The 57,671-nt window shown below is 27.6% G+C and carries 42 protein-coding genes (1 of these 42 running past the window's edge); 35 read left to right on the top strand and 7 right to left on the bottom strand.

Going from position 1 to position 57,671, the window contains the following annotated elements:
• From pheS to JN03_RS09450, 22 genes are all read left to right on the top strand, one after another.
• Positions 1-632, top strand: partial view of a phenylalanine--tRNA ligase subunit alpha gene (gene pheS, locus JN03_RS09505; RefSeq protein ID WP_134076648.1) — the 3' portion only. Its footprint begins 310 nt before the window's first position; 632 of the gene's 942 nt are visible here — the last part of the coding sequence; its start codon lies off the left edge, out of view; the stop codon is at positions 630-632.
• 9 nt (positions 633-641) lie between these two features.
• Positions 642-2,816, top strand: a complete 2,175-nt coding sequence (locus JN03_RS09500) for a phenylalanine--tRNA ligase subunit beta (RefSeq protein ID WP_134076647.1) — start codon at positions 642-644, stop codon at positions 2,814-2,816.
• 115 nt (positions 2,817-2,931) lie between these two features.
• A complete protein-coding gene (recA, locus tag JN03_RS02325) occupies positions 2,932-3,927 on the top strand; it encodes a recombinase RecA (protein WP_241033050.1) in 996 nt (331 codons plus the stop codon).
• Between the two features lie 28 nt (positions 3,928-3,955).
• Entirely contained in the window at positions 3,956-4,756 is an 801-nt protein-coding gene (locus JN03_RS02320) for a TIGR00282 family metallophosphoesterase (RefSeq protein WP_036458116.1), read from the top strand.
• Between the two features lie 16 nt (positions 4,757-4,772).
• Complete coding sequence (locus JN03_RS09495) at positions 4,773-5,195, top strand: transcription antitermination factor NusB (RefSeq protein WP_160168622.1); 423 nt, start codon at positions 4,773-4,775, stop codon at positions 5,193-5,195.
• Positions 5,180-5,917, top strand: coding sequence for a TlyA family RNA methyltransferase (locus JN03_RS02310; RefSeq protein ID WP_134076646.1), 738 nt, complete (start codon positions 5,180-5,182; stop codon positions 5,915-5,917). The genes JN03_RS09495 and JN03_RS02310 overlap by 16 nt, the downstream gene beginning before the upstream one ends.
• Before the next feature lie 7 nt (positions 5,918-5,924).
• Complete coding sequence (locus tag JN03_RS02305; protein ID WP_277870481.1) at positions 5,925-7,100, top strand: aminotransferase class V-fold PLP-dependent enzyme; 1,176 nt, start codon at positions 5,925-5,927, stop codon at positions 7,098-7,100.
• On the top strand, positions 7,075-7,512 hold the full coding sequence (locus JN03_RS09490) for an iron-sulfur cluster assembly scaffold protein (protein WP_235187857.1): 438 nt from the start codon (positions 7,075-7,077) through the stop codon (positions 7,510-7,512). Before JN03_RS02305 ends, JN03_RS09490 begins: the two co-directional genes overlap by 26 nt.
• Before the next feature lie 23 nt (positions 7,513-7,535).
• Positions 7,536-8,717 carry a Y-family DNA polymerase gene (locus JN03_RS09485; protein WP_166666760.1) on the top strand — a complete coding sequence of 394 codons (1,182 nt, stop codon included), beginning with the start codon at positions 7,536-7,538 and terminating at the stop codon, positions 8,715-8,717.
• Positions 8,718-8,725: 8 nt separating this feature from the next.
• Positions 8,726-9,826, top strand: coding sequence for a nicotinate-nucleotide adenylyltransferase (locus tag JN03_RS09480; RefSeq protein WP_036440568.1), 1,101 nt, complete (start codon positions 8,726-8,728; stop codon positions 9,824-9,826).
• Between the two features lie 119 nt (positions 9,827-9,945).
• The gene (infC, locus tag JN03_RS02285) at positions 9,946-10,599 is read left to right on the top strand and encodes a translation initiation factor IF-3 (RefSeq protein WP_080696055.1); all 654 of its coding nucleotides are present in this window, start codon (positions 9,946-9,948) and stop codon (positions 10,597-10,599) included.
• Complete coding sequence (rpmI, locus tag JN03_RS02280; protein ID WP_036440571.1) at positions 10,580-10,768, top strand: 50S ribosomal protein L35; 189 nt, start codon at positions 10,580-10,582, stop codon at positions 10,766-10,768. Before infC ends, rpmI begins: the two co-directional genes overlap by 20 nt.
• A 35-nt stretch (positions 10,769-10,803) precedes the next feature.
• Entirely contained in the window at positions 10,804-11,169 is a 366-nt protein-coding gene (gene rplT, locus JN03_RS02275) for a 50S ribosomal protein L20 (protein WP_134076643.1), read from the top strand.
• 257 nt (positions 11,170-11,426) lie between these two features.
• Positions 11,427-13,739, top strand: a complete 2,313-nt coding sequence (gene mip, locus JN03_RS09475) for an Ig-specific serine endopeptidase MIP (RefSeq protein ID WP_134076642.1) — start codon at positions 11,427-11,429, stop codon at positions 13,737-13,739.
• Positions 13,729-15,207: an MSC_0624 family F1-like ATPase-associated membrane protein gene (locus tag JN03_RS09470; protein WP_134076641.1), complete on the top strand. Its 1,479-nt coding sequence runs from the start codon at positions 13,729-13,731 to the stop codon at positions 15,205-15,207. The genes mip and JN03_RS09470 overlap by 11 nt, the downstream gene beginning before the upstream one ends.
• Positions 15,194-15,751, top strand: coding sequence for an MSC_0623 family F1-like ATPase-associated protein (locus JN03_RS02260; RefSeq protein ID WP_036440609.1), 558 nt, complete (start codon positions 15,194-15,196; stop codon positions 15,749-15,751). Before JN03_RS09470 ends, JN03_RS02260 begins: the two co-directional genes overlap by 14 nt.
• An 11-nt stretch (positions 15,752-15,762) precedes the next feature.
• Positions 15,763-16,659, top strand: coding sequence for an MSC_0622 family F1-like ATPase gamma subunit (locus JN03_RS09465; RefSeq protein WP_036458110.1), 897 nt, complete (start codon positions 15,763-15,765; stop codon positions 16,657-16,659).
• Positions 16,652-17,119: an MSC_0621 family F1-like ATPase epsilon subunit gene (locus JN03_RS09460; RefSeq protein WP_036458108.1), complete on the top strand. Its 468-nt coding sequence runs from the start codon at positions 16,652-16,654 to the stop codon at positions 17,117-17,119. The genes JN03_RS09465 and JN03_RS09460 overlap by 8 nt, the downstream gene beginning before the upstream one ends.
• Entirely contained in the window at positions 17,112-19,196 is a 2,085-nt protein-coding gene (locus tag JN03_RS09455; RefSeq protein ID WP_134076640.1) for an MSC_0620 family F1-like ATPase-associated subunit, read from the top strand. The genes JN03_RS09460 and JN03_RS09455 overlap by 8 nt, the downstream gene beginning before the upstream one ends.
• Before the next feature lies 1 nt (position 19,197).
• Positions 19,198-20,736: an MSC_0619 family F1-like ATPase alpha subunit gene (locus JN03_RS02240; protein WP_036440621.1), complete on the top strand. Its 1,539-nt coding sequence runs from the start codon at positions 19,198-19,200 to the stop codon at positions 20,734-20,736.
• Positions 20,736-22,154 (top strand): MSC_0618 family F1-like ATPase beta subunit, encoded by a 1,419-nt coding sequence (locus JN03_RS02235; protein WP_036440624.1) that lies wholly within the window; start codon positions 20,736-20,738, stop codon positions 22,152-22,154. Before JN03_RS02240 ends, JN03_RS02235 begins: the two co-directional genes overlap by 1 nt.
• Before the next feature lie 23 nt (positions 22,155-22,177).
• On the top strand, positions 22,178-24,448 hold the full coding sequence (locus JN03_RS09450; protein WP_134076639.1) for a putative immunoglobulin-blocking virulence protein: 2,271 nt from the start codon (positions 22,178-22,180) through the stop codon (positions 24,446-24,448).
• Positions 24,449-24,625: 177 nt separating this feature from the next.
• Here the strand turns inward: JN03_RS09450 and JN03_RS09445 are convergent, their stop codons facing one another.
• Complete coding sequence (locus tag JN03_RS09445) at positions 24,626-26,326, bottom strand: APC family permease (protein WP_134076638.1); 1,701 nt, start codon at positions 26,324-26,326, stop codon at positions 24,626-24,628.
• 255 nt (positions 26,327-26,581) lie between these two features.
• Here JN03_RS09445 and JN03_RS02220 point away from each other — a divergent pair, with 255 nt between their 5' ends.
• From JN03_RS02220 to JN03_RS09410, 9 genes are all read left to right on the top strand, one after another.
• Positions 26,582-27,349, top strand: coding sequence for a TatD family hydrolase (locus JN03_RS02220; protein ID WP_134076637.1), 768 nt, complete (start codon positions 26,582-26,584; stop codon positions 27,347-27,349).
• A 12-nt stretch (positions 27,350-27,361) separates the two neighbouring features.
• Positions 27,362-28,135: a 16S rRNA (adenine(1518)-N(6)/adenine(1519)-N(6))-dimethyltransferase RsmA gene (gene rsmA, locus JN03_RS02215; protein WP_134076636.1), complete on the top strand. Its 774-nt coding sequence runs from the start codon at positions 27,362-27,364 to the stop codon at positions 28,133-28,135.
• 360 nt (positions 28,136-28,495) lie between these two features.
• Positions 28,496-30,583, top strand: coding sequence for a P68 family surface lipoprotein (locus tag JN03_RS09440; RefSeq protein WP_036440639.1), 2,088 nt, complete (start codon positions 28,496-28,498; stop codon positions 30,581-30,583).
• A gap of 34 nt (positions 30,584-30,617) precedes the next feature.
• The gene (locus tag JN03_RS09435) at positions 30,618-31,625 is read left to right on the top strand and encodes a thermonuclease family protein (protein WP_036440642.1); all 1,008 of its coding nucleotides are present in this window, start codon (positions 30,618-30,620) and stop codon (positions 31,623-31,625) included.
• Between the two features lie 64 nt (positions 31,626-31,689).
• The gene (locus JN03_RS09430) at positions 31,690-33,657 is read left to right on the top strand and encodes an ATP-binding cassette domain-containing protein (protein WP_036440645.1); all 1,968 of its coding nucleotides are present in this window, start codon (positions 31,690-31,692) and stop codon (positions 33,655-33,657) included.
• Between the two features lies 1 nt (position 33,658).
• Positions 33,659-34,717 carry a carbohydrate ABC transporter permease gene (locus tag JN03_RS09425; protein WP_036440649.1) on the top strand — a complete coding sequence of 353 codons (1,059 nt, stop codon included), beginning with the start codon at positions 33,659-33,661 and terminating at the stop codon, positions 34,715-34,717.
• Positions 34,659-35,660: a carbohydrate ABC transporter permease gene (locus tag JN03_RS09420; RefSeq protein ID WP_036440654.1), complete on the top strand. Its 1,002-nt coding sequence runs from the start codon at positions 34,659-34,661 to the stop codon at positions 35,658-35,660. The genes JN03_RS09425 and JN03_RS09420 overlap by 59 nt, the downstream gene beginning before the upstream one ends.
• A gap of 303 nt (positions 35,661-35,963) precedes the next feature.
• Positions 35,964-37,631, top strand: a complete 1,668-nt coding sequence (locus tag JN03_RS09415) for a P80 family lipoprotein (RefSeq protein WP_134076635.1) — start codon at positions 35,964-35,966, stop codon at positions 37,629-37,631.
• Between the two features lie 117 nt (positions 37,632-37,748).
• Positions 37,749-40,604, top strand: coding sequence for a cation-translocating P-type ATPase (locus tag JN03_RS09410; RefSeq protein ID WP_134076634.1), 2,856 nt, complete (start codon positions 37,749-37,751; stop codon positions 40,602-40,604).
• A gap of 91 nt (positions 40,605-40,695) precedes the next feature.
• Here JN03_RS09410 and rsmG read toward each other — a convergent pair whose 3' ends face one another.
• Both rsmG and JN03_RS02170 read right to left on the bottom strand, forming a co-directional pair.
• Complete coding sequence (gene rsmG, locus JN03_RS02175; protein WP_235187912.1) at positions 40,696-41,403, bottom strand: 16S rRNA (guanine(527)-N(7))-methyltransferase RsmG; 708 nt, start codon at positions 41,401-41,403, stop codon at positions 40,696-40,698.
• Complete coding sequence (locus tag JN03_RS02170; RefSeq protein WP_134076633.1) at positions 41,375-42,349, bottom strand: ribose-phosphate pyrophosphokinase; 975 nt, start codon at positions 42,347-42,349, stop codon at positions 41,375-41,377. The genes rsmG and JN03_RS02170 overlap by 29 nt, the downstream gene beginning before the upstream one ends.
• A 281-nt stretch (positions 42,350-42,630) precedes the next feature.
• On the opposite strand from JN03_RS02170, the gene JN03_RS02165 reads away from it, so the two are divergent.
• The 4 genes from JN03_RS02165 (at position 42,631) to JN03_RS09400 (ending at position 51,256) form a co-directional block, all read left to right on the top strand.
• Positions 42,631-43,434 (top strand): hypothetical protein, encoded by an 804-nt coding sequence (locus tag JN03_RS02165; protein WP_134076632.1) that lies wholly within the window; start codon positions 42,631-42,633, stop codon positions 43,432-43,434.
• A gap of 12 nt (positions 43,435-43,446) precedes the next feature.
• Positions 43,447-46,767 carry a hypothetical protein gene (locus JN03_RS09405; RefSeq protein ID WP_134076631.1) on the top strand — a complete coding sequence of 1,107 codons (3,321 nt, stop codon included), beginning with the start codon at positions 43,447-43,449 and terminating at the stop codon, positions 46,765-46,767.
• 617 nt (positions 46,768-47,384) lie between these two features.
• Positions 47,385-48,188: a hypothetical protein gene (locus JN03_RS02155; RefSeq protein ID WP_134076630.1), complete on the top strand. Its 804-nt coding sequence runs from the start codon at positions 47,385-47,387 to the stop codon at positions 48,186-48,188.
• A gap of 14 nt (positions 48,189-48,202) precedes the next feature.
• Complete coding sequence (locus tag JN03_RS09400; RefSeq protein WP_134076629.1) at positions 48,203-51,256, top strand: leucine-rich repeat protein; 3,054 nt, start codon at positions 48,203-48,205, stop codon at positions 51,254-51,256.
• Between the two features lie 71 nt (positions 51,257-51,327).
• Here JN03_RS09400 and arcC read toward each other — a convergent pair whose 3' ends face one another.
• The 4 genes from arcC to gpmI form a co-directional block, all read right to left on the bottom strand.
• Positions 51,328-52,260: a carbamate kinase gene (gene arcC / locus JN03_RS02145; protein ID WP_134076628.1), complete on the bottom strand. Its 933-nt coding sequence runs from the start codon at positions 52,258-52,260 to the stop codon at positions 51,328-51,330.
• A gap of 1 nt (position 52,261) precedes the next feature.
• Positions 52,262-53,305, bottom strand: coding sequence for an ornithine carbamoyltransferase (gene argF, locus JN03_RS09395; RefSeq protein WP_119863768.1), 1,044 nt, complete (start codon positions 53,303-53,305; stop codon positions 52,262-52,264).
• A 180-nt stretch (positions 53,306-53,485) separates the two neighbouring features.
• Positions 53,486-55,453: a rhodanese-like domain-containing protein gene (locus JN03_RS09390; protein WP_134076627.1), complete on the bottom strand. Its 1,968-nt coding sequence runs from the start codon at positions 55,451-55,453 to the stop codon at positions 53,486-53,488.
• A 223-nt stretch (positions 55,454-55,676) separates the two neighbouring features.
• Positions 55,677-57,173 (bottom strand): 2,3-bisphosphoglycerate-independent phosphoglycerate mutase, encoded by a 1,497-nt coding sequence (gpmI, locus tag JN03_RS02130; protein WP_036440054.1) that lies wholly within the window; start codon positions 57,171-57,173, stop codon positions 55,677-55,679.
• Positions 57,174-57,671 lie beyond the last annotated feature (498 nt).

The following is a 57,671-nucleotide window of genomic DNA, read 5'->3' as shown; positions in this document are numbered from 1 at the left end:
GTAAATGACTTTTAAATAATGGATATTATGAAACTGTAGCTTCTTCTATTGAAGAAGAAGAATATAATTTCAAACGCCTTAACATTCCTGAAAATCACCCAGCTCGTGATATGCAAGATTCTTTATATATAAATTCTTCTACTTTACTTCGTACACATAACACTGGTATAAGTGCACGTGAGTTAGAAAAACATAAAAATAAAGCCTTTTCAAACTTTGCAATTGGTAAAGTTTATCGTAATGATGAAGAAGATTCAACACACTCACATCAATTTAGCCAAATTGATATTGTAAGTGTGGGAAACCATAGTTTCGGTACACTTATTTATACTTTAAAAGAAATGTTATCTTATGTTCTAGAAGAAAAAGTAGAAATTCGCTTGCGTCCTTCTTATTTTCCCTTTACTGAACCTAGTGTGGAAGTTGACATATTTTATAAAAATAAATGAATTGAAGTACTTGGGGCAGGAATGTTGCACCGCAATGTTTTAAAAGCAGCTGGATATACTAATAAAATGACTGCAATTGCTGCTGGCATTGGTATTGAAAGAATAGCAATGATTAAATATGGTATTGATGACATTCGTGAGTTTTATACTAATGACAAAAGATTTCTAAAACAATTTAAATAAGGAGAAGTAATGATTTTTTCATATAAAAGATTAATTAGCGAAGCAGGACTTAAAAATGTTTCTGTCGAAGAAATATGCAAAGCAATAAACTCAATTGGTTTTGAAGTTGAAGGTTATGAAAAATTTAATACCTCAGACAAAATTAAGTTTGGCTACGTTTTAGAAACAAAGAAAAATGAAAATGCTGATCGCCTTACAGTTTGTAAAATCGATTTTGGCTCAGGTGATATTAGAATCATCCAAACTACTGCAACAAATGTAGTGGCTGGCAAGTATTTAATGGCTTTTGTTGATGGATCTATTGCAAGCGGTACTGTCATAAAATCACGAGACATGCAAGGATATCCTTCACAAGGAATGTTGGTTGGACTTGGTGAGGTAGGTTTTGATGAAGAACTTATTCCTGATGAATATAAAGATCAAATATTTACTTTCGATGGGCCTATAGATTTATCACTTGATCCTATGGAATATTTTGAACTGAATGACTATTTAATTGATGTCACTATTTTATCTAACCGAGCTGATGCTCAATGTTATTTAATAATGTCGCGTGAACTAGCTGCTTATTTTGGTAGTAAACCAAAAGCTTTTTCAGCTTCACCTGCAACTTTTTTTTCAAATCTAAAAGTTTCAAAAAACTTAGTTGGAGTAAATCATTTATCTTATGTAGAAGTAATGAAAAATGATTTAAATGTTTCTATTCATGACAAAATGCTTTTATGAAAACATAAAATTAAAACGTTTAATGCTGCTATTGATTTATCTAACTTAGTGCTTTTATATGCGTCGGTCCCTTGCCATACATACAACTTGTTTTCTTCAAATGAATTTTCAACTGCACTTTCTTCAGAAGAACTAGAAATTATAGGTGGTAAAAAAGTTAAATTAGAAAATAATTTAGTTGTAAAAAATGGAAGCAATACTATTGCACTTGCTCAAGTTATAGGAACTTCTGAGTTTGAATATAACAATACTAAACCAGGTGTAATATTTGAACTTGCTTCATTTGACTTAAAACAAATTCGGCAATCAGTTAAACAAACCAAACTTGAAACTAATGTAGCATTGCGTGGTTTCAAAGAAATTAGTGGCGGTCAAATTCTGCTAGCTTATGATTATTTGTTTTCACGTGTAAAAGAACATTCTCAAATTATAAACAAGCCAAAAGTTCAAAGTCAAGCAATATTTTTAGATGAAAAACTAATTAATCATTTAGCAGGATTTTCGCTAACCAAGCAACCAAAATATCAAGAAGTAATTAAAAAACTTGAAATTCTAGGTTTTAAATATAACAAAAAATTAAATGAGATGTCATTTCCAACTTATCGCTACGATTTATTTAATTTGCAAGATTTAATAGAAGAAATTTTTAGATTCTATGGTTATGACAACTTTCAAGCAAAAGAGCCTACTATTTCAAGAATTGAATTAAACTCTAATTCAAAATATGAAGTGTTACTTAACTCATTTGCTTCTAAAAATTATATGAATGCACGCACTTTTACTTTAATAAGTGAAAAAGAAAATATTTTCAATCCTTTTGGATTTGAAAATACTATTAATGTTCTTAATTCAAAAACTACAGAACATATCACCATTAGAAATTCGATGATAATATCACTTTATAAAGCTGCAATTTATAATAAAAAACAAGGTATTGATAAAACTTCATTTTTTGAATTAGGTTCTATTAACACTGAAACTAATGTATTAGGACTTTGTTCTAATGAAAAATCATTTGATGAAATAGCAAATGATGTATTAAGTTTAACTAATAAAAATCTACTATTCAAAAAATCTGATTTAGAAATATTTAATAATAACGTTTCTTCTTTAATTTATTGTGGCGAAACATTAGTGGGATATATTGCTAAACTAAATCCATTTTATTTAAAATCTGATTTGATATTTGCAGAAATTTTAATTGATAAGCTAGACAATAACAAGCTTTCTTATAAACCTTATAATAAACAACCTCTAAAATCAAGAGATATTACTTTCACCCTGCAAAAAAATGAAAGTATTGATTCTAAATTAGAAGAATTAAAAAAGATTAAAGGTATATTCGAAATCAAAATAATTGATGTTTATAAAAAAGATGATAACACACAAAATATCACTGTTTCTGTTTTAATTGAAGACTGAGCTACAAAGAAATTTGATCAAATATTTAACAAATAACTTTCTCAAAAGTTTCTCAAATCTTTCTCAAATTTTACAAAATTCAATTTTTATCGCATATATTTAGAATGTGAAAGGAAAAAAATAGATGAGTAAATCTAAAAATAATGATTGAATGGATTCTTTAGAAAACAATAAAGAATTACAGGAAGCATTAAAAGAAATTGAGAAGAAATTTGGGAAAGAATCAATAATGATTCTAGGTAGCAAGCCCGATATAATTCCTGAAGTCATTGATAGTGGTTCGATTGCAATTAATAAAGCATTAGGAATTAATGGCTGACCAAAAGGACGTGTTGTAGAAATTTACGGTCCTGAAAGTAGTGGTAAAACTACAATTGCACTGCACGCAATTGCTGAAGTTCAAAAAAAAGGCGGAATTGCTGCATTTATAGATGCAGAGCATTCTATAGATCCGCTATACGCTAAAAACCTAGGAATTGATATAAATAAATTGATCCTCTCACAACCGGATTCAGGCGAACAAGCACTTGAAATTGTTGATTGTTTGTCGAAAACAGGATCAATTGATTTGATTGTAGTTGATTCAGTAGCAGCACTAGTTCCTGAAGCAGAATTAAATGGTGAAATGCGTGATCAAGTAATTGGAGTACAAGCTAGACTAATGTCTAAGGCATTGCGTAAAATTACTGCATCACTTTCGAAAAATAAGACCACAGTTATTTTCATCAACCAAATTCGTGAAAAAATTGGTGTAATGTTTGGCAACCCTGAAACTACTCCTGGTGGTAAAGCTTTAAAATTCTATTCAACTATTAGAGTAGAAGTTAGAAAACAACAAACATTAGGTCAAGGTGAAAATATTATTGGAAATCAAGTTAAATGTAAAGTTGTTAAGAATAAATTAGCAGCACCTTATAAAACTGCCCAAATTGAAATTGTATTTTCAAAAGGAATTTCAAAACTTGCTGAAATTATAAAATTTGCTGAAGATTTTGAAATTCTAGAGAAAAAAGCCTCTTGATATAGTTTTGAAGGTGAAAATATTGCCCAAGGTGCTGCTAATTTACAAGCACTATTATTACAAAACACTGAACTAAAAAATAAAATAGAAAATCTTGTTTTAGAAAAATTGAATATTCAAAATTAAAAACATATATTTTAATATAATTAAAATTATGGAAAATATAAACGTTTTATTTCTTGGTGATATTTTTGGTAAACCTGGAATTGATATGGTTGCTAAACATATTGCAGAAATAAAGAAAAAATATCATATTGATTTTGTTATTGCACAAGCTGAGAATGTTTCTGGACGCAAAGGCTTTGTTCCTAAAGATTATTTAAAATTAAAATCTATTGGAGTGAATGCATTTACCCTTGGTAACCATGTTTGAGCAAAAGATGAAATCAAAGAAATAATTGATAATAATGATTTAATTAGACCTGCTAATATTGAAAAAAAATATCCTGGTAAGGGAATTAGAATTTTTGAAGTAAAAGGTAAAAAAATAGCCATAATGAGTTTTATGGGTATTACTTTCAATCCTCTACTTGCTCCTTGAGAAGAAGAAGTAGCTAATAATTTCTTTGATGAATTTGACACACTATACAAAGAAAATAAAGCAGATTATTGAATAATTGACTTTCATGCTGAAACTACAGCTGAAAAATCTGTCTTTTCTTTATATACTGATGGAAAAATTGATGCTTTTTTTGGCACACATACTCATGTACAAACTAATGATGCAAGAACACTTCCTAATGGGACTTATTATGTAACTGATGCTGGTATGTGTGGACCTAGGGACTGCGCTATTGGTTCTAATTTTCAAGAAGTTTATGAGAAAATGCGTTTTGGAGCATTTTTGCCCTTTCAAGTTTCAAAAAATAAATGTCAATTAAATGGAATTGTATTTAGATTAACGAAAAATCCAAAAGAAAAATTTATTGAACTAATCAATATTTGAGCAAAATAATTAAAGGATGTGTTCTATGAAAAATGAAGATAAAAAAATGGTATTTTTGCAGAAAATTTTTGACAAACGTGTAAAAATTATAAATTTCATTTATAAATATGAACTTCTTGGTGAAAAACTAAATGCAAATGAACTATTTGAAGAAGAAGAACTTTTGAAGAATGAAATAGTAATACTTTCACAAATTGAAGGCAAATATGAGCTATTCAAAAAACTCATAGTTTCTATTACTAAAGATGAATGAGAATGAGAAAGATTACAACCACTTGTGCGTGCTATTTTAATATATGGAATATATGAAATGTTTATCACTGAACACAAAGTTGTAATCAACGAAATGATTAATATTGCAAAAATATATATTCCAGGTTCAGAATACAAACTTATTAATAAAGTCCTTGATATTGTTTCAAAATTAGATATATGACCAAAAAAATAATTGATATACTAAAAACACGTTATCCTGAAATTGATGAGAAAGTTTTTCAATCGCTTATTATGCAGGGTAAAGTGTTTGCTAATGGTAATAAAGTCTTACTGAAAACCGAAACTTATAAAGAAGAAGTAAAAATAAAAATCACTGAAAATATATTTGAGAAAAAATATGTTTCTCGTGGAGCTTATAAACTTCTTGAAGCTATTGAATTGTTTAATATTGAAATAGAAGATAAAGTTTGTTTAGACATTGGGAGTTCGACTGGTGGATTTGTTCAAGTGCTACTAGAAAACAATGCTAAAAAAATTTATGCTGTTGATGTTGGTACTAATCAATTGGATTATTCTTTAAGAATAATAGACAAAATAAAAGTCTATGAAAAAACTAATTTAAAGGACTTAAACAAATCATATTTTCAAGAAGAGATTGATTTCATAAGTTGTGATGTTTCTTTTATTAGTTTAAAATATGTTTTTAAAGTGGCATCACCTTTACTAAGTTCAGGTAAAAAAATTATGGTTTTAATAAAACCACAATTTGAAGCACCATCAAAATTAGTTGAACCTGGTGGATATGTAAATGAAATTCACCATGAAGAAATTATTAATAAAATAAAATTAATTGCAAGTGAAAATGAATTTAAATTCTTAAATATTGCAAAATCTCCAATCAAAGGATTTAAATCAAAAAATATTGAATATATAACACTTTTTGAAAGGGAGTAAGATTATGATGAAAAATTGAAAAATAAAATTTCCAATGTTTAAAAATAACAAAAATATTGTTTATTTTGATAATTCTGCACTTACTTTCAAACCTTATTCAGTTATTGAAAAAGGTAATGAGTTTTATGAAAAATATTCAATATCGACAAGAACAGCAAATTCAATTCTAGGAATCAAGGTTATTCAAGAAATAGAAGAAACTAGAAAAAATGTTTCATCTTTTATCAATGGTCAAGATGGTCAAATAATTTTTACAAGTGGCACAACTGAAAGTTTAAATTTGATAGTAAAAATGTTATCTTCAATTATTAAAGAAGGAAAAATTTTACTTTCTAAATTTAACCATAGCTCAAACATTGTACCTTTCATTGAAAACTTTAAAACTTCTAAAAAAGTTTTGATTGATTATTTTGAAGATGAAAATGATTTAATCGAAAAAATTAAATCAGACACTATTTCAATAGTTTCACTTTCACAAATGACTAATAATTATAATGTTAAATATGACCTTGAAAATATTTACAAATATTGTAAAACTAAAAACATCATTTTAATAAATGATGCAGCTCAGGCTATAGCTCATGAAAAAGTCTCACTAGAAAATTGTGATGTAATTGCATTTTCAGCTAATAAAATGTATGGGCCTACTGGAGTTGGCGTGCTTGCAATAAAAAACAATTTATTTGAAAAACTAGAACCGACCAAATGAGGTGGAGGTCAAGTCCATAACATTGATTATTGCACTTGAATATCAAATACTAATATTTCAAAATTTGAACCTGGAACACATAATATTTGTGGAATTTTACAATTAAATGAGGCAATAAAATTTGTTCAAGAAATTGGCTATGAAGAAATCCAAAGTGTTGAAAAAGAAGTTGCAAATTATTTATATGACAAACTTTCAGGGTTAAAAAATATAGAAATAAAATCAAATCATGGCGACATTATTACATTATTTAATGTAAAAAATATCCCTTCACAAGACATAGCATCATATTTAGGTCATAAAAATATCTATGTTAGATCAGGGCTATTTTGCGCGCAAATGACCACTAAGATAGATAATTTTGAAAATAGTTATGTAAGAGTTTCACTTTCATTTTATAATAATTTTAAAGATGTAGATACTTTTATAAACGCATTAAAAGAAGGGGGTGAATTTATTGACTACTTATTCTAATGATGAAATTAGAAAAATCATATTTGAAGCCTATATAAATCCTAAGTACAAAAAATCTAAGATAGAAATAAAAGATAATACTATTTTTGAACACTCAAATATTTGTGTAGATGATTTAAAAATTAATTTGATTTGAGAAAATGATAATTTAATTGAAGTTGAATATGAAGCTGTAGGTTGTTTAATATTTTTATCATCCGTTGATTTATTTATTGAGTTTGTATTAAATAAATCAAAATCTGAAATTGCAAATATTTTGGATCAATATTTTGAAATGATTAACTTGAATGATAAATCCAAAACCTATTGTGAAATTAAAAAATTACAAGTGTTTAGAAATGTAAAAGTTCATTTTAATAGATTAGAGTGTGCTTCTATAATTTATAGAGCTTTTAAAAAAGGCATTGCTTAATGAAATATATATTTCATGTGGATATGGATTCATTTTTTGTAAGTTGTGAAAGAAAAAATAATCCATCGCTTATCAATAAACCTGTTGCTATTGCTAAACAATACAAAAGAAGTATTGCAACAGCAATATCATCTGAACTTAAAAAACTTGGTTTTAAAGCAGGCGATCCAATTTATTTAATTAAAGAAAAATTTCCTAGTGTTGTAATTGTTGAACCTAATTTGGAATATTATGTTGAAGTATCACAAAATATCTTTAATTATATAAAAGACAATTTTTCTGACAAAATAGAAATCTATTCAATAGATGAATGTTTTATTGAAAAAGAATTAGAAGTTTGACAAAATCCACTTGAAATAGCAACAGAATTGCAAGAAAAAATCAAAAAGAATACTTCAATACCTTGTTCTATTGGAATATCTTATACTAAGTTTTTGGCTAAAATGTCTACTTATAAGGCAAAGCCTCATGGAATTATTTGAACTAAGCCAGAAGATATTGAGAAAAATTTTTATGATTTAGAAGTTAATAAGATATTTGGGATTGGTAAAGCTTATTCTAAAAAATTGTTAGAAACTGGAATAAAAACATATCGAGATATTGTGAATCTAGAAAACAACAATTTTCTAAAGAAAATATTTGGTAAAAATTATGCTGGTTTATTAAAACAACTTAAAGGTGAAGTATCACAAGAAATTGTTAACACAAAATGAAATCCGCAAGGTATTGGTAGAAATGAAACATTTTTAGAAGATGATCTAGAAGATTTTTCACAGATAAAAAGTAAGTTAATGGATTTATGCAAAGATGTTGCTAATAGTTTGCAATCTCTTGGTCGTGAAGGAAATGTGGTTTCAATTCAACTAAGAAATATAGATAAAAAATGGCATATCTTTCAAAAGAAATTATCTGAACATATCAGCACATGGGAAAAAATCTTTGACATTGTACTATTTTTATTCAATACAAATTGGCAAGATGAACCATTAAGGGGAATAGGCGTTAGAGTTTCTAATTTAAGAGAAATATATTTGCAAAATGATTTCATTGATCTTTTCACAGATTTCGAAAATGATAAAGTAAAAAATATAATTCTAATAATCAATAATCACTTTAAAGCTAATGTTTTGAAAACATTAAAACAATATGAAACTGAAATTAAAAACTTACAAGGTATAAAATTTATTAAAAAATTAGTAGACTAAGAGGCAAAATGAAAATAGGAATATTTGGTGGCAGTTTCAATCCAATACATAAGGGACACATTTTAATTGCAGAAGATGCTATTCAAGAACTAGGGCTTGATGAACTTTATTTTGTTCCTGCAAATAAAAATCCATTTAAGAAAAATCAAGATTATGAAAGTTCTAAACATAGGATTAATATGATTAAACTTGTAATTAGTCATAATCCTAAAATGAAAATATCAGAATTTGAAACCAACCGAAACACTTTATCTTACACCATAGATACAGTTGAATATTTCGTTTCCAAGTTTAAAGATGCTAAATTTTATTTTTTAATAGGTTCTGATAATTTACCAAAACTACATAAATGAAAAGAAATTGACAAAATTTCTGAACTTGTAAAAATTAGTGTTTTTAATCGAACAAAAAAATATAAACACCTAAATTTTAAAAAATATAATTGTCTTCAATTAAATAATAAATTTTATGATTTTTCATCAACCAACTATCGCAAAGGTAATTTGCAACAAGTTGATGAAAAAGTTCAAAAATATATTGGTTCAAACTTTTTATATTTTGATGAAATTGCAAAACATTCACTTTCTCATTTCAGATATTATCATTTAAAGCAAACAGCAGATTTTGCTTTAAAACTTTCTAAATATTTAAAACCTAATGATAAAGAATTTCACATAAAAGCATATCGTGCTGGTTATATGCATGATATAACTAAAGAATGATCTAATGAAAAATCATTTGAATATTTAAAAAAATATGGTGAAGAAAATATTTTGCCTTATAAATATCATCAAACTACTGCTTATTATTTTCTAAAATATGATTATATGTATCCGGATGAAGAAGTTTTAGATTCTATAAAAGTGCATACAACATTATCATTAGATCCAACCTTGCTAGATAAGATTTTATATGTTGCCGATAAAATCGGTTTAGGTAGAACCTGAAAAGGTGTGCAAAAATTGAGAAATTTAGCATTTAAAGATTTTGATAAATGTTTGGATGAAACTATTAAAGTATGTTGTCTAGATTATAATCGTGAAAAAGGCATTATATTTACTCCAGACCAAAAGGAAATTTACGAAAAAATATTAAAAATTAAGTTATAATACCTAATGCTTAGTTAGCAAAAAGAAGATTCATTTCTCACCTTACGATTGCTCGTATTGGTTGCTACATAAAATAATAGGTATTTATATATTTTTTTTGTAGGTTGAGAGAAGTGGATATGTCCACTTTTTTATTTGATAAGGAGAAGATTATAAACAACACTGTAAAATCAAATAATCTTAATAGTCGTTTGCCAAAAGCAGAACATGTTATCAACGAAAATATTCCATATAAAAAGATTTTTGTAATTTCTGAAACAGGCGAAAAATTAGGCGTTATGACTAAAGAAGATGCAATATCTCACGCTGAAGATAAAAATCTTGATTTAGTATTAATAGCACTTGATAATAATAAACCGATTGCTAGATTAATGGACTATGGTAAGTTCAAATACGAAAAGAAGAAAAAACAAAAAATCAATAAAGAAAAACAAACGGTTACAAATAATCGTGAAATTAGATTAACACCTTTAATTGGTGATAACGATTTAAAAACTAAAGCCAAAAAAGCAAGAGAATTTATATTAAATGGAGATAGAGTAAAGATTTCGGTTAAATTCAGAGGTAGAGAAAAATCAAGAACTGAACTTGGAACTGAAATATTAGATAAATTCTTTGCTTTAGTAGAAGATATAGCTAAAATAACAAAAGAAGCTATTCTACAAAATGGAAAATTTCTAGATATGTTCATAGAAAAAGATAAGAAGAAAATTGAAACAAAAGGTCAAAAAGATTCAGATCAAGGAGAATTAGATGCCAAAAATGAAGACTAAAAGTGGTCTTAAAAAAAGAATTAAGATTACTAAAAACGGAAAAATCAAACGTGGAAATGCATACCGTTCACATTTAGCACAAAATAAAACCACAAAACAAAAACGTCATTCACGTAAAGGTTCTCAATTATCTCATTCAGATTTCAAAAGATATAAAGAATTAATATAAAACAAAGTGAATAAAGATTAAGGAGAGAAAGTTATATGCGTACAAAAGGTGGAATTGTTACAAGAAGAAGACGTAACAAATGAATTAAATTAGCAAAAGGCTACTGAGGACATAAATCTATAGGATTTAAAGTAGCAAAACAAGCAGTTGTTAAATCATGAACATATGCTTTTAGAGACCGTAAACAAATCAAACGTGAATTTAGAAAGCTATGAATTGCTAGAATTAATGCAGCTTGTAGACCTATGGGAATAACCTATTCAAGATTAATAGAAGGGCTTAAAGAAGCTAAGATTCAAATCAATAGAAAAATGCTTTCAGAACTAGCTATTAATTATCCAGAAACCTTCAATAAAGTAATTGAAAAAGTTAAGAAATCATTAGAAAAAAAGGTAAAATAATACCTCACAAAATACTCTAAAATACCAAAAAAAGTGGTATTTTTTTGTTCTAAAAACGCAAAAATTTTTGACAATTTTGGCATAAAAAATTGATATTTTGTTAATTGCATTTAAATGCGTTTAATCATTATAAAAACGTTTTTAGCAACAAAAAAAAAAAAAAAAAAGTGTAGAATTTAAACGCTTTTAAAAGAGCCAATGAAAGGACTGCCAAAAAAGAACTTATATATATTGTAAATATATATAATGGTGATAAAATGAATAAAACAAATCAAAAAATATTATTATGTCTAGCACCTATTGCATCGATGCCCTTATTTGCAATGATTTCTGCTAGCTGTATTAATACTAAAAAAGCCAATCCTAATGATATTCAAAAAACTCCAGAACAGAAACAAAGTGATTTGACAAAAATTGCTAGTGGTTTAAAAATTAAACTTACTCAATTTTCACCATATCCAAATGCTGAAAGAAATTCTATATATACTAAAAACATAAATCAAAACGACATCAAATTATCTATTGAAGGTGCTGATGCTGATAGAATTGATTATGAAATTTATGGTACCGTTAATGATAATAGTGATACTGCAACCGATTCAAGTAAAACTGGAATATTTGACATAATTGTAAAAATCTTTTATAAAAACGATCCTAAAAAAGACCAAAAGGATAATTTTGTTTTAAAGACTATAACTGAAAACGGGTTTAGACATGATGGTATTGGTGCAAACTGGAGTGCAACAACCGGATTAAAACCACAACCTTCAGAAATCGATAAGTATATTGCAAATGATCAAAAGCAAAGATATGAACTTGACAATAAAAAATATACAGAAATTTTAAAACGCCAACAACAAGGTGATACATCTTATAATCCTACACTTGAAACTGCTGAAAAAGAAAAGTTTGATAAGTTGGCTCAAGAATTAGGACTTGAAAAATATGATTCTGCAAAAGTTAAGAAGCAATCGCTTGCAGTAAAAGAAGGCAGTGAAACTAAATTATATGTAAATGAAGGATCAGAATCGGGCAAAGGGCCTTCATGAGTTGATAGTTTAGGTAGAGATAACGAATTCAAAACTACAGGGCTTCCAAGACAATTACCAAATGAAATGTATAAAACTTCTGCTCTTCAGACATTTTCTATTCGTTTTGATATGAAGACAGGCAAACCAAATGAAACCAAAGGTTCTTCTGGTACAGCATGAATTTTAGACTATCAAAAAAATAATAATGGTCAACCAGCAACTAAGTTTTACTTAGGGACCAACTTACACGTTGTAAAAGAATTTGATCCAGAAAAACTTGTGGCCGTATCATTAACAAGAATAATCAAAAATGTAGGATTGAATACAGTATTTAGACTAGATCAATTTGATTCTAAAATTGAAAAATTTTCATTTAATGGTGATGGTGTAAAAGAAATGTTTAAAACATTCTATACAGCAACTGACTATATGAAAGATAATCCTGCTGATTATATGAATAGTGCTCAAAAAGCAAAATTTAAAGATGTACAAGATTTTCAAGATTTTGCCGTAATTGAAGTAGACTTTGAAAAAGCAGCTAATCTTAAAGTAGGTGTTCATAGTAACAATCTTGATGTAACAAAAAAATATAGTAGTGCTTTAAATGAGAATTGAACATTAAAAAATGCTGGAGAATTAGCAAAAGCTGTAACTAATGATTATGAATCTGATACAGCAAAACATGTAAAAATCATGAAAGATTCATTCTTGAAAGACTATTCTAGAGTTAACTTTCCATTGGTTAAATTAGAAAAAAAATTAAATAGTCTAAAAGAAAAATTAACTAAACCATATGATGACGCAACCAAAAAAGAGATTCAAGAACAAATCAAAAAAATCGAAGAACAAATTAAAAATAGTGCAAATTTAGATAGTATCTATATCGTTGGTTGACCTCTTTCTATATATGACTGAGTACTATACGACGATTTATATAAGTATGATTATGAAAAAGAAGCGCAACAAATGCGCTGATCATATAGTTTATGAACTAACTCTGATTATAGATTTTTTAATAGATTAGATCTTACCGAAGAAGATACAAAATACGGTAATTGACTATCTTATAGTTTGGGATATAGAACATTTGTTGATAAACCTGGTGTTATAGATGCATTCTTAGGTGCACATAAATTAGCATCTAAACTATTTGAATATCAAGGTAAACAATATTTTGCATATGGTTTACAATATGCGCCTAGACACTACGCACCAGCAGGTGGCGCTTCTGGTTCTTCATTAAGAACTGGCAAAAATGAATTAATAGGAACATATTTCGCTTCAAATGAAGGTGCAAAAACAGGACTTGCAGTTGCATTCAGATCTGAAGGTTTTGACTACAAAGGAATGTTTGGAAAGTATAATTTGCCACAATACGATTTAATAAATGGTGGTGGTAAACACCAACAAAGTTCATTTAGAGAAGAACTTCAAAAGAGATATCCAAACATTAAAACAGCATTGTTTGCTAACGGTGTGGATAAAATTCCTGATGAATTTAAATTCAACGGCATTATAGGTAATTCAAATGGTAGATAAAAGTTCGCGAGACGAACGCCATTTTCAAGATAAAAAATTAAATACTAGTTTATTAACGTCATATTCAAGTTATGTGAAAAATGAAAAAAATAATAAATGAGCATTTATTTACAAAATAATTCTTATTCTAATATTCTTTTCGTTTTCACTAACTTTTATGTTTTTAGCTGATAGAACAATATTTGGTGAAAAATTGTTTAAAATCGATGATTTTCTACAAATATATACACCAACAACATTACATACTACTGCAATTGCTCTTTATCGATTTACATTACTAATTTCAGTTTTTGTATATTCAATAACAAGAAATTATCTAAATGTATATTTCCAAAAAGAGTTAATCAAAAAGTATTTGCCTTGATATATATTGTACGCATTGATTTCAATGAGTTCAATGTTTACATTGATATTCTTTCTATCTAATGACTTGATGCAAAATTTTTATTTAATGTTTATATGCGTTCCATTATTTTTATTAAATCTTTCATATTCACTTTATATTTACTTTCTTAAAAGAAAAAGTGATCCTATTTTATATGGTAGGATTTGGCCTACAATAGTTTCATTAGTTGCTCAATTTATAATTCTTGTAGTTTCTATTATCTTAGTTTATATGACAGTTAAAGCTACAATATATCCTAATGCATTTTTAGAAAATAACATTATCTTCAACTTCTTTAAAAACTTATTTGTAAATAAATCTGCTAAAAACTTTGTTATTGTTATTTCACTAGCTTTATTATTAGGAATTCTCGCAATTGCAGTTAACATTACAAGAATTCAATTCTTGCTTGCGAAACAATATACATATAGCTTCTTCAAAGACCAATTAGTGTTGGTTCTAACTTATTTAGCAGCAACATTCATATGATTTATTAAAGTTTTCACTATTAAAGTAGTTGATTTGGGAATTGTTAATCATAAAACTGAATACTTCTACTTATTTGAAATTTTATTTGGTTTAATTCTTACTTCTTTATATTTGGCAATTACTTTCAAAAAGAAACTACAACCAAATGGTGCTTCAATAAATTCATTAATCTTTTCACTATTTCAAATGTTGCTTTGAGTTTCACTACTAGTAGCAGGGCTTCACTCAAATATTCAATTAGTAAATGCATTAAATATCTTTTTTATTTCAGTAATGTCACTTACTATGCTTGTTGTATATTTGAAAAAAACTAATTCAATTACTATTACTGAAATGATATTTCTAATTACGTTCTTGATAGCGATGGTGCTTTCAATGTTCATCTTTGGAATAAATCAATATTTACTATCTAAATCTAATAATATCTTCTATATTATTAATTCATCACTCTACATTACACAAATATTCTTAGTATTAAATGTTGTGATTGCTGTATCGTTCTTTATGTTCTCAGCAATAAAATTAATCGTGATATTACTAAAAATTTCCAAAACAAAAGAAAAGTTAAAGGAAACTACTTATGAAAAAAAATAATAAAATTGTAATCAAAGATAAAAAATCTAGAATCGAAAGAAAAATTGAACAGAAACAAATTGCTCTTGGTTTAACCAATTTTGTTTCTTTGTTCAAAATTTACAATGAAATTCTAGATTATCCTAACTTTATTAGTTTTGAAAAATTAGTTAATACAATTTTGGTTAATAATACAATTTCGCAAAAATCAGAAGCATTTGCAGCATTTACCAATATTTATACTGATGCTTTTGCTAACCAAAAAGATATTCAATTTACTAATTTTGTAGTTTCATACAATGTAGATAATAAATATGGAGCAAATAAATTGGTTCCTATAATTTCTGCATTTAGTGGTTCTGATGTTTATGTTGCTTCATTGACCACATCACTTGAAAATGAAGAATTAAATTTATTTTTAGGTAAATACAACGAATTAATCTCAACACTTTTACTTGAAGGTAAATATGTAGAAATCTTGCCTTCTTTGATTGCATATCAAGACTCAATTATGGATCCAATCAATTTGTTTTTCGATAAGACTCACGTTAAAATCATCAAATAGAGGAGTTTGCTATGCATATTAAAAAAATAGAACAAAAGAAACAAAATTTAGAGCATATACTCTTAAAAACAAATAGTGACAAAAACATACTTTTAATCACTATTATGAAATTAACAAGTCAATTAAATTTTTATATCCAAAATGCTTTGCTTAATAAAAATTTAATTGATCTTGTAAATGAAAAATATGCCATAAATAATAAATTTGTTTCTCATAATAAAACTCTTAAATTTTTCCGTATTAAAAAACAAAAAGAACTTTGAATTTATTTAACCGAAGAACAAAAATATCAAACTGACTCATATTCAAGATATGAAAAAATGATATTACAAAAAGTAGCAAAGAAAAATGTTGAATTTATTACTGTTGGTAATAGAGCAAAACAATTTTGCTTAGAACATAAATTTGAAATAATCCATTCTTATGATTCTACAGACGCTCCCCTTCTTGCTAACAATTTAGCTGAAATTATCAAAGTATTGTATTCAGAAAATAGTTATGATAATGTTCATTTTGTTATAAATACCAACAAAAACTATAATGAATCATTTAATATTTTGCCAATTCAAAATCTAGATATTCATAAACTTGCTAAAAGTGATACTGAGCAACCTACTGAAAATGTTATGGAATATCAAATATTTCCTAACATTGATGATTTTGTTAATAATGAAATTAGCATCTATTTAGAAAATGTTATTTGAGCATTAATTGTTGAATCTTCATTTTATAATGCAAAAAATGGTCTTGTTACTGTTAATAAAATCATTAAAGACATTGAAGAAATGGTTAGCAAGATCAAGAAAAAACTATTGAAGATCAAACGTGAAAATGAAATTGAAGAACTTGTTTTATTAACCAAGAATAATAATTCCTTTGATTCACAAGAAGGTGATAACAATGGATAAGAAACTTGGATTAAGATTAGAAATTAATTTCATCGGTAATAAATCAAAGAAAATTGATCATGCTCTTGTATACATCAATGTTGATGATGAAGATGACTGAAAATTACTAGATCAAAATATGATTGGAAGTTATAAAAATACACTAATTAAAATAAATGACCTAGATACACAAAAAAATTCTTATATATTCTTAAAAAACACTAACTTCGTTTTAAAAGATAATCTGCTTAAAATAACTAGCTCTAGTGAGTTAAATATTTACTCAAAAACTAAGCAACGAAAAGAAAAGATTAAATCAACAATTAAAAATTTAAATGAAAAAATTGGATACTATCATTCATTAAATGAAATTGGTCTAGATTTAAGTGAATATCTTGAGCTAGTAAAATTAGAAGAACAAGTTTGAAGATTAAAAATGGAGGAAATCTTGCATTTAAAGAAAGGAGAAAACAATGAATAAATCTAAATTGAAAAAATTTCTAGTTTTTCCTGCTTTAATCACTCCAATTCTTCCTGCTGTAACTTTAATTTCGCGTAGAGCGGAAGAAAAACCTGAAAAGCCAAAAGAAGTTGCTAAAGATTTTGATACTTTTGATGGCATTGCAAAAGAAGAAGTTAAAAAACGTCTAAAAAAGGTTCTTGAAGTTGCTATTTCTTACTTTCAAAACGAAAGCAAAAGAGTTAATAATGACAAAAAAATGGATTTCAAGAAAAGAACAGCCGCCATCATCTATCTTGAAAATATCATTAAATTCTTAAATGACAATAAAGATAAAATAGTTGAAGATTATTATAAATATGACTTTCACATCCTTCAACCACATGTTTTATCAAAAGAGAAAAAACTTTTAGTTGGTGATATATTCTTCAATAAGAAAAATTATGTTCAAGTAAAATATGGTTTTACAGATCCTTATAATTATGAAAAAGTAATTAAAGGCGAAGGCAACACTATCAAGAAAATCGAAGAAATTGATAATGTTATAACTAAAGAACAACTTACAAAATTCATTGAAACTTACTTTGTTAATCTTGAAAAAGAAATCGGAAAAATAATTTACAATTCAGAAGAAACTCCTGAAATTGATAAAGATATTGAAGTAAAACCTACTCCTGATGGACTTCAAATTACAAAACCAAAAGATTTTGAATCATGAGAAGCATTTGTTCAAAGTAAAATAAAAAATCGTTTTGTTGATTTTGACTTGCGTCAAAAAATTGAAGAAGAAGAACCAACTCCAAAACCAAACGAAAAACCACCAGAACCTCCAAAACCTTCAATTGTTCCTGATAAACCAACCGAAAAAGTTGAAACAGAACAACAAATTGAATCGCTTCCTTGATTAACACCAATAGTAAGCGCTGAATATGCACATTTATCAGCGGATAATATCAAATCAGAATTTGAATCAGGAAAAAACGTTTTCTTCTTTGATAATCCTATTAACACAAGATATTCATATAGAGTTGGAAAAATAACTAGTGTTAATAGTGGTGCAAACACTTTCAAAGTAGTGGTTTCAGTCCAAGATAGAATTGATCCATCACAACAAAGAAGTTTTCCTGAACTTGAAGTAAAAATGGAAGATAATTCAAATCCATTATTCCAAATTCTAAGACAAGAGCAAATTAATACACTTAAAAACTCATTTACTAGTCTTTATACTGCACTGGGTATTGATGATAAACTTGATTACAATAACCTAGGTGATAGTGATATAGCAAATGTATTATTTAGTATGATTACTGCAATAACTACGATTTATTACAATAACTCAAACTTTATATATGAAGTTTCGCTTCTTTTAAGCAAAGGGCTTAATTCAATGGAAGATCAAGGAATATATGATGCTGGTGTTGTATCTCCTGCAAACCAAAAAGTGGCTAATAAAGTAGCAGAAAGTATTAAAGCTTTATTAATTGAACCACTTGTGGGTTCGAAACTAAGCGGACTTCCATTCTGAACGTTTCTACCAATAGTATTTGAAAATGTATTAACTGAAATTAAAGCAAATGTAGGTAAAGCTAAAGAACTACTTGAAAGTAATTACAATGAATTTAATTTTAAATTAAATGTTCTTGACACTTTATATCGTAAAGCTTCAAAAGATGTATTTGAATTAAAAGCCTTTTCAACTTCTAAATCATTAAATTACGCTAAATGATTTGATTCATATGTAACAAAAGTTGCAAAAGCTTTTGCTTCAATTCAAACATTAGGAAAAATTTCTTTAACTAAGAAAATTAATAAAAGCGATTCTAAGAAAGTTGAAGAAATTCAAAACGCTTATGACAAAGCATTAGGACTTGCTCAACAAGGTAATGCCACTCAAACTAAACTGCAAATTACATTTGGCGCATTAATGTTAGCAATTGGTTTAATTAACACCATCGCATGAGCAATAATTACAGGTCTAAAATATCGTAAATTAACAAACAAAAATATTAAAAAGGTATTCATTACCATTATCATCATATCAGTTATAGTTCTCATTGCGGGTGCTACATTATTAGGCTGAGGATTGAAAGGAATATAAAATGGCAATAACCAAATCACAAAATCCAAGGATTTCGGCAATATTTGATTATATCGTTGAAGTTCAAGGTGAATATGACTACAAACAAAGACAACTCTTTACCATTAAAGATAAACCAACATACCAACTAATGCTTGTAAGTTCTACTAAAACAAAAGCTTTCTTATTAACAAATAATGCTGAAAAGAAATTAAATATCAATGATGAATTAATTGAAATTTCTAATGAAAACTTGATTTATACATCAGATGAATACTATGGCAAAATTATTGATGTTAATGGTAACATCGTTTTACCCAAACCTCAAAAAGTAGAACATAAAAATCCTAAACACGGAAGTAAAATTTTTGGTAGCGCCCACGATTTAACTAAAGTTAAAACCTTAAATACTCAACTTTATACAGGTATTATTTCAATTGATTTATTAATTCCTATTGGTAAAGGTCAACGTGAATTAATTATTGGAGACCGTCAAACTGGTAAGACTCATATTGCAACTAATACTATTATTAATCAAGCCAAAGAAAATACTAAATGTATTTATGTAGCAATCGGACAAAAAAGAGAAGATATTTCAAGGCTTTATAACACGCTTAAATCATTTGATGTTTTAAAAAATGTTATTATCTTAGATGCTCCTGCAACTAGTGCTTATGAACAATACTTAGCTCCTTATGTAGGTATGGCACATGCTGAAAATATTTCACATGAACACGATGTATTAATTATTTTTGATGATCTTTCAAAACATGCCAACATTTACCGTGAAATAGCACTTCTAACTGATAAACCTGTCGGTAAAGAAGCTATGCCGGGAGATATGTTCTTTGCACACTCTAGTTTATTAGAACGTTCTGGTTCTTTTGTAAACAAAAAAACCATAACTGCTCTTCCTATTGTAAAAACAGTTGATGGAGACATTACTTCTTCTATTGCTTCAAATATAATTTCTATTACAGATGGTCAAATTGTAACAAGTTCTGATCTATTTTCAAGTGGGAAACTTCCTGCTATTGATATTGACCTTTCAGTTTCAAGAACAGGATCTAGTGTTCAATCGCGTTCAATTACTAATGTTGCTCGTGAAATTGGAAAAATTTATAAAACATACAAAAGACACTTGAAACTTGCAATGTTGGATTATGAATTTAATAAAGAAACAACTTCCTTACTTCATAAGGGTAAATTAATTGAAAAAATGTTCAATCAAAAAGGTTATTCTTTATATTCATATCACTTTGTTTTACTTATGTCAAAAATTATTACCTGAAACGTGTTAGAAGGTGTTAAAGACGAACAAAAAGCTTTAATGTTTCTAGATTATTTTATTGCCAATGAAACTACGGCTAAATTAATTTTTAATACCATTTTAACTCAAACTAAATATGATGATAATATGTATAAAAATTACTTTGCATTCGGGTTAAAACAATATTCACAATATATTGGTCTTGAATGAGATATTGAAGTAGATCAAGAATTTCTAGATTTAAGCACTGAATTTTTAGAAAATGCTGCTATTCAGTTAGGAGATAAATAATGGAACCAAAAATAACAAAATTCTGAACCGACGTAGTTGAAATTGAATTTGCTAAAAATCAAATTCCTGCTCTTAACACGATAATAACATTGCATAATGGTCAAACTTATTTACTAGTTAAAAGAATAGTAAATGATACTACTATTAGAGCTATTATCATTTACCTATTTGATGAAATCAAATTATCGGACAAAGTAACTGTAACTAACAAAAGTTTCTTAGTACCTATTGGTAAAAACTCAAAAAACAATATTTATAGTTTTAGAGGTATTCCAATGCTACCTAATAGAAACAAAGACATAAAATATGTTGAAATGAATTCAACAATTAATCCAACTAGATATTTGGACAATAAAATTGAAATTGTTGAAACCGGAATTAAAGCAATAGACTTTTTTATGCCTATTATAAAAGGTTATAAACTTGGAATATTTGGTGGAGCTGGTGTCGGTAAGACTGTTTTAATGAAAGAAATTATTTTCAATGTTAACCGTGAAGAAACAAAAACAGCCAACATTTTCATTGGTTCTGGTGAACGTTCGCGTGAAGGAGTAGAACTTTTCAAAGAACTTGAAACTTCTAACCTTATGAAAAATTCAGTTATGTATATTTCAAAAATGAATGAATCACCCGGAGCTAGAATGTCGATTGTTCCAATTGGCGTAACAGCAGCTGAATATTTCCGTGACATTGAAAAAGAAGATGTACTACTATTTATCGATAACATCTACCGTTTTGTACAAGCTGAAAACGAAGTTAGCGCTTCTCTTGGCAAAAAGCCATCTGTTGGTGGATATCAATCCACTCTCGAAAGTGATATTGCAAATGTTGAAAATAGACTTTTCAAAAATGCAAATGGTTCTATTACTTCATTTCAAACAATTTTTCTACCAATGGATGATCTAAGTGACCCTTCTGCTGTTGCTGTTTTCAACCACTTAGATGGTAGTTTGGTTCTTTCAAGAGCGCAAACCGCTAAAAATATTTTCCCTGCTTTTGATCCACTTGCATCTTCATCTAACTCAGTTGATGAAAAAATTATTGGTAAAAAGCACTTCGAAGCTATTATTGAAGCTAAAAGAATTATTAAAGCCTATAAAGATCTAGAAGATGTTATTCTAATCTTAGGTTTTGATGAATTAGATGCTGAAAACAAGAAAATTGTTAAAAAAGCTTTACAATTAGAAAACTTCTTCACCCAAAACTTCTTTATGACCGAACATTTTACCAAAGAAAAAGGTGTATTTGTCCCTCTTGAAGAAACAGTTGATTCAGTAATTAGAATCTTAAATGGTGAATATTTAGAACAAAGTCCTGAAATATTTAGTTACATAGGATCAAATCTAAATATCCCTACAGATGAAGAATTAAAGTTAATGAACGAAGAAAAATTAATATTAGGAAATCTAGGAAACTAATAAATAAAATTAGCAAATAAATTATGGGTATTATAAAAAAGAAAAAAACTAAATTAGCATTGGTAGGATCATCAGCTTTTGTAGGTACACTTGTTACTGCAGCAAGCATTTGATATTTATCACAAGCTAAACGTACAAATTCTGTAAATTTAGATCTAAGAGATCCACAAATGAAGATCCAAAAAGGAGATCTTGATTTAAATAATGCTAACCCTAGTGTCACAGATCAAAATATTCCTAAGATTATTAAAATAGTAGACGAAGTAAAACCACCTGAACCTAAGCCAACTCCAACCCCTTCTATTCCAAAACCACCTGAAGTTAAACCAGAACCTTTACCCAAACCAAAACCACCTATAGTAACTCCTATTCCTACTCCTGTGCCTAAACCACCAGTTGAAAAACCTAAACCTAAAGAAAATGAAGAAATTAAGGTAACTCACAACAAAAGAAAAATCAATATTTTTGGTGTTGATGTTGAAGTAGATGTTGAAGAATCGGCTAAAAGAGTTTATAACCCTAGTGATGTACAAAAAGGAATTACAAATGTAAAACCTTACTATAGTGAAATTGCTTTTAAAATTACTAATGTTGAAGTAACTGATGAACTTATAAAAGCTAATATGGAACATGCTAAACAAGGTTTAAACCATAACTTTGATAAATCAATTAAAGATCTTCCTGAAGAAGATACTGAGAAATTTAAATTCAAAGAACATTTGCGTAACAACCGTCTTTGATTTGAAAAACAATACTTTAAATTTAGAGACTTTATCAATAAGCAAATGCAAAATGATAATTTGGTTAATTGATTTAAAGAAGAAGATAAGCAATACTATTGAGATAAAATCAAACCAATGAAAATTGAAAGCATTGATGATGAAATCAAAAGACTAGTACTTATATATCCTCGTTTGGATATGTCTAAATTTAACAAACTTTCACAAAATGCGGAATCATATTTACGTAAAGGATTAACCGCAAGTGAAGACAATGTTTTCATAAATGAAAATGGTGAAATAGATTCAAGATCATTTTCTCCATTTCCAGGTTCTAATAGCACATTTGAAAGAATCAGACGTGATAATGAAGAAAAAAGAGTATTTGGTTTTCCTTCAAAAATTGATGACTGAAAACGTGCGCCTGATACAGTTCTTCAAGGTAATTATCCAGGATGAACTAAAACAGAAATTAGTCCAAATAATGATGAAAGATTTAAAGATCTTGGAATTAATAATTCTGATGGTATCAAGATTCACGAACTAAAAAGAGAAAAAGAAGAAGCTGGCAAATTAAACAAAGGTATTGTAATAACAATTGACTTTGCTAATGAAGCAGGATATCAAAAAACTAGACAAATCATCAAACAATTAAAAGAAAAGAATATTGATGTTACTTCATATCGTTTCTTAAATGTTGGTAAAATTGATGCTAACCAAAAAATGGGTGAAATAGTCCAAGAACTTCCTGACACCTTGCCTCAACTTGAAGTATTCTTTGAATCTACGAATACAGATGCATTAAAATATCTTGAAAACAAAAATATTAAAGAACTTTCTTTAATAACTACAGGGAATTCACTTCGCGATGAATGAACTATTAACCCATTTGCATTGAAAAAAGTTGAATGGGTTAATACAGTTGATTACAATGTAAGCTCTGATTATTCCAAATGACAACGTATTGCTACCAGAATTACTTTTGACACTATAGGTTTCGACCAAGAAGATGAAGATAAAGGTAGAATTAACGATGGGCTTAGAATGGTATATTTCGTAAGAAATAATGAACCATTCTTCCAAGGTGGATTTGGACCTGGATTAAGTCCTGATCATAAAGAAGGCGAAAATAGTTGACCTTTAGGACTTGATTTAAGTAAAATTAAAACAAGAAAATCATTACGTGGATTAATCTTTAATGATGAATTAAAACCTTCAAATGGTAAGCGAATGCTAAAACGTTTAACTTTATACAACAATAGCAATGTGTTTGAAATTGATGCTGAAGAGTTAAATAATGCTCAATTTGATGGTATTATGATAACTCAACAACCTCAAATGCCAAGAACTAAGATATTCTTTTCAAACCATGCAACTAGAAATGTTAGAGTTACAATGAAAAAAGGTCAAATGTTAACTGAACAAGGATATAGAAATCTAAAAATTCTATTAGACTATGGAGAAGGACTAGATCCTCGCCAAGTTAAATCAGAAAATATTCCTGAATTAGTTTCATTCCTTCAAAATCATGGATTAATTGTTGAAACTTCATCAGAAGATAATGAATATAATTAATCTAAGTTAAAAGCTTAAGTTTAAAATAATAAATATCAAGTGCAAGAAAAAAGTATTTGATATTTTTTTTATAAGATAAGCAAAATAAATAAGAATAAAAAAACTTTAGACATTAATAGTAAAAAAATAACCCCAGCGATTAAACTGGAGTTATTTTTAGAATAAATGAAATTGAAATTAATTTACACGAGCTTCTCTAAAGGTTTTTAGAACTATGTCGTTTAATTCTTTGCTAATTAATAAGTTTTCATCTGTTGGGTTTACTTTTAGTTTAGCTTCTAGTTTAGCTTCTCTTTTTTCAGCAATTATTCTTTCAATAGGAGCTCCACAGAATGAAACAATGCAATATATGATAAATAATGCTGAAGCCACACCATTACCTACTATTGCGTCTTTTAGTTTAAGTTCAGGATCATCTCATTGAGTTTGAGCCTTACCAATATTAATGAATAAGCTAAAGAATGGATCTAATGCTTTAAAGATCATTACTGTAGCAACAATAACAACAGCTGTTATTCCAGCTCATTTTGTATGTTTGTTTTCAGTAACTGCTATAAAGTGTTTCTTTCTGTTTTGTAGTGCACCAACAATAGAAAGAGCTATAAATCCAAATGAGAAAATAGCCATTCAGTCAGCCATTAAGTCTGAAAATGTTAGAAGGTTTGAAACTCTAGCACCGTAATCATCGCCTAGACCTCAGCTATCATGATATCCATAAGCACCAATAATTGTTAAGATCACAATGAATGGTAGTGATAGGGATAGTACAAATATTGCACCAACTATAGGCATTTTTGAGTTCTTCATGTATTTATATACAGAAGCAGGTACTCAAATTTCACCTTCTTTAATTAGATCTTCTACTCATCTTGTTGCTCACATTGTAAATCCGTTTAGAATTCCAATGATACCAACTGAAATGCAAATGTTAATTAATCCGAATGCTCATCCGTGTCCTAATTCTTTTAACTTGTCACCAAATGAATAGAAATCACCTATTTTTTCAGTTTTAGCACCAATATTACCAGCACCTAAGGTCATAGCTGTTGCTACTGTAATGTAGATTGCAGTCATACTTAGAAGACCGATTGTTAAAGCAGCAGGAGTTTTTTCTGGATGTTTCATTTCTGATTGAATACCAGCAGTTACATAGAAACCATCAAATGCAAAGAAGATTCCGCCTAGTGAGCCAAATACTAGAAGGAATGGTGATATTCCTAAGAATGAATCTGTTTTTTTGTCCAAAATAATTTCGCTAATTTTAACTGATTCGTATTTGATACCGTATTTTCCAGCGAAAATAAAACCAATAAGAGTTATACCTACCAATGGTACAAATTTAAAGGCAGTAACGATTCAGTTTTGAATGTTTCCAGCACGTGATGAAATACCAGCTGAAAATACCATTCATACTGTCATTAATACACCTAGTAATAGGTACATTCATGCACCATAGGCTTTAGCTTTTCCAAAACCTGTTGAAGCACCAAATGCGCTCAAACCATCTTGGAATTGTACTATAACATAGTATGGCATGAAGAAGTATGTAAATGGTAGATATAGATAAGTCATAAAGAATTTAACAGCTTTGTAAATTTTCAAAGTGTTAAAGGCTTTTGCTCACCCGATCATACCTAAATTGTCGTTACGTCCTGATGCTACTTCTATTAGTCCAAGAGCCATACATACAACAGCAAACCCAGCGATTAATCAAACAATAATAGCTCAAACTATGTTTAGCCCTGAGTTTTGTAGAACGGTCTTAGCCCTAAGAAAAATTCCAGCACCGATAGTTGCACCTAAAACGAAAATTATAGCAGAGAAGAAACTAATTTTCTTAGGCGTACTACTAGTAACAACTAATTTTTCGTCGCTCATTTTTTTCCTTTCAAAAAAAATTAAATTTAAATATATATATTTAAAAGTGATATATTTAAAAAATATATCCTAATAATTATAATAAAATTTTAATATTGAAAAAGCAATTCAAAATTCAAACTGACCTTGTTCAATTAAAACTTGACTTTTTCTAATTAAAATTGTTTATAATAAGTGATTTTTCGCCTTTTTAAACATAAAATAGTGCAAAATTAAGCTTGGTTTAAAAAAAAGCGAAAAGAAAGGAAAATAAATATGAAACTTGAATATATTGATATTCACACACATCCATTCAAAGAATATTATGAAGATCCACACACAGAAGTAAAAAAGTGAAAAGCACAAAATATGCAATATATGTTTGTAAATGGAACTTCTGAAGAAGATTGTGTGGAACTTCTTGAACTTTGTAAAAAAGAAGATTATTTATTTCCTGTAATCGGCATTCACCCTAGTTTAGCTAAAGGCAAACAAGATGGAAAGTTTTTAGAATCAATAATTACAAAAGATGTAATTGGTATTGGTGAAATTGGTTTGGATTATCATTATAATGATAATCCTTCAAAAGAAGTTCAATTTGAAAGTTTTACCTCACAACTTGAAGTAGCACAAAAATATAATTTAGTAGCTATTTTACATATACGTGATGCATTAGAAGATGCTTATAGTATCATAAGCAACAAAAAATATCAAAACCTTAAGTTTGTATTTCATTCATATAGTGGTGATGCAGAATTTACTAAGAAATGTTTAAAACATCCAAACTTTTATTTTTCATTTTCAGGTGTAGTTACTTTTAAAAATGCAAAAAGTTTGCAAGAAGCTAATAAATTAATTCCACTTGACCGTATGTTTTTTGAAACTGATACTCCTTATTTAGCACCAGCCCCTCTACGCGGTAAACCTAATATAAGTCCTTATGTTGAATATATTTACAAATATGTTGCTGCAAGTAGAAATATACTAGAAGAAAAACTAGTTGAACAAATCAAACAAAATGTCAAAAAAGTTTTTGGAGTATAAAATTGAATTTAAATGAATGATATATTTAAAAATAAACCCAAAAAAAGTCTTGGACAAAACTTTTTGATAAATGAAAATATTAACAAAAAAATTGTTGATATAGCACAATGTTCCAATAAAAATGTAATAGAAATAGGGCCTGGCAAAGGTGCTTTAACTAGATATCTTATTTCAGAAGCTAAAAACGTTATAGCTTATGAAATAGATAAAGACTTAATTGAAGATCTTGAAAATTTAAAAGCATCAAATTTAAAAATAGTAAACATTGATTTTTTAAAAATAAAAGATTTAGATTTTGAAAATCAAATTGTAATAGGTAATATTCCTTATTACATTACATCAGATATAATTTTTAAATTATTGGAATTTATTTTCAAAATTGAAAGGATTGTTTTATTAATACAAGAAGAAGTAGCAGATAGAATTTGTGCCATACCAAAAACCAAAGAATATGGCAAACTTGCAGTATCTTTACAAGCTTGTGCAAATTGTCAAAAGCTTTTAAAAGTAAAAGCAGAAAATTTTTACCCTATTCCCAAAGTTAATTCTGCTGTTATAAAAATAGAATTTAAAAAACAATTAGATTTTGATTTAAAAAACTTTTTAGAATTTACTAAAACTATTTTTCAATTTAAAAGAAAAACACTTTTTAATAATTTAAAAAATAAATATAGTTTAGAAAAAATAAACCAAATTTTTAATGCTAATAATTTAACTTTTAAAACTCGTTCCGAAGAACTAGAAGTAGTACAGATAATTAAATTATTCAAAAGTTTTTCAAACTAAATCTCTTTATTTTCCAAATTAATGACTTAAATACAACTCTTTGTTTAAAAATGCTTTTGAAAAGTCAAAATAGCATTAGTTAAACAAATAAAAGATTGCCTTTTGAGGTAAAATATAATATGTGAAAAATAAAGAAATGAAGTTGGGGAATAAGTTTTTCTTTAAAAGCATCCAATCGCAAAAATCGAGTAGCTATTTTTAGTACAAAGATTTTTGCATTTTTTTTATTTTTTTGTTAGTTAATATTTCTTATTTTATTAAATTGTTATTAAATCCTATTCGTTAGTTTTACAAAATTGTTTAAAAAATAAAACAATAATGGACATTATTGAAAGGTATTTAAACTAAAAAATACAAAAAATGAAAAAAAATAAGTTATTTACCATTGCGTCATTGACATCACTAGGTGCAATTGCAAGTATGTCACCTACATTGATTTCTTGTACCAAAAAACCTTTTGACCAAAGAAATGATGGTAAAATAGTTATTTCAACAGGGTTTTCATTAACTGGTAATCAGGGTAAAGGGCTAATTGATAAAGTTAATGAATATAATAAATGAATTGGCTACAACTCTAATAAAGATATATGAGAAGGTACAAATAAAAAAGCTGAAGGTTATATGCCTTTAGAAGTTGTAGCTAACCCTAATGGTTATTCAACTAGCACATTAAGATTAAAGTTAACATCAAAAGATAAAACCGAACTTTTCAATATTTTTGTTAACTATCCTTCTGCTGCCGCTTTGCTTGCAGAATGAAAAATGAACTTGGCTATGGATGAAGCAGATTATGAAAGTTTTGGACTTGCATCTTCATTCAAAACTATAAATGATAATATTGCTTTCAACACCAAAAAGGAAAAATGAGTAGTTCCTCTTGGCCGTTCAAGTGAAATGGGTTCTGTTAACAAAATTGTTATAGGTAAGATTTTAAGTGACCTTAAAGAAAAAGGTGCTCAACTAGATGGAACTCACAGCAACATTGATAGTTATATTGATGCATATAACAAATCACAAGAAAAAGATTTTGCTGATTTTAAAAAGAAATGAGTTGTTAAATCAGATATCAAACAATCAGTTTTAGATGTAATTAAAAAATTAAAATTAACTGATGATATGTTTGATACATATGCTTCTTTAATCGATTTTTCAATACTTGCAAAAAGCATATATGAACCAAATGCCTCAGCTTACATAATTGGTATAGATTCATTTCCATCTGCAGTTAATTTAATGACTTCATCTATTACCAAAAGTGATATCAAAAAGAACTATATTTCTTATAAGCCTGATTCAACTGCAAAAAAAATAATTGCAACAGGTGGATATGATTTTGAAAGTTTTAGATTTAACAAAAATAGTGAAGAACATAAATTATTCAAAAAAATAATTGAAAAATTATTGCATGCTATAAATTCAAAAGCATTATGAGTTGGTGGTGGTGGCCAATATGGTTCGGATCACTTAAAAAATCACTTGCTAGGAATAAGTTATGGATCAACTGCTGGGTACAGTAAAACATACTTTGGTGAAAACGATAAAATTGTTAAATACAAAGGAACTTTAAATACTAAAGATATTGAAAAAGTTAGCACAATTGTACAACTAAATGGTAAAAATCCAGAAGCAGGTATATTGTTTAAATTTGACACAACTAATGGTCATACTAACAAAATTTTTAGTTCAACAAATGAAAAAGAAGCAGGAAAATATGACTATAAATCTAAAGATCAAAATTCAGACAATGCTATTTCTGGATTAGCTGATAAAAGTTTTTTAGTTAGTTCTAGCAATTTATCTGTTCAAGGTTCAAATGTTATTTTCACAGATAATAATAAAAAGACACATATTGTTCCAAAAGCAAAACATTTAGGACAAATTTTTAAAAATAACGAATATGACTTTTTTGCATTTGAAAGTACAGAATTTGAATTCGCAAAAGCAGATAATCAAAATACATTACAAAAAAGTGAAGCTACTTGAATTTCAAATCCCCACTATGCTTTTGATAAAGCAAATGAAACAGCTGCTATATTTACACAAGGGCCTTCTTTAGTATTAATTCATGCAAATGATGAAGAAGACAAAGCAACAAAATTATTTGTTAAATGATTCTATACGAAAAGAAGTGATGGAACAACACCGGTTGAAGATTTCAATAAAGCAGGAAGTTATATTACTCCAACCTCTGAATTTTTGAGTTATACTCCTGAACAACTTGAAAAAGATAAAAAATTCAAACTTAATGATGCGCAAAAAATTGCTTTTGAAAACTTTAAGAAATCAATTAGCGAATCTGCAACATATAAATTAGTAGATGACGTTCCTGCTTTCAAATCAGCATTAGTACGTGATAACTTAGGTACAGCAGCAAGACAAGCTGTTAATGCCTCATCTGGTAAAACATTTGAAAAATTCCTTGAAGAAGTAAATCAAGGCTTAATATAAAAATATTATTTTTAATAAATTAAAACTAGTTATTATGAATAATAAATTTAATAAAAAAATATTGAAATTTTCAATATCACCTATTTTAGCTATGTCTTCATTAATTCCATTGATTTTAGTATCTAAATCATGTGGATATGATCATAAGTCAATATCAAATGCAGATTATTCTAAAAAAGGGTATGCTGTTCAATTTCAAAATTATAAAAATATAGGAGAAGTATTTGATCAAAGTGTAGTGGGCGGAATATTAACCGAAAATCCACAAAACCCTCTAGATCCTCCAGTTACTGTAGAAAAGAAATTTACATATTGAGAATGATTCAGTTATGTAGATGCTACTGTTGAAAGGATAACTGATGGTGACACACTTGAAATTAAAGCTTTAACTAAACCTTTTAGTGTAACAGGTGCTGTTGATAGTAGTATTGAAGTGGGTAAAACCTATAAAGTCAGAATTTCAACAATTGACACATTAGAAGAACATGCTCCTGAAAATAAAGCAATAGATAAAGTTGAAAAAGCTTTTGCTGAACTTGACCATAAATATGCTGAAAAACTTATTCCCGTTGGTTCAAAGGTAAGACTTGTTTCTGATAGTTGATCAGTAACTTCTTATAATAGAAAAGTTGCATCACTATTTTTTGGAGAAAAATATCAAAGAAACTTTGCTTGCGAAATGTTAGCTGGTGGTTACACTTTACCAAGAATTCAAGACCAAAGAAAAGTATTTGAAAACGGTTATCTTGCAAATGGAAAAAAAGATTCTATATTAGCATTATTACTACCATACTTAGCTTATGCATACAATGAAGGTCTAGAACAAAAAAGAGGTTTTTATAGTACAACTGAACCAGAAGTTGTAGCTCTAAAAAAAGAACACAATGTCAAAATTAATACTGTATATGATCTAGCTAAACTTTATAAAGAACATGGAGATATGGCCGGACAAGGTGAATACATATTATCACCAAAATATAGTATTAATCCTGATAATAAAACTGACAATATTTTTAGATTTATAAAAAAACATGGAAATTAAAAAGTTTATTTTTAATTGCTAATTGATTTTGAAATTTAAAAAAAGAGATAAATAAATTAATAATATGACTGAAAAAAACAAGAAAAATAGAATGGATTTGGATCAAGAAGAAATTCATGGTTTTTCAAAAATGCGTTACGAAAAGTCAAAGAGCGTGCCTGCCATTGAAATAAAAGATTTGGTAATTGACTTTGGTGATGCAGTTGCCGTGGATAATGCTTCATTTCAAATTCAAAAAGGAGAACTCGTAACACTACTTGGTCCTTCAGGATCTGGAAAAACTACAACTTTAAATGCTATTTCTGGATTACTGAGACCTACTAGCGGAAAAATCTTTTTCTCTGGAATAGATGTTACAAAATATTCTCCTCAACAAAGAGAACTTGGTCTTGTTTTTCAAAACTATGCTTTATATCCTCATATGACAGTATATGAAAATATTGCATATCCATTAACTAATGATGAACATTGAAAACAAGAAACAAGAGAAAAAACAAAGTTAGCAGAACAAAAAATCTTTGATTTAATTTTTAAACATTACAATGTGAGTGAAGAAATTCGTAAAGATATTGAAACAAAATGTTATTACAGTATCGACAATCCTAAAGAAACTAGAAAACATATTGTTGAACTTCAATCACAACTATCTGACATTTGTGAACAACAACTTAATAAACTTAATTTAGCAAAAACTACTAAAATCGCAAAACTTACCAACCTTTCCAAAGCCGCTTTAAAAGAAGTTAAACATCTAAAAAGAGACTCTTTTGGTGTTAAATCAAAACTACTATTTGAACAAAAAGAAGAAATTGGTAAATTATTAAGACAAATTGATATTCTACGTTCAAAACAACAAGATTTTGCTAATGAAACTGCTAAAATAAAAGAAGTTAAAGCTAAATTTAGTGCTTTAATTAAAGAAGAAAAAGCAAGTCTAAAAGCTAAAATCAAACAAGTTTTAGATAAATATGAAGTTGAATATCAATCATTAAAGCAAGTTTGTCAAAACAATATTATTGAAGCTGCTAAAGAATATAAAATAGCTTATGCTGCTAAAAAACAAAGTTCACTAAATGAAGATATTAAAAACTTAAAGATTAGATTAAAAGAAACTGAAAAAAGAACTAGTTTAGAATATAAAGAAACTTTATTAAAAGTATTCGATGAAATATTCACTGCTAACAACATCCTTCGTGGATCATTTAATAAAAAAGTTAATAATTTAATAAATCTATTGCCTTCTGATTTACAATCTGAAATTGAAGTGCTTTCTAAAGATGTACTTACTATAGAACAAGCTATGGTTAAAGACATTCTTGAAGTTGCTAAAAGAGTTGACATTACCAAAAACTTAAGTAAACGTCCAACTCAACTTTCAGGAGGACAACAACAACGTGTGGCTATTGCCCGTGCTATTGTTAAAAAACCAAAAATTTTATTGTTAGACGAACCATTGTCTAACTTAGATGCGAAATTACGTATTTCAACTCGTAAGTGAATAAGAGCCATTCAACAAGAGCTTGGTATAACAACAGTTTTTGTTACCCACGATCAAGAAGAAGCTATGTCAATTAGTGACAAAATCGTATGTATGTCAACTGCTAAAGTACAACAAATAGGTTCTCCTATGGAACTTTACAGAACTCCAAAAAATGAATTTGTTGCTAAATTCTTAGGTATGCCTGAAATGACTATTTTTGAAGCACAAATAAAAGCTAAAAAAATTGTTGTAGATGGAATTGAAATAGCTGATGTTCCTAAAGACTATACCAAGTCATTAATTCATGTCGGATTACGTGGAGAATCATTCAAAGAATCATCAACCGGAAACTTCACCGGAATTGTCAAGGTAGTTGAATATCTTGGTAAAGAAATCCAAGCACAATTATTTATTGAAAACATAAATATGCTTGCAAACGTTTATCTAACCAAAAAACATCACTATGACCTTGGCGAAAAAATTAAATTATCAATAAAAGATATCACTGATATTCATCTATTTGACCCAGAAACAACTGAAAGAGTTAACTAGAATGAAAAACCTTTATTTTATAAAAAAATATAGAGTTAAAAACATCGGTGATTCGCTAACAATACTTAACCAAAAAACACCATTTTGAAAGCCAATGCTTTTAATACTTCCATCATTTATTTTGATGATGATGTTTGTATTAATACCATTCTTATTAGTTATAATCAATTCAGTAGTTACAACTGAATATGGTGGAATAGAATTAACACACGAAAACTTTACGAATCTTTTAAGAACTCCTCGTTTTACTAGAGCAATTTATAACTCAATATTGTATTCACTACTAGCACTTCCATTGAGTTTATCAATTTCAATTATTATTAGTGTTGCAATAACAACAGTTGTAAAAAGATGAGCTAGAAGTTTTTGACAAACTGTATTCTTCTTGCCTTATGTTACATCAGCAGTAGCTGTATCTATGTCATTTGCATTTATGTTCGCAAATGCTGGTGGAACTGGTGGATTAATGAAAGTTTCTGGACTTATTAATATTGTTCTAAAGAAATTAAAATTAGTAAGTGAAGACGTAAGATTTCTATACAGTGGTGAAACCATGTCGTGAAATCCATTCATCGTTCTTTTGATTAGAGGAGTATGGGGAAATCTAGCTTTCCAAATTCTTATTCTTACAACAGCAATGTTATCAGTTGATCAACAACTATATAAATCAGCTGCTATTGATGGAGCAAGTAAACGTAGACAATTCTTTACAATTACTCTTCCTTCTATTAAAAGAACAATATCATTTCTAATTACTATTGGGTTAATTAATGGAATTAAAGTATTCCCACTAGCTCTATATAGTAATAGTGCTGATGATGCATTAAGTAATGGTGCTTCAACTCTAATGCTATTGGTTTACTACTACACTTCAAATTCAATTTATGGTGTAGCAGGAGCTGCTTCTGTTATTCTATTCGTTATTGGTGTTACGTTGTCATTTTCATTAAGAAGATTAGTTACTGTAATTTACAAAATGTCAATAAAATTAGGAGAAAAAAATGTTGCTCGGAAGATTGAAACTTCGTCACTGGAATCAAAAACGTACTTTAAAGTCTAGACAAGAAGAAATGATGAGACCTATTGAGGTCTCAAACCCAGCTTCTATTATTCTTACTTGAACATTTAAAATATTTATATTGACATTTTTTGGGATAATGATTGTTTTCCCATTCTACTTTATGTTAAGTCAGGCCCTAGTTGACAAAGAATGAATTAACAAACCTGATGTTTTCTTATGATATCCAAGAAAATATGATAATTCAGGACTTCTAAAAACCTTTGAATGACACTGAGAAAACTTAAAATATGCAATGGAAGAAGGATATTTTAAAGCAATAGTATTCACTGCTATTATCACCTCTTTTTCTGTGGTATTAAGAATTGCTTTTTCAATGACCTTTGGATATGCATTTGCAATTAAAAAATGAAAATTCAAATCAGTTTCATGAGTGCTATTTCTATCATTATTGGTGCTTCCAGAAGTAGCACTTATGTCAGGACAATACCAAATTATTGTTAAATTAAATTTGCATAGTGGATTTTCTGCGAGAGTATTTGGTATTATTGTACCTTTCATTGCTTCGGTATTTTCAGGGTTTATGTATCGGAATGCATTTGAAGCTATTCCTGATTCAGTTAAAGAATCGTCTCTAATTGATGGTGCTGGTGGAGTTAAATTCTTTACTAAAATTGCAATGCCTTTGGTTAAATCAACAACTTGAACTGTTGCAATTTTAACAGGACTTACTTCATGAAACTCATATACATGAGCGCTTCTAATTCTAGGTAAATCAACACCAGGTACTTATACAGTTATTAACATATGATTAGCAGAAACAGGTAAAGTTGAAATTGATGGTTCAAGCGAACCTAGAATAACACTTCCTGTCAGAATGGCTGCTACTGTTCTAGCATTGCTACCTATGTTTATTGTATACTTCTCAATGCGTAAGAAAATTATGGATGCTATATCTCGTCAAGGTAGAGCTACAAAAGGATAGAAATAAAATTCGGAGAAAAACAAAATTATTGATAATGAATTTGATTTAAAAACTGCACAAAAATTTATGCGTAAAGCTAAAATTAAAAAAATAATTGTATTTTCTGTTTTTGGAGCTTTCCTACTAGCTATTCTTATAACATTTATAATTTACATTCTTAATGCTACCGGACTTGTTATTAAATAATTACATTATTAATAATCTTAAACCAATTATTATTGATAAAAAAGTGGCAAACTAACCATTTGCCATTTTTTTCTTATAAAATTAATTAACAACCTAAAATCTAATGAAAGGAATTAAATGCAACTAAAGAAAAAACTTTTTTTGCTAGCTTTAGTTACTCCATTTATAACTACACCTTTAATTGCAAAAAAATGTGAAAATAAACACATTGAAGTTTTAATTCCATTCCACATCGAAGATGCTCGCTACAAACAATTTGAAGTTTTAGCTTCTAAATATAATTCCGAACAAAAGAAATCTCCTAATTTTACTGAAGTTAAATTAGTAACTATGGCTAATCGAAATAATGTATATAACCAAACTAACCTTTCACTTCGAGTAGATGATCCTTATGTTTCTGATCTTGTTATTCACTATCCATCACTAGCATTTGCCATTAATTATTACAACCGTCTTTTAGATTTTTCAACTGAAATTTCAACTTCTGGCATTTACCCTGAATTTTTAGAAGTTAATAAACGCGCATTCGCTAGTTCTACCATCGGTATTTTGCCAGCCGGCATTAGCACCGATTCATTAATAGTAAATAAAATTACATTAGGTTATGTACTAACAAAAATTCAAGAAATTATTGACCAAAAATTTCCAACCAAAAAACTTCTTTCTCCTATAGGAGAGAAAACCAGACTTTTAGAGATTATAGAGCATTATAAAAATGCAAATGACCATAAAAAAAGCGAAATTGATAAAGCCTGAAATTTTGCTAATGTTTTAAATTTAGAAGCTTTAAAAAATACAAAACTGGAATATTCAGACAGTATTCTTTTAAACTACTATGATATGTTTGCTTTTTCAAATGAAATAGCTGCTATTTTGAATAATAAAGAACAAAAAGAACCTAAAAGACTATTATATAACCACCACATTCCCAACCTTCTTTTTCAAATGCAATTTAATAATGCGGGTTGTGATTATGATGAATATTTTGTAAAACCAAGAACAACAACATCTCCTTATTTAAATTACAAGCCAATATTTGAAAAAGGATCTAGTTCATACAATAGCTTGAAAGAAGTTTATGGTATTGAAACTCAGGCTTCATTTAATTCAGCACTCCACATTCAAAAAAAGATGCCTTTGACAGTTCCGCCTGCTTTTTATGACACAATATTTTCTTTAATTTCATCACATAGTTCATTTGAATGAATTAAACAATATAACAAACTTTTAACTGAAAAAGATTTCCTTTATATGCAATCTCCAATGAAAAATAAAGCAGAACAAACTAAATCTTCTTTTTTAAATCAAGGCCTTAATATTATGGGAATATCACATTCACCTGAAAAAAACAAAAAGATTAAAAAGTTTGTTAATTGACTTTATGACATAAAAAATCGTCAAAACTGGCAATTAATTTATAAAACAGTAGATGAAGATAAAAGTCCTAAAATACATATTATTGCACTAAAAAACTTAACACCTATAGAATATTATGCTTTTGCTTGCAATTATGTATTTCCTTCAAAAGAATTTATTTCAGAATTTAAAGCAAGCAAAATTTCTGAATTAGATCCTATTAGTTATAATTACACTCAAACTATAGAAGCTTTTAAAGCATCTCCTCAAACAATTAAAATGTTTGAAGAACCATTTGATAATAAATCAAATATATTACGTGATAGAATCAAAAATGATTTAATTGATTTTTTTAACCGAAAATCATTAAAAAAACCTTATTCTTTTGAAGAATTTATTACAAGATTAAATGAAGGAAATGACTTTTAATTAGATTTTGCTTAATATCAAAATCCAATAAAGTTTTTACTTTCATAAATTTTTCTTATATTGTTAAATATAAAAACCAAATAATATAAAATTTAATTAACAAAATAAGGCTAGAAAATGATAAATAAAAATAATAATGTAGATATTCAATCAAAACCTGATTATAAGCAATATATTAATACAAACATTAACACTGGACTAACTGATGAAGAAGTAAATAAACGTCAAAAACTTTTTGGTAAAAACACATTACGTGAAGCCAAAAAGAAAAATCCTTTATTAGTTTATTTAGAACAATTTAAAGACTTACTTGTTTTAATTTTGCTTTTTTCTACTTTACTTTCTTATATTATGGCAATTGTATCTGCTAGCCAAATTAATTGAGTTAAATCAATTGAACTAACTGTTAGTTTTATTGAACCCACTATTATATTAATAGTTATTCTCATTAACTCTTTTATTGGTGCGGTTCAAGAAATAAAAAGTGAAAAAGCTATAAATGCTTTACGAAAATTAAATTCACCAAATGCTAAAGTTAAAAGAAATGGACAATTAATTACTCTTCCATCTGATGAAATTGTAGTTGGAGATATAATCTTTTTAGATACAGGTGACATAGTTCCAGCAGATGGCTACATTCTTTCTTCAAAAAACTTAAATGTAATTGAAAGCTCATTAACAGGTGAATCTGAAGCTGTAGAAAAGCATTTCTCTGAACTAAAAGATGAATCACTTCCTATTGCTGAACAAAAATTTGCTCTTTTTTCATCTTCGATAGTATCTTCTGGAAATGCTACTTATATAGTAACTAAAACTGGTATTGATAGTGAAATTGGTAAAATTTCTAATCTAGTAAGTATGCAAAAGCAATCACTTACTCCATTGCAACGTAAAATTACTAAGTTAGGTAAAATATTTGCTATTTCAGGAATTGTACTATTTTTATTAAGTGTATTAGTTCAAATTATTTTCCACGTAATCAGCAAAGGTAAATTCAACAACGTTTTATTCTGAAGCACAACCTTTATTAATGGTGTTTCACTGGCAGTTGCTGCTATTCCAGAAGGACTTGTTGCCTTTACTTCCATAATTCTTGCAATTGGTGTGCAAAAAATGGCTCAAAAAAAAGCCATCATCAAAAATCTTATGTCTGTTGAAACACTTGGATCTTGTTCGATTATTTGTTCAGATAAAACAGGAACATTGACTGAAAACAAAATGACTGTTGTAGATCATTACTCTTTAGATTCTAAATATATCTACAAATCAGTTTCAACTACTTCAAATTTATTAAACTTGTTTCAATATGCCTCACTTTGTTCGGAAGCTAATATTGTTAAAGAATTAGATTCTAACAACATAGCATTTTATAAAGAAACAGGCGATCCTACCGAAATTGCACTTTTATATGCTCTTGAAAAAAATTCAGATATTAAAACCAAATTAGAATTAGACACAAAATTTCCAAGACTTTTCACTCTACCTTTTGATAGTGATAGAAAATTAATGACTTCAATTAACAAAATTGAAGGTGAAAATGTTGTTATTGTAAAAGGTGCGCCTGACATTTTATTATCAAAATGTAATAATTTAAATGACACACAATTTAAGCAAATGAAGCAACAAATTGAAGACTGATCTGATAAAACTTATCGTGTTCTTGCTCTTGCTATTAAAAAAATAAGCGACACTTCTTTAAAAAACTTAAATAAATTATCTGAATCTGAACAAGTACTTGCTCTTGAAAGTACACTTCAATTTGTGGGTATGCTTGCAATGATAGATCCTCCTAGACAAAGTTCAAAAGATGCAATTGAAATTTGTAAAGCAGCCAATATTAAACCTATTATGATTACAGGAGATAGTATTAACACTGCTATTGCAATTGCTAAAGAACTTGGTATATACTTAGAAGGTGATGTTGCTATGTCTGGACAAGAACTTATGAAAATAAGTGATGAAGAATTAATTCAAAATATTGAAAAATATTCAGTTTATGCTCGTGTAGCCCCTGAAGATAAACTTCGTATAGTTCATGCTTGACAAGCTAAAAACCAAGTTGTTGCTATGACTGGTGATGGTGTAAATGACGCCCCCGCACTAAAAGCAGCTGAAATTGGATGTGCTATGGGAATAACTGGCACAGAAGCTTCAAAACAAGCAGCTGATATGATATTAGTAGATGACAATTTTTCAACAATTGTTTCAGCTGTTGAAAATGGGCGTTCTATTTACCAAAAGATTAAAAATGTAATCCAAAACCTTTTAATAACTTCAATTGCTGAAATTATTTTAGTGTTCTTTGGACTAATTATATTTAAAGCAGTATTCAACACACAAATAAATGAGCAAATTCAAAAAAATAGTTCTTTTAACTTCTATATATTAGGAGCAACTCAACTATTATGAATTAACTTATTTACCCATGGTTTTCCCGCAATTGCTTTAGGCCTTCAAGAATCTAAAGAAAACTATATGAAAAGCAAACCTATATCCAAAGATGAATCAATATTTGCAAATAAAATGGGCATTAATACACTTTGACAAGGCATTTTAATAGGGATTTTATCACTAGTTGGATATTACCTTGGAGCCTACTATGCTTTAAAAGATGCTTCTACAGCTCATAAATTTGTTGAATATGGATCTACTTGTGCATTTTTAATTCTAGGTATTTCTGCTACATTTAATGCAATTAATTTAATGAGTAAAAAACCATTTATTGTTTCAAATCCACTATTTTATTGAAAAATTTATTTATCAGTATTTATTAGCCTAGGCTTTTTATTCATCGTATCTTTCATAAAACAAATTGCCATAGTTTTCAAAATTACCGAAGATCTAACTACAACTCCACATCTTTTAATTTATGGCTTGTGTTTACCACTGCTATTAATTCCAATCTACCAAATTCACAAAGTTATTTTGCTAGCTATTGAAAAACACCGCATCATAAAAGCATCTCAAAAATAAACTACATTTCAATAATTTCAATAATTTCAATAATTAAAAAATCTTGTTGTTTTATAAATTAAATTCAAACAAGATTTTTTAATTTTATGAATTAAGATTTAATTATTTTAGCTCAATCTCTAGGAAAATTCTTTGGAGTAGGATTGGTTTTATGATAATAAATTAAATTATTAGAAATGGTAAAAAATGGCTCTAATTTTAATGTTTCTAGTTTAACATCAAGCTCTTTTATTATTCAACTAGCATTATTTATTTCATTTAAATAATTATTTGATTTAATAAAACAAAATACACTATTTAAATTGCCAATATGATGCGATATTTCAATTAGATTTTTTAATTCACTTACAGCACGTGCTGTAATAAAATCAAACTTTTCTTTTTCATTAGAACTTTCAGTTCTAATGTTTTCAATTACCAAATTTTTTATATTCAATTTTTCTTTAACAAGTTGTAAAAAATTACATCTTTTACCTAATGGCTCATGGATAAATAAATTAAAGTTAAAGTTTGAATATATAAAATAAGGAATCGAGGGAAATCCTACACCTGAACCTATATCTAAAATGTTTTTGCTTGAAAGGATGCATATTTTAGTTTCAATTTCTTTGAATACCAAAATAGATTCTATAATACCCTCACAAAATAATTTTTCATTATAAAATCCGGTGAGATTATATTTTTGATTTTCTTCTTCAATTAAAGTGTAGTATTTATATAAATTTTGCTTAATTAAACTACTGGTATTTGGCAAATACTTATCAACCAAACTATTTGTTTGTGTTTCCGTAAGCATCATAAACTTCTGTTATTGAAGTTTTGTTAATATTAGCTTCAATAACCATACTTAAAAATTCTGCAAGTGATAAAATTTTCAATTTTTTAAAATGTTTTAAATCTTCTTTATTAGTTGAATCTGTGATAATAACTTCGTCAATAACAGGTTCATTTTCAAACATTTCAAAACCTTTTGAAAAAAGACCATGAGTAGCAGCTACAATAATTTTTTTTGCACCCTTTTCTTTTAATGCTCTTGTAGCATTAATTATTGTTCCACCAGTGTCGATGATGTCATCAAATATAACTACATTTTTATCCTTAACATTTCCTAATACTCCCATTATTTCAGATACATTAGGTGCAGTTCTTCTTTTATCAATAATAGCAATTTGTTCGCCATTATTTAGAAGTTCTGATAGTTGTCTTGCACGTACGGCACCACCATGATCTGGTGAAACTATAACAAAATCGTTTTTTCTACTTCTTAATTCATTTGCAAAAATGAATTGTCCACGCAAATCATCAACAGGAATGTTGAAAAAACCTTGAATTGATGGGTTATGTAAATCAATTGCAATTATTTTAGTACATCCTGCTTTTTCAAGCAAATCAGCAACTAATTTTGCAGTAATTGGTTGTCTTCCTGCTGCTTTTCTATCTTGTCTAGCATATCCATAATATGTAATAACTACATTTATGTGTTTAGCGCTAGCTCTTTTAAGTGAATCTATAAATATTAAAAGTTGCATTAAATTTTCATTTACGGGTTTTGCTGTGTTACAAATTACAAATACACTTTTATTTCTTACGGTGATATCTGAAAATAGTAAATTTTCACCATCAGCAAATGTAATTTTTTCAACTTCTTCTACATTTGTTTTGATGTATTTACCTATTCTTTTGGCTAATTGAATTGAATTATCCATTCCAAAGATAACTACATCATTTAATTTTTTATTTTCCATTATTTATCCATTTATTGGTAATTAATTTAATTATTTTAAATTATATTATAAATGCAAAATCTTTGCAAACCTTATTTTTATTTACTAAAAATGTTTTACTAATATTAGTTTTTCACATTCCTTGAAACCATTATAAAAATTCATTAATTTCACAAATTTTCCTTTGAATAAGGATAATTTTTGCCTCTATGTGATTTGAAAGACCATTTTTTTTTTTTTTTTGTTTTGCAATACAATTCAAAAGAATTTTACGTAAAAATTCACAATCAAAGGAGAAAAAAATGGCTGAGAAAAAGTTTCTATTAAGAGAAACTATCCATCCACAAACAAAACAAACTATTTATTTAATCTCTGAAGTTGGAGTGCAAGCAAAACCGGTAGTCTTGCCAAACTTACTAGAATCGTTAAAACAATTTGTTATGCAAAACGCAAAAATCCCACAAACAATGTTGTATTTTTACTTCCAAAACAAAGTTTGTGGGATTTTAGATGTTTTAAAATCAAAACAACTTTTAGATAAATTAGTAGCATTAAAAGTTGATGTTAAAACTACAAACATTGAATTTCTATTAAAAAATAAACTCCTAGAAATTCAAGCAGGTAAAACTGAAGAAATCAAACAAGTTACTTCAGCAGCCGCTGCTCAAACACTTGACGATTTAGCATTAAAAGTAAAAATTGAATTACTTGCTAAATCTAAAAAAGCCAAAGACATTCAAAAATCAGATGTTAAAGTATCACTTGAAAATTTTAACGGAAAAATTGTGATTGAAAATGTTTTAGAAAATGGTAGTGATGTTGACGTTTATTATTTCCTAGAACAAGACAAAGCAAAATCACAAATCTTTATTAAAACCATTGGCGGTATTGGCACACCTACTCAATACTATTCAGAAGCAATTTTAGCAAGTTCTAAAATTTCTGAAATTCTTAAAAACACAGGTTTTGAAGCAACTGAATCTATCAAAATCTCAACTGTTAGATACAAAATGCCAAAATGAGTATTTGCAGTTATTGGTGTAATTTCAGGCTTGTTTTTAATTAATTTAATTTTTCTAATCTTATCATTTGCAAAAATTTTGTAAAGGCACTAACTTATGAAAGAGCAAGAACAGAAAAATTTAAATACTCAAGAACCTTTGCAACAAAATCAAGGTAAAGTAAAAACTCAAAATCCTAAAAACAAAGTTATAGTGTGATCAGCTGCAGGTGCAGCTGCTGCAGCATTATCTTCAGTAGTATCAATAACAACAGTTTTTTCAAATCAAAGAAAAGTTTCTTTTCTTGACAAAGTTTTACAGTCAATTAAAATTGATGTAAAAGATAAAGATGGAAAAACTAAAGATGATATTAAAACAATAACTGACTTTGTTTCATCTGGATTAAATACTAAACTTTATGAACTTATTGTAGAAACTGAAGAAGATCAAGTTAATAAGCAACCACTTGATAAAGATAAGCCTTACACTACCTTCCGTACAAAGTTTGCTATTCGTAATAAATTTACTAAAGCACAATCAAATTATCGTGCATTTGAATTTAGAAACATAAAACCTCCGAAAGAAAAAGTTGAACTTAACAAACTTGGTCAAATTAGTGAAAAAGAAGAAGATAGATTTAATGATAAGGTTCAAATTACATTTGATTTTAATTTCAACCGTGGTAAATTCTTAGCTTCGGAAATAGCTAAAAAAGAAAATGGTAAATTCAAATACTTTAATATTTTCCCTAGACAAGATAGTGAAGATCCCCTACAATATGAAGTTGTAAATATTGATGTTACAACTAATGATGATGAAGCTGAAGCAGTGATTTCTTATCAACTAAAAGTTAAATCAGTTGATGATGAAAAATTTATTTCTGATAAATTAGAAATCAAATTCAATGACTTTGCTATTCCTTCAACTAAATTAACTGATTATTTAAAAGGTTTGAATGTTAATTATAAAAATGTAGGTTCTACTTATATTCAAGATGCCAACAAAGAAGGTATTATTGAAGGAACAACAATAAATTCAAACTATGAATTTGAATTTGAAACATTTGAAAAATTAGAAGACAAGATTAAAACTAAGCTAAAAATAGTTGACAAAAACACAAAAGAATCTTCTAAAGCTATCGAATTTGAAATAGCCGGCTTTTTTGATTACAAAAAAGCAGTTGAAAATGCAGCTAATGGTATAACTTTTGACTACACTGATAAAGAAAGCACTTTTGCAAGTAGTTTAAAGAAAACTAATTTAACAAATACACTTTTATCACAAGCTAATAGCAATAATTTAGAAGTTGTTTATGTTGGCGATGAATTAATTCAAGAAGATGAAGCAGATTCTACAAAAAGAACTAATGCTATAGTTTCATTTAAAATTAAAGATAAGAAAACTCAATTTGAATCAGAACAAAAAACTTATAAGATAACTAATTTTAAACATTATGCAATTCAATCAGAATTAGATGCATATTTAAATCAAACTAATGTAATTGCAGTCGATGGTGTTGAATCAAAAGAAGCAACACAAGTTACTCAACTTTCACATTTGAAACAAACTATAGATGCAAATTTCGAAATAGATCCTGGTAGTGTTGAAATATCACATCCCGCTGATTTGGTATCAATTAAAGTTTCATTTAGAATCAAAGATAAAACTGGTAGATCTGATATTTTCTCATCACAACATCAAAAAGAAATCACAGGCTTTAAAATGCCACAAGAATTAATTGAAAGTTTAGCTCAAAAAGTTAAATTTGATGTTGCTAACAAACAAAACAGAATGGCATATGAATTTTGAGATAACTTTAGTGAAATTCAAACACAAAATTTAGATGAACGTTGTGAAATTGAAGGAACTCCTACTGTTAAACAAACTAGTTCAAATGAGCTAACTGTTACATACCAAATTAAAAATAAAAAACATCCTACTGTAAAGTCAAGTACTTGCATTAAAGTTATAAATAACTTTAAAACTGTAAATGATAATGAACAAAATTTCACATATGACGTTATTGAACGTAATGGAAATAAAGTAGCAGTTTTAACAGGTAGAGTAAAAGAAGTATTTAAAATACCAGCAAAAATTGGTTGTTATAAAGTAGTTAAGATTAACACTTTATATTCAAATGAAAACTTCGGTAAAAACTATTTTGTTGATATAGAAGAAGGTATTGAAGAAATTGAAAAACTTATTATCAACACTTATGATGATAAATATTCTCAAGTACTTGGAATTAGACTTCCAAAAACTATCAAGAAAATTAACACTTTAATCGAAGGTGAAGCATCTGATTTATATTATCTTGAAATGTATGATAATGTTCAAGAAATTACTAACCTATTTTCAAGTTATTGTAACTATTATGGTAAAGATGATACATATCAAGCTAAAAAACATTACAAAACTCACACAAAATACAATTTGGGTGTAGAAAACTTCGCTTCATTATTCCCTACAGAAGGTAATTATACTGATTTATTGAATGTAAAAGGTTCATTTAGAATACAATTAAATGCATCTAATGGGGAAAAAACAATCCATTTACGTACAGAAGATAATAAGTTTTATTTAGAATCTAATGATCATAAAACACTATATAAATTCTATGATAATAAAGAAACAAATGAAACTTATGATACTTCTATTTCATATGATAATTTCATTAAAAATGCATTTACTGGGAATAAAATCAAGAAGTTCACTTTTAAATCTGATACCATAAATCATTTTGAACATTATATGTTTGACTTCACAAACTACGCATTAGAAGAACTTGATTTAACTAATATCAAAAATTATAACTTTAATTTTGAAAAAATTGCAGGTCTTAATAATATTAAAAAACTTCAATTACCAGATTTTCCAAATGATACTGATGCAAATGTATTTGATAAAGTATTTAGAAACTGAAAAGCTGTTGAAGAGGTTAAACTTCCTAAAAATGTTAAGAAAATTACCAATAGTGTTATTAACTTTGCAAATGTAACAAAAATTAATCTTAATGAATTAACGAAATTAGAGCAAATTGGTAAAGATGATGTAAATGAAGCACAAGAAGTATTTGGAGATTTAAAAATTGAAACTGTTGATTTATCTCATACAATTTTAAATAAATTATCTAGAAAAGCATTCTGATGACCTGCTTTCAATAAAATAATTCTTCCTTCAACACTTTCACATGTTGGTCCGTTTGTAATTTTTGGTGAAGAGAAAAATAAAAATTATAAATACTTTTATTCTGACAATCCTACAGAAATGGCATTAGCTCAATTAGATTTTAATAAGAAAATAACAATTGAAATAAAAGGTAAAACTCAAAAACCCGAAACTTGAAATACATATTGAGCAGGACAATTCTGAACCGAATCTCAACCTAATGGTGTATCTAATGGTAATGGTTTGGAAATTAAGTGAAATAATTCATAGAATAAATTTTTAAAATTAAAAATTAAGCATAATAGCTTAGGTTCAATTATAAGTCCAAGCACGACACAAGTAATAAAGTTAATTGCAGAGCGCTTGGATTTTTTAAATAAGAATAAATTCCACGTTGCGACAGGAATCTATATTAGTTATTCATTCAAAAATATATTTAGAATAAAATTTTTAAGTGTTGTTGTTAGAGAATTAAAGAAAGCATTGCTACAATTTCGGGATAAATTAAAAAAATCATATTATATCTAAATAATAGTTACGTATTTTGCATCTAGCATAATATCAAAAAGAATAAGTTATTATAAATATAATTTTAAAATTTGAAATTAATTTTAAATTTGAATAATTTATAAAGGTATTTATGAAGAAATATTGAAAAAAAATTATTTAAAAACCCCTCACGAATTGTGAGAGATTTATAAGAATAAGACAAATTGAGTCTAACCTTTTGTTAAGTCCAATACTATTTCTTTTGTTTTACTTCTTCAAAAAAATTGCTTTAAATAAGTTAAATTTTTGTTTATTTTTCACTTATTAAGGCGTTTTTTTTTTTTTTTGTTTTGCAATAAAATTCACTCGAATTTTTACGTAAAATACAAGGAGAAAAAATGGCTGAGAAAAAGTTTCTATTAAGACAAACTATCCATCCACAAACAAAACAAACTGTTTATTTAATCTCTGAAGTTGGAGCGCAAGCAAAACCGGTAGTCTTGCCAAACTTATTAGAATCATTAAAACAATTTGTTATGCAAAACGCTAAAGCGCCACAAACTATGCTTTATTTTTACTTTCAAAATAAAGTTTGTGGGATTTTAGACGTTTTAAAATCAAAACAACTTTTAGATAAATTAATTGCTTTAAAAGTTGATATTAAAACTACCAATATTGAATTTTTGTTGAAAAACAAACTTTTAGAAATTCAAGCGGGCAAAACTGAAGAAATCAAACAAGTTTCAACAGCCGCTGCTAGTCAAACACTTGACGATTTAGCTTTAAAAGTAAAAATTGAACTACTTGCTAAAACTAAAAAAGCTAAAGATATTCAAAAATCAGATGTTAAAGGAACGTTGGAAAACTTTAACGGCAAAATTGTGATAGAAAACACTTTGGAAAACGGCAGCGATGTTGATGTTTATTATTTTCTAGAACAAGATAAAACTAAATCACAAATTTTCATCAAAACTATTGGTGGCATTGGTACACCAACCCAATATTATTCAGAAGCAATTTTAGCAAGTTCTAAGATTTCTGAAATTTTGAAAAACACAGGTTTTGAAGCCACTGAATCAATTAAGATTTCAACTGTTCGATACAAAATGCCGAAATGAGTATTTGCAGTTATTGGCGTTATTTCGGGCCTATTTTTAATTAACTTAATTTTTCTAATCTTATCATTTGCAAAAATCTTGTAATTTAAGGAAACTAAATGAAAGAGCAAGAACAGAAAAATTTAAACACACAAGAACAATCGCCTAAGCAAAATCAAGATAAAGTTAAAACTCAAAATCCGAAAAACAAAGTTATTATTTGATCGGCAGCAGGAGCGGCAATTACAGCACTTTCTTCAATAGTAACACTTACCACGGTTTTTTCAAACCAAAGAAAAGTTGCATATCTTGATAAAGTTTTACAATCTTTAAAAATAGATGTAAAAGATAAAGATACTAAAACTAAAGACGATATTAAAAATATAGCAGATTTTGTTGCTAGCGGATTAAACAATAAACTTTATGAGTTAATTGTCGAAACTGAAGAAAATGAAGTTAATAAACAACCACTTGATAAAGACAAACCCTATACTACCTTCCGTACTAAGTTTGCTATTCGTAACAAAGTTACGAAAGCACAATCAAACTATCAAAGTTTTGAATTTAGAGATATAAAACCACCAAAAGAAAAAGCGGAACTTGATAAACTAGGTCAAATTTCTGCAAATGAAAAAGATAGAATTAACGACAAGGTTAAAATAGAATTTTTAAACTTTAATAGAAATATTAAACTAGCTTCTGAAGTTGCTGAAAAAGATGAAAATGGTAAGTTTAAATATTTCAACATTTATCTAAAACAAGATAATAATGACGCGCTTCAATATGAAATTGTAAATGTTGATGTAAAAACCGATGATGAAAAATCGACGGCAATTTTTTCATATCAAATAAAAGTTAAATCAATAGATGATGATAAATTTACTTCAAATGTTTTAGAAGTAAAGTTTAATGATTTTGCTAAAACTTCAACTCAATTGACACAATATTTGAACGAACTTACATTTTCTTATGAAGACGCATCTTCAGTATTTCCTCAAGATGCCATTCAAACAAAAGTTATAGCTAAAAATAAAGGCGTTAACCTTCCATCAAACTATGAATTAATCTTTACTGAATTTAAAACCGAAGGTGGATATCCTAAGAAAATTGACGCTATAGTTAAATTAAAAGATAATGCAAACAATATTATCTCTAATTCTAGAAGTATTGAAATAACAGGTTTTAAAAATTATTTAACACCAGAAGAATTAAATGCTTATATTGATCAAGTGGAGTTAGATGTAGAGAACAAAAGTTCTCAATATATTTCAGATATAAATAATCAAAATCAAATTTTAAGAAAAACATTTGATAACAATAAATACGAAATTGATTTAAGTACTTTTGTTATTGAAAAACTTAGTGATTTAGTTTCAATTAATGTTCACTTTAGAATTAAAGAAAAAGAAGGTAGACCAGGAATTTATTCTAAACAAGTATCAAAAACTATTACTGGGTTTAAAATGTCACAAGAATTAATTGAAAACTTGGCTCAAAAAGTTGAATTTGATGTATCAACTAAAGATGATCATATGGCTTATGAATTTTGAGATAAATTTGATAGTATTGATACAAAAATAATTGACAAACGTTGCGAATTTGTTCAAGATTCAATTAAAGTGAAACAAACTGATGCTGATAAAATCACAATTACTTATAAAGTAAAAGATAAAACGAATAATACAATTTCGCAAGAATATAGTAAAACTATAAGTGATTTTAAAACATCAACGGATAATACAGCAGATTTTTCATATGAAATCATTGAACATAATGGACATAAAGTAGCTTTCTTAAATGAAAGAAAAAATTTATCACAATATAAAGTTCCTGCAAAAATCGGTTCATATAAAGTAATCAAAGTTGGTACATTATTTAGTGGTGTTAATAGAGCATACTCAAATGGTTCTCCATTATATGGAGTAGTCTTAGAAGAAGGTATTCAAGAAGTAAGCAATTTAATTATTTCTTCAGATTATGGTGAAGAATATGCAAAAATAGCGGCAATAAAATTGCCAAAATCAATTAAGAAAATTACTTCACTTATAAATGGTGATTCTTCGTCACTTGCATATTTAGAAATGTATGATAATGTTGAAACAATTGAAGGACAATTATTTACTACTTTTTGTAATTACATAGAAAAAAGTGAAAATTATCACGCACAAGATGTTAGTTATTCTACATATTATTTCAATTTGATTCATGACTTTCACAGTTTTTTTACTGAAATAACTGCAGATCACGGAAGAATTGGGAAAGGTTCATTTAGATTTAATCTATTAAAATCAAGCGAAGGTGAAAAGTTAAAATTAAATACAATAAATGAATTTTCATTTTTAGAATCAGCCGACAGCAAAATTTTGTATAAGGTAGTTGATAATAAAAATTCAAGTACAGAGTTTAACAATGAATTACAATATGAAAAAATTTCTAAAAATGCTTTTTCAGGGTTAAATATTGAAAAAATCAATTTACATCTATCAAAATTGAAACATGATGAACAAAAAAATTTCATTCTAGAGAGAATGAAAAAATTAAAAGAAATAAAATTGACTAATCATAAATTTGACCAATTTCCAATGCGTTTTTTATTAAATGATATTACTTCACTTGAAACTATTACATTTCCTGATTTTTCTAGTGATAGTTCATCAAATATTTTAGATTTTGGTTTGAATGGAAAGTCTCAAAAAATTAATTTGCCAACTAATACTAAAGAAATAAAAGCAAAAATAATTGCAACAGATAATATTGAAAATCTCAAAGATTTGAAACAATTAAGAATTCTACATAACAATTCATTTGTTAATTTCAAAAATACTACTTTAGATTTTTCTGAATGCCCTCTCGAAGAGATAAAACATCAGGCATTTCATTGGACGACCGAAAATGTCAACATTATTTTACCTAACACAGTAAAAAAGGTAGAACCATTTATATTGTATTTTACAGAAGCAAATAATAAATATAATATCTTAGATAATCCCTTTGATCATATGAATCAACTATATCAAATACAATTAACCGGTATCACAAATGTTATTATAAAAGTTAAAGGTATTCAATCAAAACCTACAGAATGAAGTGATTATTGAGTAGGTCAATATTGAAAAAATGATAGTACTAATGGAATTAACGGTCAATTAAAAATTGAGTGAAACCAAAGTTAGCAAAAAATAACTAATACTAAAACAAAAAAATAGACTTAGAATTTTTATCTCTGAGTCTATTTTTTTTGTTTTTATTTAAGAGTAATTTTTGTACCAGTTTTTTCAGCGATAATAGCTTCTAGATCTTTTAGATCTCCGATGAATGAAGCTTTACCACCTTCTTCAACGAATTTAATTGCTGCTTTAACCTTTGGTAACATACTTCCAGGAGCAAATTGATTTTCTTGAATGTATTTTTCTAATTCAACTTTATTTGTGTGAGTTAAAGCTTTTTGGTTAGGTTGTTTATAGTTAACCATAACATTATCTACTGCTGTTAATACTACAAAATAATCTGCTTTAACTAATGACGCTATTTTTGCAAGAGCAAAGTCTTTATCAATAACACCATCAACCGGAGTAATAAAACCTTTTTTGTCTTTAACTGATGGAATACCACCACCACCACCAACTATAACGGTAGCTCCATTTTCAACTGCTGCTTTAATTTGGTTGATTCCAACAAAGTTTAAAGGTAAAGGTGAAGCAACAACTTTTCTAAAACCACGACCAGCATCCTCTACAATTGTACTGTTAGGATTCATTTTTTCAGCTTCTTCTTTAGTTGCATAAAATGGTCCTATTGGTTTTGTTGGGTTTTGGAAAGCTTTGTCTTTTTCATCAACTAGAGTTTGAGTAAGAATATATAGAACTTCTTTTTCTAGTTTTTCTTGTGTAAATGCATTAGTAATAGCATTTACCATATGAAGTCCGATGTAACCTTGACTCATAGCTCCGGCTTCTGGAAGAGGAATTAATGGGCTTTTAACATTAACTTTGCAAGCATCTGACATACCATTGAAAATCATTCCAACTTGAGGTCCATTACCATGACCTACAATAACTTCGTGTCCTGCTTTAACAAGTTCAGCAATTTTTTTTGCTGGTAGTTTTACTAATTCTTTTTGTTCTTCTGGGTTATTACCTAAGGCGTTTCCGCCTAATGCTATAACAATTCTACTCATATTAGTAGCCTAATGTAGCTAGGATAACAGCTTTAATTGAGTGCATTCTGTTTCCAGCTTGTTCAATTGATTTGTTGTATTTTGATTGGAATACTTCATCAGTAACTTCCATAGCACCAGTAGCAACAACAGGGTATTTTTTACCTAAATCAGCTTTAATTTGTGCTGAGAATAATGTATGGTCATCGTGGAATGCTGGAAGACAGTGTAGGAAGATAACACTTTCTTTAGCAGCTTTAATCATAGCCATATCTACTTGGAAATCACCAAGTTCTTTAATACGACTGTCAAATAGTGAAAAATCTTCTCCTAGTGATACTCAAACGTCGGTGTAGATAACATCAGCATCTTTAGCAGCTTTAATTTTGTCATCTGAAAATGATACAGATCCACCATTACGTTTAAATAATTCTTGACAAGCCTTGTAAACTTCTTTGTGTCCAGCACCGTTTTTAACTATATCATGTTGTGCTTTAGGTCCACATAGAACTACATTAGCACCAACAAATGCTGCACCAATCATAATTGAACGAGCAACGTTGTTTTTAATATCACCAGCAAATACAACTTTTTTACCTTTTAAATCACCTAGGTATTCTTTCATAGTCATATAGTCAGCTAGCATTTGGGTTGGGTGTTCGTCATCGGTTAGGCCATTTCATACAGGTACACCTGAATATTTTACAAGTGCATCAACATCAGCTTGTTTGAATCCTCTAAATTCAATTCCATCATAGAATTGACCTAATACCATAGCAGTATCTTCGATAGATTCTTTTTTACCGAAGTTTGAACCTGCAGGTCCTATGTAAGTACAGCTTGCACCTAAATCAGCAGCTGCTACTTCGAATGCACAACGTGTTCTAGTTGAGTCTTTTTGGAACATAATAGCAATGTTTTTACCAGTTAATGGTCTGCTATTTACGTGTAGACCTTGGTATTTAGCTTTTTTCAAGTCAATAGCAAGATCAATTAGATAATTAATTTGATCAGTAGTAAAGTTCAAAGCTGAATCTAGACTACGACCTTTTAAATTCATCGGCATTAAAATACTCCTTTAAAGTAATTTTTATATATAAAGTTTAATATCGATATTGTTTTAATTGTTATTTAAATTTAAATGTGTAAAACACTCCTAAATTATACTTTAATTTTAAAAACTATATGATACTTATAAGATTTTTTAAAAATGTTTTTTTTACCTATAAGGTAAAAAAAGAACATACTAATTGTATGCTCTTGTAGTTGCGATAGGAACTGATATAGTATCTGCTACTTTTTCTATCATTAAACTAACATAATTGCCTTGTCAATTTGAACCTAAAAAGAAAGTAATATTTTGGTTTTTATCTAGAATAAATATTTGTGGAACATAATGATAGTGAGTTATGATTTGATTTCATTCATCAGATTTAATTGGTCTAAAAAGTGTCTTGTCTTGAATGTCTTGTAATTGTTCTTGCTCAATAAAATCTTTTCAATCAGAAGCGGGATTAATTGCATCAATTACATTGTATTCATTTTTTTGTGCAAGAGTTTTGAAATGGTGTAATGCATAAACACAATATCCGCAATTAGTTCTACCAAAAATCAAAACAGTTGGCTTATTCTTATGTTGTATTACTTCGCCTATGGTTTTAGATTCATTTTTTGAATTTAACAAATGGAAATCAGAGATATTTTTACCATATAGTTTCTTTGTTATTAGTTCAAGATGATCTGATATTGAATTAAATTGTCCTAGTTTTTTTCTTTGGTCAAATGTTCTATTTTTGTCATTTGGTTCAATAAAAATAGGTTCTTCTTCAGGTTTGGTATTATTTGTGTTTGAAGGATTATTTGAGTCATTATTTTTAAGTTGAAGCTTTTCGCAAAATGTTTTTTCCACTATTTCATTAAATTTAGAACCAAACATTTCCCTTTGAATGTTTTCAGAAACATTTATTATTTTTCCAAATTCATCAAGTAGAACAAATTTTGGTGTAGTTTTAAAATCCATTCTTTTTAATCAAATTGAATCAATACCATCATATAAAGCAGTATTTTTTTCATCACTAATTTTTTGTTCGTCAAAAACAACTTCGGTTTCTGAAATAGAAACATTAGGATTTTTCTCATCAATAGAAGTCATTATTTTTAAATAATTAAAGTTAGAAAGATTAAATTTAGATAATTCTATTAATGATTCCATACAAGATAAACATGTAGAGCTTGCAAATATTACAATGGTTTTCCTTTTTAAATCTACTAATTCTCTAAGTTGTTTTTTTTCAAGTTTATTGGTTAAAACTTTGTATTGAAGTAAATTTTTACCATAATGTTTTTTTAAAAATTCTTGATTAACTTCTTCGAATGGATTATTATTTATGTGATTAAAAGCACCTAAATTTTTATAGTCTTCAAAACTATTTTCTTGCTTTATATCAGAAGAAATTTGAAAAATATAAGTTCCATAAGCAAGTTCATTATTTGTATTTGAAGAAATGTGCAATATATATGATTTATCTTTATCTAATGATTTAATTGAATTGAAAGTTTCGCTTAAATTTAAATCAATTTTATTTCCAGCATTAAGTGTGTTAGTTTCAAGTAAATTGCCTGATTCATCTTTTAGTTCTAAAACATAAGAAGAAGAAATAGGAGTTTCAGTCGAACTTTCATTAGCAAGATTTTTAAGTTCAATTTTTATGCTTATATTTTCATTTAATTGATAAATGTTTTTAACACTTGAAATTTTTAAATCCATTAATGATGATTTATTTTGAGGATAAATTACAGGACGATTTTCTTTTAGCCATTTAGTAATTCCACCATTCATTCAATAAATGTATCTAAAACCTAAACCCTTCATAAGTTTAGCTGCTTTTTGAGATCTATTTTCTGTACGACAATAAATCAAATATTTTTTATTTTTATCAAGTTTTTCAAGTTGTTCAGAAAAATCCTTTTTATTGAAATCAATATTTTTAGAACCCTCAATGTAGTTCTCATCAACTTCACCTTGTGTTCTTACATCTAAAAGCACAAAATTCTCATTTTTGTTTTCTTTTTGAATTAATTCTGCTGCTTCATGTGTTTCAAGTTTAAGTAAAAAACTTTTTTCTTCTTTCTCACATTTTTTAGCAATTAACATAAGAGGTGAAATAGTTAATAAACAAGATGAAGATAAGATTAAAGGAAAAGATTTTTTCATAATAATTAATTCTTTCTTGAAAATTAATAAGCATAAAAGTAAATTTATGACTTTAAAAATTGGATACTAAATATTAGCACAATAATCATTTTTTATAAAAATTTATATTAATAAGAATGTTAAAAACATTATTAACAAAGTTTAAAGTTTGTTTTAACTTTCAAAAAATAAAAACAGGAACAACAATTTAGCATTATCCCTGTCTAAAATATTTTTGATTAAATTATTTTAAAAGAGATTTTCCTGTCATTTCTTTCGGAATATCTATTTTTAGATAATTCAAAATAGTAGGGGCTACATCAGCTAAAATTCCATTATTTAATTTAATTGATTTATCGGTTGATATAAACATAACTGGATTTGTAGTGTGTTTAGTTGCCGGCTTTCCAAATTCATCTTCAGTTATTTCAGCATTTCCATGATCTGCTGTTATAAATCAAGTTACATTAGGGTTATTTTCAACATAGTCTAATATTCTTTTAAATTGTGTATCCAGAAATTCAATGGCTTTTATTGTTGCTTTTAAATCACCTGTATGACCTACCATATCAGGGTTAGCATAGTTCATAATTACAAAGTCTATATTTTGGATTTTTTCAAGGAGTTTATCTGTTATTTCTTTTGCACTCATTTGTGGGCAAGTTGCAAATGATTCTGCTTTTATTGAATCAACTAAGATTCTATCTTCTAGATTATAAACTTTGTCAATACCACCATCCATAAAAAATGTAACGTGTGCATATTTTTGAGTTTCAGCTAAACGAAGTTGTTTGATATTATTTGTTTCTAATACTTCACCTAATGGATTATTTACAAACATTTCAGTGAATGCTATTTCTGAGTTAATGCCTTCATATTTCATCATAGAAACAAAGTGATTAATTTTTATTTTATCTTTTGGTTCGTATTCATATAAATTTGAACCTATAAACATATGGCTTAATTGTCTAGCACGATCAGGACGGAAGTTGAAGAAAACTATTGAATCGTTATTTTTTATAAAATCACCATCTTTTAATTGTGCAGGAACAAAGAATTCATCAAAGATCTGTTTCTTGTATTGTTCATCAATATAATCATCAACATTTGAAATTATGTTCTTAGATTTACCGATTAAAGCATCATAAGCAAGTTGATTACGTTCAAATATTTTGTCTCTATCCATAGCATAAAATCTGCCAGCAATTGATGAAAGTTTGTAATTGTATTTTTTCAAAATTTCCTTTAATGGAAGTAAAGAATCAGAAATTGATTGAGGTTTAACATCCCTACCATCGCCAAAGATATGAACACTAACTTTTTTTAATCCTAATGCATTTGCCATATCTAAAATTGCAAATAAATGTTTGTCAATAGAATGCACTCCGCCAGGACTTAAAAGACCCATTAAATGTAATGTTGTATTAGTTTTTTTACAATCAAGTATTGTATTTTTTAATACTTCATTATCTTTAAAAGTATTTGTTTCGATAGCATTATTTATTAATGATAGCCCTGTATAAACTATCCTTCCAGCTCCAATATTTAAATGTCCTACTTCACTATTTCCAATTTGACCATCAGGAAGTCCTACATATTTTCCTGATGCTTGTAAAACACTATTTGGATAATTTTTGAATAATTTATCAAATGTAGGATGATTGGCAAGTACATACCCATTACCTTGTTTTTCTTCTCTTAACCCTAATCCATCAATTACGGTTAATATTATTTTTTTCATATTAAATTAAAACCCTTGATTTCCAATTTATTATTATGAGAATAGATAAATTCTCATTATTACCATAATTATTTTACATTAAAAAATTAAGAGTTATATAGATATGTTTGGCCATTACTATACCCCAGTTTATAGAAATTTTCCTGAATTTTATCAAAAAATTAAAACATTTACTTTTAATGAATTAAATAAAATAATTAAGAAATTCATTGATTGATATAAGGATGAAGATTTATGGAAAAATTTGGTATAAAGGCCTATCTTTTTTTACAAATAGTGAGAGATTTAACAAATTGAGTCTAACTTTTTTATCCCAATATAATTTATTATTTATTATTAAATTGCAATATAAATAAATTATCTTTTTTGTTAATACATAAATTTGCGTTTTTCTATTTTTATACTATATTACTAATTTATTAAGATTCATAAAAAAGTAGTTTTATTAAGTATTTTTTTGCATTTTATTGTTTTTAATGAGCGTTTTTTTTTTTTTTT

The organism is Metamycoplasma hyosynoviae, assembly GCF_004365165.1.
Taxonomy (GTDB): domain Bacteria; phylum Bacillota_I; class Bacilli_A; order Mycoplasmatales; family Metamycoplasmataceae; genus Metamycoplasma; species Metamycoplasma hyosynoviae.
This window is presented reverse-complemented; position numbering and strand designations above follow the sequence as displayed.